58 protein-coding genes and 2 tRNA genes (2 of these 60 only partly in view) are annotated in these 55,623 nt (G+C 56.6%); 32 read left to right on the forward strand and 28 right to left on the reverse strand.

Annotated features, from left to right (window positions below; translation table 11 throughout):
• Nucleotides 1–259: the 5' portion of a glutamate-1-semialdehyde 2,1-aminomutase gene (gene hemL / locus VMS83_RS02645; protein WP_325409606.1), read on the reverse strand. Its footprint begins 983 nt before the window's first position; the window shows 259 of its 1,242 coding nt (coding positions 1–259); its start codon is at nt 257–259; its stop codon lies beyond the left edge, outside the window.
• Nucleotides 256–1,233 (reverse strand): porphobilinogen synthase, encoded by a 978-nt coding sequence (gene hemB, locus VMS83_RS02650; protein WP_325409607.1) that lies wholly within the window; start codon nt 1,231–1,233, stop codon nt 256–258. Before hemB ends, hemL begins: the two co-directional genes overlap by 4 nt.
• A gap of 139 nt (nt 1,234–1,372) precedes the next feature.
• On the opposite strand from hemB, the gene VMS83_RS02655 reads away from it, so the two are divergent.
• A complete protein-coding gene (locus tag VMS83_RS02655; RefSeq protein ID WP_325409609.1) occupies nt 1,373–2,017 on the forward strand; it encodes a hypothetical protein in 645 nt (214 codons plus the stop codon).
• Nucleotides 2,018–2,170: 153 nt separating this feature from the next.
• Here VMS83_RS02655 and hemA read toward each other — a convergent pair whose 3' ends face one another.
• Both hemA and VMS83_RS02665 read right to left on the reverse strand, forming a co-directional pair.
• The gene (gene hemA, locus VMS83_RS02660; protein WP_325409611.1) at nt 2,171–3,454 is read right to left on the reverse strand and encodes a glutamyl-tRNA reductase; all 1,284 of its coding nucleotides are present in this window, start codon (nt 3,452–3,454) and stop codon (nt 2,171–2,173) included.
• Nucleotides 3,447–4,073, reverse strand: coding sequence for a bifunctional precorrin-2 dehydrogenase/sirohydrochlorin ferrochelatase (locus tag VMS83_RS02665; protein WP_325409613.1), 627 nt, complete (start codon nt 4,071–4,073; stop codon nt 3,447–3,449). The genes hemA and VMS83_RS02665 overlap by 8 nt, the downstream gene beginning before the upstream one ends.
• 262 nt (nt 4,074–4,335) lie before the next feature.
• Here VMS83_RS02665 and VMS83_RS02670 point away from each other — a divergent pair.
• From VMS83_RS02670 to VMS83_RS02680, 3 genes are all read left to right on the forward strand, one after another.
• A tRNA-Gly gene (locus VMS83_RS02670) sits at nt 4,336–4,407 on the forward strand.
• A 130-nt stretch (nt 4,408–4,537) separates the two neighbouring features.
• Entirely contained in the window at nt 4,538–5,293 is a 756-nt protein-coding gene (locus VMS83_RS02675) for a hypothetical protein (protein WP_325409615.1), read from the forward strand.
• A gap of 485 nt (nt 5,294–5,778) precedes the next feature.
• The gene (locus tag VMS83_RS02680) at nt 5,779–6,348 is read left to right on the forward strand and encodes a flavodoxin family protein (protein ID WP_325409616.1); all 570 of its coding nucleotides are present in this window, start codon (nt 5,779–5,781) and stop codon (nt 6,346–6,348) included.
• A 252-nt stretch (nt 6,349–6,600) separates the two neighbouring features.
• Here VMS83_RS02680 and VMS83_RS02685 read toward each other — a convergent pair whose 3' ends face one another.
• The 5 genes from VMS83_RS02685 to VMS83_RS02705 form a co-directional block, all read right to left on the reverse strand.
• Nucleotides 6,601–6,975 carry an ArsR family transcriptional regulator gene (locus VMS83_RS02685; protein ID WP_325409618.1) on the reverse strand — a complete coding sequence of 125 codons (375 nt, stop codon included), beginning with the start codon at nt 6,973–6,975 and terminating at the stop codon, nt 6,601–6,603.
• Nucleotides 6,976–7,566: 591 nt separating this feature from the next.
• Nucleotides 7,567–9,603 (reverse strand): type B DNA-directed DNA polymerase, encoded by a 2,037-nt coding sequence (locus VMS83_RS02690; RefSeq protein WP_325409620.1) that lies wholly within the window; start codon nt 9,601–9,603, stop codon nt 7,567–7,569.
• Complete coding sequence (locus VMS83_RS02695) at nt 9,590–9,829, reverse strand: hypothetical protein (RefSeq protein ID WP_325409622.1); 240 nt, start codon at nt 9,827–9,829, stop codon at nt 9,590–9,592. Before VMS83_RS02695 ends, VMS83_RS02690 begins: the two co-directional genes overlap by 14 nt.
• Nucleotides 9,830–9,844: 15 nt before the next feature.
• Nucleotides 9,845–10,363, reverse strand: a complete 519-nt coding sequence (locus VMS83_RS02700) for a hypothetical protein (protein WP_325409624.1) — start codon at nt 10,361–10,363, stop codon at nt 9,845–9,847.
• Nucleotides 10,364–10,449: 86 nt separating this feature from the next.
• Entirely contained in the window at nt 10,450–11,073 is a 624-nt protein-coding gene (locus VMS83_RS02705; protein WP_325409626.1) for a 2'-5' RNA ligase family protein, read from the reverse strand.
• A 78-nt stretch (nt 11,074–11,151) separates the two neighbouring features.
• Between VMS83_RS02705 and VMS83_RS02710 the strand changes: the two genes are divergently transcribed.
• Entirely contained in the window at nt 11,152–11,676 is a 525-nt protein-coding gene (locus tag VMS83_RS02710; protein ID WP_325409628.1) for a shikimate kinase, read from the forward strand.
• A 36-nt stretch (nt 11,677–11,712) separates the two neighbouring features.
• On the opposite strand, the gene VMS83_RS02715 is transcribed toward VMS83_RS02710, so the two are convergent.
• The 3 genes from VMS83_RS02715 to VMS83_RS02725 form a co-directional block, all read right to left on the reverse strand.
• Nucleotides 11,713–14,142 (reverse strand): plasma-membrane proton-efflux P-type ATPase, encoded by a 2,430-nt coding sequence (locus VMS83_RS02715; protein ID WP_325409630.1) that lies wholly within the window; start codon nt 14,140–14,142, stop codon nt 11,713–11,715.
• Nucleotides 14,143–14,244: 102 nt separating this feature from the next.
• On the reverse strand, nt 14,245–14,481 hold the full coding sequence (locus VMS83_RS02720; RefSeq protein WP_325409632.1) for a hypothetical protein: 237 nt from the start codon (nt 14,479–14,481) through the stop codon (nt 14,245–14,247).
• A gap of 125 nt (nt 14,482–14,606) precedes the next feature.
• On the reverse strand, nt 14,607–15,188 hold the full coding sequence (locus tag VMS83_RS02725) for a Yip1 family protein (RefSeq protein WP_325409634.1): 582 nt from the start codon (nt 15,186–15,188) through the stop codon (nt 14,607–14,609).
• Between the two features lie 178 nt (nt 15,189–15,366).
• Here VMS83_RS02725 and VMS83_RS02730 point away from each other — a divergent pair, with 178 nt between their 5' ends.
• The 3 genes from VMS83_RS02730 to VMS83_RS02740 all read left to right on the forward strand — a co-directional run bounded on the left by VMS83_RS02730 (nt 15,367) and on the right by VMS83_RS02740 (nt 16,989).
• Nucleotides 15,367–16,029: a nitroreductase family protein gene (locus VMS83_RS02730; protein WP_325409636.1), complete on the forward strand. Its 663-nt coding sequence runs from the start codon at nt 15,367–15,369 to the stop codon at nt 16,027–16,029.
• 17 nt (nt 16,030–16,046) lie between these two features.
• A complete protein-coding gene (locus tag VMS83_RS02735) occupies nt 16,047–16,478 on the forward strand; it encodes a hypothetical protein (RefSeq protein WP_325409638.1) in 432 nt (143 codons plus the stop codon).
• A 166-nt stretch (nt 16,479–16,644) separates the two neighbouring features.
• The gene (locus VMS83_RS02740) at nt 16,645–16,989 is read left to right on the forward strand and encodes a hypothetical protein (RefSeq protein ID WP_325409640.1); all 345 of its coding nucleotides are present in this window, start codon (nt 16,645–16,647) and stop codon (nt 16,987–16,989) included.
• A 79-nt stretch (nt 16,990–17,068) separates the two neighbouring features.
• On the opposite strand, the gene VMS83_RS02745 is transcribed toward VMS83_RS02740, so the two are convergent.
• Both VMS83_RS02745 and VMS83_RS02750 read right to left on the reverse strand, forming a co-directional pair.
• Complete coding sequence (locus tag VMS83_RS02745) at nt 17,069–17,416, reverse strand: hypothetical protein (protein WP_325409642.1); 348 nt, start codon at nt 17,414–17,416, stop codon at nt 17,069–17,071.
• On the reverse strand, nt 17,413–17,751 hold the full coding sequence (locus VMS83_RS02750) for a hypothetical protein (protein WP_325409644.1): 339 nt from the start codon (nt 17,749–17,751) through the stop codon (nt 17,413–17,415). Before VMS83_RS02750 ends, VMS83_RS02745 begins: the two co-directional genes overlap by 4 nt.
• Before the next feature lie 108 nt (nt 17,752–17,859).
• Between VMS83_RS02750 and VMS83_RS02755 the strand changes: the two genes are divergently transcribed.
• The 3 genes from VMS83_RS02755 (at nt 17,860) to VMS83_RS02765 (ending at nt 20,767) form a co-directional block, all read left to right on the forward strand.
• On the forward strand, nt 17,860–19,272 hold the full coding sequence (locus VMS83_RS02755; protein WP_325409646.1) for a phosphoadenosine phosphosulfate reductase family protein: 1,413 nt from the start codon (nt 17,860–17,862) through the stop codon (nt 19,270–19,272).
• A complete protein-coding gene (hisH, locus tag VMS83_RS02760; protein ID WP_325409647.1) occupies nt 19,247–19,855 on the forward strand; it encodes an imidazole glycerol phosphate synthase subunit HisH in 609 nt (202 codons plus the stop codon). The genes VMS83_RS02755 and hisH overlap by 26 nt, the downstream gene beginning before the upstream one ends.
• Nucleotides 19,856–19,936: 81 nt before the next feature.
• Nucleotides 19,937–20,767 (forward strand): hypothetical protein, encoded by an 831-nt coding sequence (locus tag VMS83_RS02765; RefSeq protein ID WP_325409649.1) that lies wholly within the window; start codon nt 19,937–19,939, stop codon nt 20,765–20,767.
• Nucleotides 20,768–21,109: 342 nt separating this feature from the next.
• Here the strand turns inward: VMS83_RS02765 and VMS83_RS02770 are convergent, their stop codons facing one another.
• Nucleotides 21,110–21,712: a helix-turn-helix domain-containing protein gene (locus VMS83_RS02770; RefSeq protein WP_325409650.1), complete on the reverse strand. Its 603-nt coding sequence runs from the start codon at nt 21,710–21,712 to the stop codon at nt 21,110–21,112.
• A 2-nt stretch (nt 21,713–21,714) separates the two neighbouring features.
• Nucleotides 21,715–24,459, reverse strand: coding sequence for an alanine--tRNA ligase (alaS, locus tag VMS83_RS02775; RefSeq protein WP_325409895.1), 2,745 nt, complete (start codon nt 24,457–24,459; stop codon nt 21,715–21,717).
• 724 nt (nt 24,460–25,183) lie between these two features.
• Here alaS and glp point away from each other — a divergent pair.
• A complete protein-coding gene (gene glp / locus VMS83_RS02780) occupies nt 25,184–26,392 on the forward strand; it encodes a gephyrin-like molybdotransferase Glp (RefSeq protein WP_325409651.1) in 1,209 nt (402 codons plus the stop codon).
• A 20-nt stretch (nt 26,393–26,412) separates the two neighbouring features.
• Here the strand turns inward: glp and VMS83_RS02785 are convergent, their stop codons facing one another.
• Both VMS83_RS02785 and VMS83_RS02790 read right to left on the reverse strand, forming a co-directional pair.
• Entirely contained in the window at nt 26,413–26,730 is a 318-nt protein-coding gene (locus VMS83_RS02785) for an SWIM zinc finger family protein (RefSeq protein WP_325409653.1), read from the reverse strand.
• On the reverse strand, nt 26,727–27,434 hold the full coding sequence (locus VMS83_RS02790; protein ID WP_325409655.1) for a Nif3-like dinuclear metal center hexameric protein: 708 nt from the start codon (nt 27,432–27,434) through the stop codon (nt 26,727–26,729). Before VMS83_RS02790 ends, VMS83_RS02785 begins: the two co-directional genes overlap by 4 nt.
• Before the next feature lie 92 nt (nt 27,435–27,526).
• Between VMS83_RS02790 and VMS83_RS02795 the strand changes: the two genes are divergently transcribed.
• From VMS83_RS02795 to VMS83_RS02805, 3 genes are read left to right on the forward strand one after another with little or no spacing between them, the layout of a single operon-like run.
• Entirely contained in the window at nt 27,527–29,035 is a 1,509-nt protein-coding gene (locus tag VMS83_RS02795) for a homocysteine biosynthesis protein (RefSeq protein WP_325409657.1), read from the forward strand.
• Entirely contained in the window at nt 29,032–29,418 is a 387-nt protein-coding gene (locus VMS83_RS02800; protein ID WP_325409659.1) for an ATP-binding protein, read from the forward strand. Before VMS83_RS02795 ends, VMS83_RS02800 begins: the two co-directional genes overlap by 4 nt.
• Nucleotides 29,415–30,128, forward strand: a complete 714-nt coding sequence (locus VMS83_RS02805) for a UPF0280 family protein (RefSeq protein WP_325409661.1) — start codon at nt 29,415–29,417, stop codon at nt 30,126–30,128. The genes VMS83_RS02800 and VMS83_RS02805 overlap by 4 nt, the downstream gene beginning before the upstream one ends.
• On the opposite strand, the gene VMS83_RS02810 is transcribed toward VMS83_RS02805, so the two are convergent.
• Nucleotides 30,123–30,533, reverse strand: coding sequence for a hypothetical protein (locus VMS83_RS02810; RefSeq protein ID WP_325409663.1), 411 nt, complete (start codon nt 30,531–30,533; stop codon nt 30,123–30,125). The genes VMS83_RS02805 and VMS83_RS02810 overlap by 6 nt on opposite strands.
• A 90-nt stretch (nt 30,534–30,623) precedes the next feature.
• On the opposite strand from VMS83_RS02810, the gene VMS83_RS02815 reads away from it, so the two are divergent.
• From VMS83_RS02815 to VMS83_RS02835, 5 genes are read left to right on the forward strand one after another with little or no spacing between them, the layout of a single operon-like run.
• The gene (locus VMS83_RS02815; protein ID WP_325409665.1) at nt 30,624–30,896 is read left to right on the forward strand and encodes a MarR family transcriptional regulator; all 273 of its coding nucleotides are present in this window, start codon (nt 30,624–30,626) and stop codon (nt 30,894–30,896) included.
• Between the two features lie 4 nt (nt 30,897–30,900).
• Nucleotides 30,901–31,431, forward strand: coding sequence for a tRNA (cytidine(56)-2'-O)-methyltransferase (locus VMS83_RS02820; protein WP_325409666.1), 531 nt, complete (start codon nt 30,901–30,903; stop codon nt 31,429–31,431).
• Entirely contained in the window at nt 31,428–32,501 is a 1,074-nt protein-coding gene (locus VMS83_RS02825; RefSeq protein WP_325409668.1) for an ATP-grasp domain-containing protein, read from the forward strand. Before VMS83_RS02820 ends, VMS83_RS02825 begins: the two co-directional genes overlap by 4 nt.
• The gene (locus VMS83_RS02830; RefSeq protein ID WP_325409670.1) at nt 32,501–33,022 is read left to right on the forward strand and encodes a transcription factor; all 522 of its coding nucleotides are present in this window, start codon (nt 32,501–32,503) and stop codon (nt 33,020–33,022) included. The genes VMS83_RS02825 and VMS83_RS02830 overlap by 1 nt, the downstream gene beginning before the upstream one ends.
• A complete protein-coding gene (locus VMS83_RS02835; protein WP_325409672.1) occupies nt 33,015–33,518 on the forward strand; it encodes an HD domain-containing protein in 504 nt (167 codons plus the stop codon). Before VMS83_RS02830 ends, VMS83_RS02835 begins: the two co-directional genes overlap by 8 nt.
• 17 nt (nt 33,519–33,535) lie before the next feature.
• Here the strand turns inward: VMS83_RS02835 and VMS83_RS02840 are convergent, their stop codons facing one another.
• Nucleotides 33,536–34,036, reverse strand: a complete 501-nt coding sequence (locus tag VMS83_RS02840) for a regulator of amino acid metabolism, contains ACT domain protein (RefSeq protein ID WP_325409674.1) — start codon at nt 34,034–34,036, stop codon at nt 33,536–33,538.
• Between the two features lie 266 nt (nt 34,037–34,302).
• Here VMS83_RS02840 and VMS83_RS02845 point away from each other — a divergent pair.
• The 4 genes from VMS83_RS02845 (at nt 34,303) to VMS83_RS02860 (ending at nt 37,920) form a co-directional block, all read left to right on the forward strand.
• A tRNA-Leu gene (locus tag VMS83_RS02845) sits at nt 34,303–34,387 on the forward strand.
• 429 nt (nt 34,388–34,816) lie between these two features.
• Entirely contained in the window at nt 34,817–35,434 is a 618-nt protein-coding gene (locus tag VMS83_RS02850) for a superoxide dismutase (protein WP_325409676.1), read from the forward strand.
• An 83-nt stretch (nt 35,435–35,517) separates the two neighbouring features.
• A complete protein-coding gene (gene merA / locus VMS83_RS02855; protein WP_325409678.1) occupies nt 35,518–36,906 on the forward strand; it encodes a mercury(II) reductase in 1,389 nt (462 codons plus the stop codon).
• 195 nt (nt 36,907–37,101) lie between these two features.
• Nucleotides 37,102–37,920, forward strand: a complete 819-nt coding sequence (locus tag VMS83_RS02860) for a hypothetical protein (protein WP_325409679.1) — start codon at nt 37,102–37,104, stop codon at nt 37,918–37,920.
• Nucleotides 37,921–38,219: 299 nt separating this feature from the next.
• Here the strand turns inward: VMS83_RS02860 and VMS83_RS10950 are convergent, their stop codons facing one another.
• Nucleotides 38,220–38,390, reverse strand: coding sequence for a DUF2769 domain-containing protein (locus VMS83_RS10950; RefSeq protein WP_414674908.1), 171 nt, complete (start codon nt 38,388–38,390; stop codon nt 38,220–38,222).
• Between the two features lie 32 nt (nt 38,391–38,422).
• Nucleotides 38,423–38,818 (reverse strand): hypothetical protein, encoded by a 396-nt coding sequence (locus VMS83_RS02865; protein WP_325409681.1) that lies wholly within the window; start codon nt 38,816–38,818, stop codon nt 38,423–38,425.
• 260 nt (nt 38,819–39,078) lie between these two features.
• Between VMS83_RS02865 and VMS83_RS02870 the strand changes: the two genes are divergently transcribed.
• The 4 genes from VMS83_RS02870 (at nt 39,079) to VMS83_RS02885 (ending at nt 41,711) form a co-directional block, all read left to right on the forward strand.
• Complete coding sequence (locus VMS83_RS02870) at nt 39,079–39,807, forward strand: hypothetical protein (protein WP_325409683.1); 729 nt, start codon at nt 39,079–39,081, stop codon at nt 39,805–39,807.
• 256 nt (nt 39,808–40,063) lie between these two features.
• Complete coding sequence (locus VMS83_RS02875) at nt 40,064–40,312, forward strand: ATP cone domain-containing protein (RefSeq protein ID WP_325409685.1); 249 nt, start codon at nt 40,064–40,066, stop codon at nt 40,310–40,312.
• Nucleotides 40,313–40,328: 16 nt separating this feature from the next.
• Nucleotides 40,329–40,541: a hypothetical protein gene (locus tag VMS83_RS02880; protein ID WP_325409687.1), complete on the forward strand. Its 213-nt coding sequence runs from the start codon at nt 40,329–40,331 to the stop codon at nt 40,539–40,541.
• 108 nt (nt 40,542–40,649) lie between these two features.
• Nucleotides 40,650–41,711: a Gfo/Idh/MocA family oxidoreductase gene (locus VMS83_RS02885; RefSeq protein WP_325409689.1), complete on the forward strand. Its 1,062-nt coding sequence runs from the start codon at nt 40,650–40,652 to the stop codon at nt 41,709–41,711.
• Between the two features lie 69 nt (nt 41,712–41,780).
• Here the strand turns inward: VMS83_RS02885 and VMS83_RS02890 are convergent, their stop codons facing one another.
• Nucleotides 41,781–42,245 (reverse strand): YbhB/YbcL family Raf kinase inhibitor-like protein, encoded by a 465-nt coding sequence (locus VMS83_RS02890; RefSeq protein WP_325409691.1) that lies wholly within the window; start codon nt 42,243–42,245, stop codon nt 41,781–41,783.
• Nucleotides 42,246–42,671: 426 nt separating this feature from the next.
• On the opposite strand from VMS83_RS02890, the gene VMS83_RS10955 reads away from it, so the two are divergent.
• Nucleotides 42,672–42,902, forward strand: a complete 231-nt coding sequence (locus VMS83_RS10955; RefSeq protein WP_414674909.1) for a DUF2769 domain-containing protein — start codon at nt 42,672–42,674, stop codon at nt 42,900–42,902.
• Between the two features lie 120 nt (nt 42,903–43,022).
• On the opposite strand, the gene VMS83_RS02895 is transcribed toward VMS83_RS10955, so the two are convergent.
• From VMS83_RS02895 to VMS83_RS02910, 4 genes are all read right to left on the reverse strand, one after another.
• Entirely contained in the window at nt 43,023–44,711 is a 1,689-nt protein-coding gene (locus tag VMS83_RS02895; RefSeq protein ID WP_325409693.1) for an amylo-alpha-1,6-glucosidase, read from the reverse strand.
• Nucleotides 44,712–44,734: 23 nt separating this feature from the next.
• On the reverse strand, nt 44,735–45,976 hold the full coding sequence (locus VMS83_RS02900) for a glycosyltransferase family 4 protein (RefSeq protein ID WP_325409695.1): 1,242 nt from the start codon (nt 45,974–45,976) through the stop codon (nt 44,735–44,737).
• On the reverse strand, nt 45,973–47,112 hold the full coding sequence (locus VMS83_RS02905) for a glycosyltransferase family 4 protein (protein ID WP_325409897.1): 1,140 nt from the start codon (nt 47,110–47,112) through the stop codon (nt 45,973–45,975). Before VMS83_RS02905 ends, VMS83_RS02900 begins: the two co-directional genes overlap by 4 nt.
• Before the next feature lie 302 nt (nt 47,113–47,414).
• Entirely contained in the window at nt 47,415–48,668 is a 1,254-nt protein-coding gene (locus VMS83_RS02910; protein WP_325409697.1) for an ADP-dependent glucokinase/phosphofructokinase, read from the reverse strand.
• 144 nt (nt 48,669–48,812) lie between these two features.
• Between VMS83_RS02910 and glgP the strand changes: the two genes are divergently transcribed.
• Entirely contained in the window at nt 48,813–50,984 is a 2,172-nt protein-coding gene (gene glgP / locus VMS83_RS02915) for an alpha-glucan family phosphorylase (RefSeq protein ID WP_325409699.1), read from the forward strand.
• Nucleotides 50,985–51,152: 168 nt separating this feature from the next.
• On the opposite strand, the gene VMS83_RS02920 is transcribed toward glgP, so the two are convergent.
• Complete coding sequence (locus tag VMS83_RS02920) at nt 51,153–51,347, reverse strand: hypothetical protein (protein WP_325409701.1); 195 nt, start codon at nt 51,345–51,347, stop codon at nt 51,153–51,155.
• A gap of 499 nt (nt 51,348–51,846) precedes the next feature.
• Here VMS83_RS02920 and VMS83_RS02925 point away from each other — a divergent pair, with 499 nt between their 5' ends.
• Together VMS83_RS02925 and VMS83_RS02930 are read left to right on the forward strand one after the other, a co-directional pair.
• A complete protein-coding gene (locus VMS83_RS02925; RefSeq protein WP_325409702.1) occupies nt 51,847–55,305 on the forward strand; it encodes a PAS domain S-box protein in 3,459 nt (1,152 codons plus the stop codon).
• Between the two features lie 2 nt (nt 55,306–55,307).
• A protein-coding gene (locus VMS83_RS02930) for a response regulator (protein ID WP_325409704.1) crosses the window boundary here: on the forward strand, nt 55,308–55,623 show its beginning. It continues 1,028 nt past the right edge of the window; 316 of the gene's 1,344 nt are visible here — the first part of the coding sequence; the start codon lies at nt 55,308–55,310; its stop codon lies beyond the right edge, outside the window.

The raw sequence follows: 55,623 nt of genomic DNA on the forward strand, positions 1-55,623 counted from the left end.
ATGGCGTAGGTGTGCCGTAGAGCCACCCCTTTTCCAGCTGGGCGGCGATCACTTTTTTGATCTCCGGGTGGGCATGGCCGAGGAGAAGAGGGCCGTAGGCCATGCAGCAGTCGATCAGGTCTGCACCGTCAACCGTGGTGATATGGGATCCGAGAGCCTTTGCCGTGTAAAAGGGATAGGGCTTAATTGCCCGGACCGGACTTGAGACACCGCCGGGCATCAGCCCCCGGGCCTCCGAAAACAGGTCCTCGCTCTTCATGCCAGCCACCCGCAGGCATCGTAGGCAAAATAGGTGATGATGAGATCGGCCCCGGCTCTCTTGATACAGGTGAGCGTCTCAAGGACGGTCTCTTTTTCTTTTATCCAGCCGCGTTCCGCGGCCGCCTTGATCATCGCGTACTCCCCGCTCACCTGGTACGCGGCAACCGGGAGACCCAGGGTCGTAATCTCAGCAAGCACATCGAGGTATGGGCCGGCCGGCTTGACCATCAGGATGTCGGCCCCTTCCTGTGCATCGAGCTGTGATTCCAGGAACGCCTCGCGGCCATTGGCCGGGCTCATCTGGTAGGTGGTTCGGTCGCCAAAGGAATAGCCTGACTCCGCTGCCTCGCGGAACGGCCCGTACAGGGCAGAGGAGAACTTGGTCGAGTATGACATGATCAGGGTCTCCTTGTAACCGGCATCGTCCAGTGCCGCCCGTATCGATCGGACCATGCCATCAAGCATGCAGGACGGAGCCACGATATCGGCGCCGGCCCCGGCATGGCTCACTGCAATCCTGTCCATGAGGAGGAGGGACTCGTCATTGAGGAGGTCCGGTCCCCCGCAGCGGCTGTCACCCACGATCCCGCAGTGGCCGTGGCTGGTGTACTCACAGGCACAGACATCGGTGATCACGACCATGTCCGGGCAGGCTGCCTTGATCCGCCGGACCGCCTGCTGGACAACACCTTCAGGATCGTAGGCACTGGTGGCCATGTCGTCCTTGTGGGCCGGGATCCCGAAAAGGAGGACTGCCCGGATGCCCCGTTCCTGGAACTTCCCCACCACGTTTGCGATCTCACCGATCGGGTATCGCGACTGGCCGGGCATGGAACTGATAGGCACCGGAGCAGAGGAGGTCTCATCCACAAAGAGCGGGGCGACGAGATCATTGGCAGTCAGGTTAGTCTCACACAGAAGGGGCTGGATCGTGCGGGAACGGACCCGCCGCATTCGTCTCTCGGGGAACATGCGCACCACACTTTGACGCTTACTAACAGTTTGCTGGTGCATCGTATTTATGGTTATATTATCCGGGTACCGCCGGTTTTTCCGGTCTTCATGGCCGGACGTAAAAACCTATATCCCGTTGCCGGTGTCACCTTTTTTTATGCAGCGTTCTCTGTTCCTGATCCTTTCCCTCCTGGCCTGCGCTTTTCTCCTTGGCGCCGGCTGCACGTCAACGACCCCGTCACCGGCTTCCACTACCCCCGCAGCCACGATTGCGCTTGCCCCCCTTGCCCTCACGCCGGCCGATATCCCGGCCGGCTTTACCCTGCAGTCAGCCCGCGAGAAATCTCCTGATGAGATGAGTTCCATGGCAAAAGATCTCGGCTGGCAGGAGGGTTACGTGGCCTCCTGGACTACGCCCGCGAACGGGACTGCCGGATCGACTGTCATCACCCAGACCATCACGGTCTACACTGCAGAGAACCAGTCCTCCCTGGTCTCTCTCGTTGCTTCCAACGAGCAGCAGCAGGCAGGACTTGCGTTCTCCGATCTGCCCCTGCCGGCCACCGGCCCTGATACCCATGCCCTTTCCGCTGCAGTTGTGAACGCAACGCCGGCCTCCACTCCTGCCGGGGGATTCGGGCCATTGCAGTCCGGATCAGCGTCGACTGCCCCCACACAGGGGTACATCGAAGTGATCTTTGCCAAGGGACCGGTCCTCGAGGTTGTCCGCATGACCGGGCCCGGGGCAGATTACGCCACCCTCAAAACACTCGCAGAGACCGCGTACGCAAAACTCGGCTGATCCCCGGGCCAAGGATCACCGGATATCAGATTTTTTTAAAAACCCGGTGTTCCGGGACCTTACGTTACAAGAGCTGGGATACGTTCACGGTCGTATCCGCAGTGTATTGTTTCACACAAAAAAGGAGGGTTAACCCCCATAGGATCCGGGCCGCTACTCCGGGATCTCTTTTCCCTTCTGCAGATCCGCGGCCATGCCCCGCGTGAGCGCCTGGACGAGCGCTTCGGCGGCATCCCGGTCTCCCTCTTCGGCACAGGCGCGGATGGAGGCCGTTGCATCGGTAAGGATCTTTTTGGTGAGCACCCGGGTGAGGTCATCGATCACTTCCGTTGTCCGTTCATCCGTGCTCCCCAGCCGTGCAAGGGCCTTGTCCCGTTCCCGGAGCCGCACGGTCTCGGCCCAGGAATGCAGGGCGGCAATGCAGTCGTCCGCGGATTTCCGGTGCAGCTGGCGGACAAAGTGCTCGAGTTCCTCGTCCACGTACGCGGCTGCCCGTTCTGCCTCTGCCCTGCGGGTACTCATGGTCTGCTCGTTGACCTGCCGGAGGTCATCGATGGTAAAGAGCCTGACCCCGTCAATGGCGCCGGCACCTTCCTCCACGTCCCGGGGCTGCGCAATGTCCACGATAATGAGCGGGCGGGGGTGGCCCTCCACCGGCCAGCACCGGGCTTTCATGGACTCCTTGAGCTCGGCCTTGTGAATGACCGGGTGCGGGGCGGACGTGCAGGAGATCACCACGTCCGAGAGGGTGATATAGTGGTACAGCTCGCTCATCCGGACGGCTTTTCCGCCAATCTTCTCTGCAAGTTTCACCGCCCTCCCGAAAGTGCGGTTCGCAACATACATCGCGGTCAGCTGTTTTGCGGCAAGTGCCTGGGCGACCAGGAGGCCCATCTCCCCGCTCCCGACCACGAGGATGTGCCGGCCCTCAAGGGTGCCCAGCTCGGCCTCGGCTAGAAGGACGGCAGCCGAACCCACCGAGACCGCCCCCCGGTTGATCCTGGTGGTCTGGCGCACTCCCACACCGACATGGACCGCCTTGTTGATGCAGAGTGCAAGAAACGGGCTTGCAGTGCCGGCCGCCTCGCCGTCAGCGAGTGCCTTTTTGAGCTGGCCGATAATCTGGTCCTCGCCCACGATCATTGAGTCGATTCCCGCCGCAAGCGAGAGGAGGTGGTGCAGGGCATCGCGGCCTTCCAACAGGAAGAAACCCTTTCTTCCCTGCCGTTCGAGAAACTCCTTCAGGCTGTCTGCTGACCCCTCCACGATCACCTCGACCCGGTTGCAGGTCTGGAGGAGAAGGACACCCCGGAAATTTTTCTGTGCAGCGGCAAGAAACGCCGGTTCGTCAGCGAACCGGAAGGCCTCAAGGGCCATCACGTCCGCGGTATGGTGGCTGACGCCGGCGATGGCGAGCCGTGACGGGTGCTTATTCATGGAGATACCGCTCCTTCACCCGTTCCCACGCCCGTTCCGGGGATTCGGACAGGAGCGTCCAGACCGTCTTGTCGCGGAGCACCTCCCAGAGGATACGCCGCCGTGTCTCCGGGGTGGTGTTGCCTTCTTTTAACATCTCGCGCAACCGGTGCTGGAGCAGCACCATGGCATCGAGCGCCGGGTAACTCTTCTCGATCTCCTGCCGGATGAACCGGGAGACCGCGGGGCTCTGGCTTCCCGTGCTGACCGCGATCGTGTAGAACTCTCCGGTCGAGATCGCCGGGATCACCACGTCGCCCGGTGTCCCGTCCGCGTTGTTGAAGAGCACCCCGTGCTCCTTGCAGAGCGCACCGATCCGGTCGTTCTCGGCCTTATCCGAGAGAGCGCCGATCACCAGGAACGCCGGGGCGATCAGCAGCCCGAGATCCGCATCGTTTGCCTCCCTCGTATTGAGCACCTGGAGCTGGACCGGCAGCGCCTTGACCGAGGGGGTAAACGTCCGGCTCACCACCAGCACGTCGGCCTCCCGGGAGAAATGCCCGGCCTTGCGTGCGGCCACCTCTCCTCCCCCGAAGACAACCACCCGTTTGCCTGCGCACTCCACGAAGAGCGGGATCATTGATCAATATGATAGAGCAATGCCGTACTTTAAGATATGGAAATTATCCCGGGCTTCGCGGGAAACCAGTCCCGGGACTATCTCCGGAGGGCTGCACCGCCACAGGTCTGAGCGCAGAACCCCTCTGCTTTCCGGCCCACCGTACGTCCCCGCAATCCCGATCCCGCTGCATCCGGGGCAGCAGCAGTCCCGTCCGCGTGTTCCGGGAGCCTGCAGGTCGATATACTTAAATTGTAGGAGTACCCACATTGTAGAGCACACTGCGCCGATAGTGTAGTGGTTATCACTAGGCGTTGCCAACGCCTAAACCCGGGTTCGAGTCCCGGTCGGCGCACTTCTTTTGCTGCCTTGAAGAGATGAGGCAGTGCGGTCTTCTTTTTGTGCAATTTTCAAAAATAGTCTCATTTATGTCGATACCAATCTTACCCAAATGATTTTTTATATTACAAGAAAATAAAAAAACTATGGGTATTTTAGATTTCTTAAATAACAATTCAAATTTGCTTTTGGTTCTTGCCAATTTATGTTTGGTATTTGTAACAATAATTTATGTTGGACTCAACATGAAGATTCTAAAATTAACCCAAAGACAAATTGGGTTATTGCAAATTCCTATTATTGGAATTGAGATTGATGATATGTATATTAACGAAGATAAATATGGGGGTGATCTTCAAGTTATTTTAAAAATATCAAATTTAGGTACTGTACCGGCACTCGAAATTAAAGTAGATTCTGAAATAAAACTAAAATATTCAAAATATGGTGATGAGAAAATACCTTCTACTGATGGACTCTCATTTCACCCATTTTTGCGTGCGGGGGAAGTATTATCTCAAAACTCTGATTTTATTAGTGTGACACAATTTTATGATTCTCTTTTTGCAAAAAATTTAATGTTAAATTTCAAAAAAAATAACGAGTTAAATGAAGAACGATTGAAAAATGCACAAGAGGTTAAACACGATTCAGCTACATTATCCATCTACATTTATTATAAAAATAACTTGAATCAAAATTTTCGAAGTTATTTTGAAACTAACATTGTTACAGATTTTGGAAGGAATAAACAAGCAAATCCCTCTGATGAAAGTCAACATCTAATACAAATTTATCTTCAGAACCGGAAATTTTGTTCAGAACCTATAAGCGAGAGGGAATTTTTTGAAGAAATAAAAAAGAGGGAAGTAAAACGAAAAAAGATTCAAGAAATGGCCTAATTCAGGCTTTTCTTAATAATTATTTCTATATTAACTTGTCATTCCATATTAGATTCTTCCGAATAATTCTGTCTTCTCCAGCTCCCCGGTCTGGATGAGGGGTAGATTTGCAGAATCAGGCATTTCTCGGCCTTCTCTCTATTTTTCTTTTCATGATAGCCAACGAATCTTTGTAAAAAGCGATTCCACCCCCTCCCTGCTGATGCAGGGAGTCGCTCGGGCGCCTCACCGGGCCCTCGCTGGGCGAGTGCGTGTTTGTGCGCCTGCTCCACAACACAACGCTTCGTCCCATTAACCGAACTCTCTCCGGCCAAGGATCCCGGTAAATGCGTAGCGCAAAACCCGATGAGGCGTTTTGCGCGTTTGGCATCGTTTTGTTTAAGCCGATCAGACACTTCCGTTTCCCCGGCCCGGACAAAAGCGATGACAATTCTTTATCCCGTAAACCCGAATAAGTAACTGAATACCTAAGCCAGGGAGGAAAGATGAAAATCATCGGAATTATCGCAAGTCCGCACAAAGAGGGCAATACTGCCTGGGCCGTAAACAAAATACTCGAAGGTGCGAAAGAACAGGGCGCGGAAACCCGGTCATGGTCTTTCAGCGATCTGGATATCAGCCCGTGCAGTGGTTGTCTTTGCTGTCACAATGGGAACGATCGGGGTTGTGTGATCGATGACGATATGCAGGAACTCTATGACGCACTTGATGAGGCAGATGCCCTTATCCTTGGCTCACCGGTGTACATGGGGCAGATGAGTGCCCAGGCAAAGATATTCACCGACCGGTTATTTGCGAAAATCTCTCCGCGATTCTCACCGCATTACAAAGAAAAAGTTACAAAACAAAAGCTGGTTCTGGTGTTCACTCAGGGGAATCCGGATCCCGGCATGTTCCGTGAGTATTTCGATTATACGAAAAAAATGTTCCAGATCCTGGAATTTGATGTCAAAGATGTAGTTGTGATTGCCGGCATGCGGGAGAAACCGGCTCACGAACGAAAAGAGCTGGTCTCTGTGATGAAAAATGTGGGGTCATCGCTGGTTTCGGAATGATACCCGGCATTATGAGAATATTATGCCCAGTGCAGATCTGCCAAATCCCGTTTCCCGATTCTTTTAATCCGGCTTGAGTTCTTCCGATCTCCCGCCAAGATCCCGGTAAGTGCGTAGCGCAAAACCCGGTGAGGCGTTTTGCGCGTCTGACATCATTACTGCAAATTGCACCGGAAAAAAACATTGTGAAGAAATTCTATATTCATAAAAAAATTGGCGAATCAAAAAAGAATTTACCCAAACCCCATTGCGTTATGCGATGAAGGTCCGCAACTTCTGGATCATCTCGAGCTGGTTTGCTGCTTCCTTGTGTTTTTCCTTCTCGATGCTGTCCATGATATCGGCGATGGGCCGGGCGAGCTCGTAGATCTTGACCGGGCGGCCCTTGCTCTCGGATTTGATCTCGCGGGCGGTAATCCAGCTCTGGTCCTTCAGGTAATGCATGGCAAGGCTCACTTCGGGCTGGCGGAGATCGGTGCCACGCTCAATGTCCCGCGAAGTGGCCTGGGGGGTATTGGCCAGGAAGACCAGCACTTTTGCCACGCACTTCTTTGTCCCAATCTCGATGAGGAGGTTTGCAAACGCTTCCTCCTTATCGGTAAAATACATCACATTTTCCGATCTCATGCCATCACACCAGGATCCTGACGGTGAACGTCCATACGATTGTACGTATGTAATGTATATCTTATAAATCGCCATATAAGTATTCTGTTTTTATCGCCGTGGATATGACGCCCGGCAATGCCGTATTGACCAGGATCCCGGCCAAGGCGTGGCAGACACCATCCCGCGCTGCACGAAACACCCTGATCCACTTCAACCCATCCGGGCCCGATTTGAGCCCGGACGGTCCTTTTTTGGGTCCCATCGGAGCCCAGATTGGGCTCCGTTTTAAACAAAGCCCAAATAAGCCTTATTTTGGCAAACAGACGAAAAATAGCGTTCACGTAAACGTGTTTTACAGGCCGATTTCAGGGAAAATAGGCATTTGGTAGATCTGCAAAACAAATGCCAAAAAAAGGGCCGTTATAGCCCGATTTAGGGTATTATATGGGGCTCAATTTGAGCGTATTTTGACGATTAACGCGAGATTATTGGCCCGTATTTATCCTCCGGGGTGGCGGAAGGGGTATGAGGGCGGATTTTGGATACCCCCTTTTCAGGATCGTACGAGGAGCCCCCGTGCTCAAGTGAGAGAAAGCTCCTCCACCTATTTCAGAACAGCGTCGCGTTCTCCGGCCCGGATTTCCGGACCGGGCCGCCACCGGACCATGCCGGCACCCGCTTCTCTTGCGCTGCTGAAGGGTAGGCCGCGACGATCTCATCCCGGGCCCGGCAAAGCAGCGTCCGGTAGAACGGGAGATCAAACGTTGTCGCTGACCGGACCGGTACCGCCCGGTAGCGCCGGGCATCCTCCACCACGTACCGGATCTTTATGCCGGGCGCGAGTGCGATCCCCTGCTCCCGGTACGCCTGCACCGCGGCCCCCTCCAGGCACTGGTGCCGGTAGCTCAGCCGGCTGATCCGGCGGCCGATTGCCATCTGCTCCGGGTTGGCAGCGGGGAGTGCCCGGAGCGATGCAGAAAAGATCTCCTCCATCTCGCCTTTTGTCTCCGCCAGCTCCGCGATGGTCTTTGCCCGCTTCATCACGCCCAGCATCCGGCACTGCATCTCCTTTACGTAAGGGGGCGTATCGTGCCGGCGGGCCGCGATCCCCCGCACCCGGATGCTCCCGTCCGGGAGCCTCCCGTAATACCGGTTGTACGCACCAAAGCCGTCCGCGAGCGGCAGAAAGACGATCCAGTCGAAGTGCTCGATCTCAAGGGGATAGCCGGTCTCCCGCTCGACCTCTTCCTTAAGTGCCCCGACCGGCAGGTTCCCCTGCACCCAGAGGCAGTCCACGATCCCGTGAAGGACAGAAAACCCCATCTCCTCCGCGATCTCCTTGGTGCGGAGCAGGATCTCCCGGGATGCAGCCGTGATCGCCTCGTGTACCTCGATCCTCCCGAACTTCGCGTTCTTGTACCCCGTGTACCCGAAACTGGTCACGAGCATCCACTTGAGGACCGCATCGGTGCCGGCAAGCCGGGGGTCGGTCTTCTTCTGCCTTTTTACCGTGCGGCGCAGTTCGATCACGGGCCTGAGCACGGCAGGCAAAAACCCGGGCTGTTCCCGGTGCTCGAAGGTATCGGGAGAAAGGTTCTCGTGCACGATAATGGAAGGGTACAGGGAGGTGAAATCGATCTCGCCGACCGCCTCGTAAGTTCCCGGCACCGGCTGGAAGATCAGCCCGCCCCGGTCCGCGGCACGGAGCGCGGCCATCCTGCGGACCTGCTCGTGATCGTTCTTGCGGAATGGCACCGCGATTCCCTGCCGGACTGCTTCCCTGACCTCGTAGCTGCTGATGAGCGTGCCGGGCGTGAACCGGGAGGCCGGGCCGGGAGGGATGCCCGATAACCGGGCGGCCATGATTACCCCGGGAAGCCCGCCCTCGCGGTACACAAACGACTGCTCGGTGTCGATAAGGATGCGCCCGTCGGGAAGGAGCGCCGCTCCTGTGTGCTCCATCCTCCCGTAGCTCCAGTACGACCGGGCAGTCCGTTTCCGGTACTTCCCGTTCCGGGAGAAGGGGAGGACGACCCCGTGCTGCCGGGCAAGGGCAAGGAGCCGGGGCATGGCCATGTCGGCGTCGGGCATAAGGATCACGTCGGGATCGCACGATGCGAGCAACCGGCCAAGGTTGTCCAGGACATCTTCGGTCTTCCCCTCTATCCGGCTCTCCTGCCCATCCCACGCTGCGTCAATCGCAAGCACCGGTGCGGCAGGGGCCGGATCGTCCCGTACGCGGAGTTCCAGGACCAGAAGGTCGTGCCCCACGACCGGGGAGAACCGGTCCTCTCTCTCCCCGGTACAGGGCACCATCCCCCGCTCGGCCATAAAACGCTGGTCGCGACGGACATCCACGTTAAAAAAGTCGGCACCGTACTGTGCCTGCCGCTCGATCGCCTCAGCCACCTCCCGGCCCGCGTGCACCGCGTACCCCGGGAGTGCCCCGAAGATCGTGCGGATGGAACACTCCTCTGCTCCGTACTGCTCTTCCAGCGCCGCGATCATCTCGTGGCAGGCTGCCGGGTCATGGAAGCGGACGTAAAACGGCGGGTCATAGGCATAATGGACCTTTTTTACCGTGGCATCCTCCTTAATCCAGAGATCGACACCGCCGTCCCGGTACGCGGAGTCAAGGATCCACATGGCCGCCCGCCTGCCGTTCGAGCGCTTCCTGGCGTTTCAGGATCTCGACAAGCACCGAGAAGACAACCGCCTCGAGCGCATCGTCGCAGCCGGCAAACGCTTCGCTTGTGTGCATCTTTGCAAGCTCTGCAAGCCGCTCGCCATAGCGCCGGTCCTCTTTTTTCAGCGCCCGGGCGGACCGGGCCCACCGGTCCGCGGTGCTGTTCGCCCCCTGCCGGACGCTCACAAAACTCCTGCCCGTCTACGACACCTCCAGTGTCCGCTGGCCGGAGCCGGCCGGCCGCAGCCCGTAGTGCCGGGAGGTACGGGACAGCGGATTTGCCTCATCGTCAGCATAGACCTCGATATACCGGCCGGCCCTCCGTGCCAGTGCAAAAAACGGGCGGTCAGGGACCGGCGTGTAGAGGAGGACAAGCGACTCCCGGCCGGCATCGGCAAGCGCACCTGCCACCGGGTCGAGCATCTCTTCTGCCCCATCGAAAAGCCCGGGGTCGTGCTCCACAAAGATCACGGTATGGCCGGCCTCCCGGACGAGCGCGAGGAGCTGGTGGGCGGTGAACGCCCGGCAGATCTCGAGGTTTTGCGAGGTCCGGTCAAGACCCGGCAGGACCCGGGAGTAGTTGCCCCCGATGTACAGGAAAAGGAACCGCCGGATCTCTGCGCTGCTGTTGAGAGCCCCCACCATCTGTTTGACGGGCAAAACAACAGCAGAGAAACTCCCCGGCTGGAGGGAAATCCCCCTGCGGATCTCGATCTGCATGGCACCGGATCACTGCTGCAGAGGGGGTGATAAAGGGCCGGCCGCGCGGGGGGCGAAAGTGAAACCGGGTCCGGCCGGATCTGCCCTCACGTCCCGGGCTCGTCGCCCCAGAGCCGGAGGCTGTCCCGGTCCCGCATGAACGTGGCCCGGCTCCGCGCCTGGGCCCCGGTAAGCATCCGGCGCCGGGCAAAATCGTACTCGCAGAGAACCCGGGAGTCCCGGAGCAGGGTGGCACGGACCGGGTGGGGCCGGTGAAGAACGGGTTCCTGGTCCCGGAAATACCATTTTATTCTCTGGAACGTCAGCCAGTCCAGTTTCATGGCAAGCGTGGAGTGGAACCGGAATTCGTCCGCGGGCACGAGGTCGTAGGCCCGGAGCGTGCAGTAGGAGCAGAGGGCCTCTGCCAGTTCGGCGCGGAACTGCCGGAGGGTCTCGTCCGGAAGAATAGAGACAAAAACAACCCGTGAGGCATCAAAAAAACCGTATCCCCCGACCTCGTACTTCGGGGTCCCGGCCTGGTCTTCGCAGATGCGGGTAAAGTCCCGGACAAGTCGTTCCTCGTCATCGGTCGAGAACGGCCCGGCGAGCGTGATATGCGGGACCACCTGCTTGTCCCGGATGGGGAACTTCTCTTCGAGCCGGGCACAGAGCGCATGGATCTGGTGCCTGACCGGGCCCATCTGGCGGATATCGAGCAGGTAACGGGTCATGGCGCACACCGCGGTACATTTGATAGGCCATAAAGAGCAATAGCGTTTATCCGATATTGATCCGGGCAGGGGCTTTTTGTGAAAAACATTGTTCTCATCGGCATGCCGGGCGCCGGGAAGAGCACCGCGGGCGTGATCCTTGCAAAGACACTCGGCATGGGTTTTGTCGATACCGACCTCCTGATCCAGAAGCGGGCGGGAAAACGCCTGCAGGAGATCATCGATGGCGAGGGCCCCGCGGCGTTTCTTGCCGCCGAGGAGGCCGCCATCCTCTCCCTGCGCTGCACAGGGACTGTCATTGCCACGGGGGGCAGCGTGGTCCTGAGCCCCCGGGCAATGGCGCACCTGGAAAAAGACGGCGTGATCGTGTACCTGGAGATCTCCTGTTGTGAGATGGAACGGCGCCTTGCAAACATCAGGACCCGGGGCATTGTCCTCCTCCCCGGCCAGACCCTCCGCGATATGTTCGACCAGAGGGTGCCGCTGTACGGGCGCTTTGCCGATCATGTCATCCACGGTTCCGGCAAGGATACCGAAACGGTGGTACGGGAGATTGTGGAGGACGTGCAGAAGGCATGGGCGGGGGGAGCCGCCCGCAATTAAATCCCTTCGGGAATATTCCCAGGCCCGGTCCCCGGGTCATCGTCTTTTCAGCAGCAGGTACTTGGCCGCATCATTGACCCCGAAGGAGAAGATCGCGGCCATGGCGATCACGGCAAGCGTATCCGGGAGTGGGAGTGCCGCAAGGCCGGGGATACCGGTGGTGATCAGCACCGCGACAATGCACATGTCCGCGAAAGAGACCAGAAGGAGCGGCCAGCTTGGGCGCGAGTCCCAGAAATGCCCCCGCTCCCGGACCACAAAGACGGTCATGATCCCGAAGTAAAAGAGGATCGCAAATGCAAACGTCTGGAGCGCGGCGGGATCAGCGGCAAGGCCGAGCGGCCCAAGACCTGTCGCAAGGATGGCAAGGGACTCGAGGACCACGAGGATACCGACCACAACAGAGGACCGCACAAGATCCGTCACATCCCAGCTGTCCGGGTGTTTTGACCCCCGTACATTATCGGTGGAGAGCGAGAGCGTGACAAAATCGACCACAAAGAGGAGCAGCACGACCCCGAAGACCGATACGATGAACCGGCCGGTAAGGAGGAAGGCGACAACAACGAAGATGGCGACCTGGAAGGTCTTGACCACCTTGTTGAAGATCCAGGTCAGCATCCGCTGGTGCATCATGCGCCCCACAAGGACAAGGTCAACGATATTGGCAAGCCCGTCGCCGGTCAGGACCACGCTTGCTGCACCCTTGGCCACGTCGGTGGCGTTCGCCACCGCGATCCCCACCTCTGCCTGCCGCAGCGAGGGAGCATCGTTGATACCGTCACCGGTCATCCCGACAATATGGCCGTTCTCCTGCAGGCTCTTTACGATCGCGTACTTGTCCTCCGGGTAGACCCGCGCAACGCCGGCCCCTTCTTCGATCATGCGGGCAGCTTTCCCGGGATCCTCCGCACGCACCTTCTCGAACTCTTCCGCGGAAAGGATCGTGCCCGTAAGGCCGACCTGCCGTGCCGTTTCCTGCGCAATCGGCTGGGCATCGCCGGTCAGCATCCGGACCGAGATGCCGAGGTCCTGCAGCGTGCCGATCAGGCGTCCTGCATCCTCCCGTGGCGCATCGTGCAGGGCCACGATCCCGACAATCTCCGGCGTTGCCCCGCCCTCACTTACCGCCACCGCGAGGGTGCGGTAGCCTTTGGCCGCAAATTCCGCGGAGTGTTCCCGGATCGGTGCCGGATCGGTGCCGGCGAGATTGGTAACGGCACTGAGGGCACCCTTGACCGCCCGGAAAGTCCTGCCCTCCTTCTCCACGACTGCCTCGGTCCGCCGGGTTGCCGGGTTGAACGGGACAAACGATCGCCGGGTAAATCCGTCAGTCCGGACCTGTTTTTGCCGGGCTGCAGTGAGGAGTGCACAATCGATGGGATCATGGTTTGCCGCCTCGGAGGCAAGTGCACCGTACAGGATCACCTCTTCTTCGCTCCGCCCGGGGGCAGGGACAATGCCGGCTAGGGTGAGCCGGTTTACCGTGATCGTGCCGGTCTTGTCCGAGCAGAGCACATCCATGGTGGCCGCGTCCTCCGCCGCATTCAGCCGGGTGACGAGCACACCCCGCCGGGTCAGCTCCACCGATCCCAGCGCCAAGGTGATGGTGAACATGGCGGGCAGTGCCACCGGGATTGCTGATGCAAGGAGCACGAGCGCAAGCGAGAGGATGTCCAGCATGCGTATCCCGGAGAACGCGGCGACAACAAAGGCAGCAGCAACCGAGAGGCCGACGATCACAAACAGCCATTTCACCAGGTGCGTGGTCACCTCCTCGGCCTGGAGGCGCGGGCGGGCGAACTGCACGAGCTCGGCCGTCTTCCCGAACAGGGTCCGGGTGCCGGTCAGGGCAACAAGGCAGGTTGCCTCGCCGGACCGGACAATGGAGCCGGAATAGAGCAGGCCGGAATGTCCTTTCTCCACCGGGAGCGATTCGCCGGTCAGGGCCGACTGGTCCACGGAAAGCCCCCCGTCCAGGATTTTTACATCCGCGGGAACGAAATCGCCGGCCCGGATCCGCACGATATCTCCGGGCACAAGTTCACGGGCAGGAACCATCACCCAGGTACCGTCCCGCAGTGTGCGGGCATTGACCTGAAGCCGCTGCTGGAGCGCGTCCACGGCCTTCGATGCCTTCTGCTCCTGGTAAAAACCGATGATGGCATTGAGGATAAGCAGGGCAAGGATGATGTAAACGTTGGTATAATTGCCCAGGACAAGGGAGAGGACGATGACGGCCTCAAGCATCCATGCCGTGGGGCCGGAGAACTTTTTTACAAAAGCAAGGACAGGGTTTGCCTTCTTTTCGGGGATCTCGTTTGTGCCGTACGCAGCAATCCGGCGCCGGTGCTCGCCGGAGGAAAGACCCTTGCCGGTATCCGCACCAAGCAGGGCCACCAGTTCACCGGTTCCCATGGCCTCGTAACCGGCGGGCGTCCCGGGTGCCCCTCGCATCTGCTCCATCACGTCACCGATCGTATCAGGTTCTGGTGCGTTTCCCTCGGCGATATAGGTTTGCGAGAGGACAAGGGGCGGGGGTATGCCGGGAAAAAGGGGAGATTGAGGTTATGGCGTCCCGGGGATTGAGGGGAGCGGGCAGGTCTCGCTGCCGGTACAATTCGCTACCGGGGTCTGCGGGACCGTGCCCGGGGTGACCGGTGGTGTAACGCTCTGGTTTGCTGCCGCACAGCGGGTGCAGGCTGATGTATCTGAAGCATGGGTGATGTGCGCGGTAATAAGGAGAAGCGCGAGCGAAAGGAGAACCAGACCGATAATGATCCCGATCTTCCGGAGATGTTCCATGACAGTACTGGGGCATAGGACTGCAATAAAGGGCGCGATGAGTGAAAAGAGGGCTGCACTGAGAGAGACCGGGCCGGCCGCTCACGGGCACGGACGCGATCGTGGCGGGGGCAGCGGTCCGGAGATCAGAGGAAAACCGCCCGTCCGGTCGTCACGGTCATGGCCGGGCTGGAGAACAGGAGCCATGCCACAAGAAGCACGAGGAGCACGAGCGGGATGATGACCGCAACGATCACGGCAAAGGCTGCCCGTTCGCCTTCGATCTCCTGGATCGCATAAAGTCCGAAGATGACAAGCACCATGGCCCAGAAATAAAAGAGGATCCCGATAAAAGGGATCCAGCCAAAAAGGAGGGCGGGGGTGGCGCCGTACATCACCGCTGAAAGGGTCCGGGAAAACCCGTTTTTGCCGCCCACAAGCCGGACCCAGAGGTGCAGCCATGCCGAAAAGAGCGGGACGAGGATGAGACCGCCCACGAGCACGAGAAAAAAGACGAGCACGGGATGGCGGACCCGCAAGACGCGCCAGAGCAGGCCAAAGGTACCGGCGCCGGAGAGGGAGACGATCGCGGTGAAAACCGCATCGGCAAGAAGGAGGGCAAGGAAATACCGGAAAACGGCTCGTGTATCCTCATCCCGCACGGCCCGGAATGTCTCCAGCGGCCGGGTAAGGATCCCCCGGACATTCCCGATGAGCGCATCAATCATGTGTCAGGAATGGGCGTGACGGGCATAAAAAAGCGGTGATATTTTTCCTGTACTGCCCCGATAAAATGTATTCATTCTCTCCCTCTTCCGGGATGAACGGAGGGGGAGACCCACCCGTCACCCGTGCGGGAAGGGCACCCTGATATATCCGGCATACCAAGTGTTGTGTGAGGGTACGATGACCGCATCTGCAGACCAGGACAACGCAGTCCTGGACAGGATTATCGGGGAACGCCGTTCCCACCGGAAGTTTGCCGCAGGGATCCCGTCCAATGAAATGATCGAGAGTATCATCCATGCCGGGCTCCACGCCCCGTACGCTGCAGCGGCGATCGGCAGCGGCACGGATTACTTCCGGAGATTTTTTGTGATCCGTAAGGATTCAAAGGCCATGCAGGCACTCATCCCGCTGGTCTTTGGGGAGGCAGTTGCCATGGCCGATGCACTGGAACGCGAGACCGCCCGCAATGCGGGCCTGCGGGAACAGGCAGCCGGTTTCCTCGAACGGCTGGCCATGATCCGGGGCATGGGCATGGTACCGGGCGTTGGCACAGCCCCGGTGTACCTCGTTGTTGCCGAAAAGAAGGGGTTTCCTCCCGTTGAAGCGCAATCGTTGTTTGCCTGCATGGAGAACATGTGGCTGAAAGCCACGGCACTCGGCCTGGGATTCCAGGTCGTCTCGATCACGGCACAGATGGCGGAGAACACGGCATTCTGCCACATTCTCGGGATCGAACCCGGAAAATGGGCCCTCATGGGGTGTGCCATCGGGCACCCTGCCGGAACGCTTTCACCTTCGATCCGGCCCTCAGAAAAAGAGGTCACGGCCTGGCTGGAATAAACCGGGACAACCCCGGTGTGCCGGAATCAGTATGGATCGGTACACCGGGCATGGTGCGGATTCCGCAATCCATACCTCTTGATCTGTTCTCAAAGCAGGATCAATGCAAAAAAAGAGAGAAAACAATTGATTTACCCCGAAAGATTATTTCTTCTTGGGGGCTGCCTTCTTTACGGCGGGTTTTTTTGCTGGGGCCTTCTTTGCGGCCGGTTTCTTTGCTGCAACCATTTATATTCCACCTCCCACCGGAAAGGGTTATAATTTTCATTATTCTACGAATAAATAAATATTTTGGTCGAAATGGTATTTTCGCGCAAAGAAATGCCATAAACCTTACTTTTATTCAGCGCAAAACGGGAGGCTCCGGAATAGAACGGTTTTCCAGACCGATCCGTAGCGAAATGCGCAATCATGAAAATATCGCCCGGATTGGGAAAAAAACGCATTAAAACCGGAATAATGCAGCCCGAAACTTGCCCGGAATGCGGGTGGAAACGGCAATTTGCCGGATATTTTCAAAAAAAAGTCTCACGCGCCTTCATTTGGAGTAATGTATTCAACCCGGCCAGATAGATTGGGAACCTTTATGAATGAGCGTTGTCCCATCGTGTACTGATGAAGAAGCAGTTTATCGTAGGGGTGATCGGAGGGCTCCTGGGGATCGCTGTCGCGTTATATGTTATCCTGATATCGAACTCTACCGATATGACCCTCTCCGGTGTCCAGGCAGCGCTTTTTTCCAGTCTCGGCCTGATGGGTGCGGCCATCGCAAATTCCGAGACCCGGTTTGCCGGCTGGATGCTGCTCTCCTCTGCGGTCTGGATCACCCTGTCGGTCCCGCTCGCCGGCACACTTCACCTGCTGTACTGGTACACGCCGGCCATCATAGTCCTCGGGGCTGCTGCAGTGCTCTGTTTTATGGAGCCGGAAGAGGACGAAACCGTCCCCGAAACCTCCTGACCCGCGGGTGGCGAACGGATAAAAGCCGCCGGGTATGTTGCCGGTGCTGGATAGACCACCCCGGCTGTATAAAAACGGGTCAGTGCCGGTCTTCTGCCCCGGGCGAGGGTGGCTGTGCCGGCATGGAAGAATGGCATACCACGCCCGTTGCAATCCGGTTGAGCACGATCACAAGGGCGAGCATGATGAGTGCACCAAGGATGAATAAGGGATACTGCAGGTCTCCGGTGTTAGACCATTTAAACAGGCCATAGCAGACTGATGCGATCGTGACAAGAGCGATGGCGAGGATGCCGGCCCGGATGCCGGTAAAGGACCTGCTCCGGATATCCGGGAAGAGGAGCAGGCCGATGACGCTGATAGCCCCGAACCCCGCTGCAACCACCAGCAGGAGGGAGATCACCCAGTCAAGGATCCCGGCACTCATGATACCGCACCTTTCCTCACTTGGGAGATCCGGATCGTTGTTGCAAAGACGATACAGGCCAGCAGCCCCGCAATGAGAAGAACCAGCAGGCTGCCCGCGGACACTGTAAGGGAGAGTGCACCGGCACAGGCAAGGGTGGCTGCCACGTTGACCGCGATAAGACGGTCATTGAGCGTCGGGCCGGGAAGGATACGCAGGACTGCACAGAAAGCGAGAATAAAAAAAGCAACTGCTGCAAAGAACCAGATATCAATGGTCATCGTGGATCGTCTCCCGGTACCCCCGGTCTCGCCGGGGGTCCGGTTGTCATCGTAACAAGAATGGCGGGCGTACATATCAAATCTACCGATATTGCCGCCCCAGGTGTTATCCTCCCTATTTTAGTACCACCCCGGAGAAAACGCGCTCATTATTTTATCTCATGGGCGCGAACCGGTAAGGGAATGCGCCCATCCTATCTTGGCCGGATCCTGCTGCGGTGGTGCGACCGGTGCCATACACCGGTTTTAGGAAAGACCTGTGCTGTATGCGGTTCGGTTACCCGCGAGGTACCGCTGACACCCCCCGGCGATGCCCGGCCGGCCTTTCCTGCAGATATCGCGCTTGTCAACAGCATCTTTCAGGAGCATTTCGGCGCACCGCTTATTCCCGACGGCCACCTGGTCCTCCTCAACAAGGTCCCGGACACCGACCGCATGGAAGAGATCATTGTTGGCGGAGGGATTGCGGGGTCCATCCGGTATATCCCCGGTGAGCGCCGGTGGGAGCCCATCCCCCGCCCTGAGGCCTGCAGGATCTTTCGGCCCGAAAAGCGCCGGGTAATTGTCGATGATACCGCGGTGCCTTTTATCCGGGACCAGGGAATGAGTGTGCTGCGCCCCGGCCTGGACTCTATTGATGATGAGGTCCGGAAAGGAGACGAGGTTTTTGTTCTCGCTAAGGACGGGGAATGTATCGGGGTCGGGAGGGCAAAAGTTGGTGCCGGTGAGGCACGGGCCATGCAGAAAGGCCAGGTGGTCCGGAACCGCAAAAATGTACTCTCGGTAATCGTGCCCGGGACGGCCACGTGGCAGGATGCAGTCCGGTCCAACGCGGCAGTAATTGCAGAAGCGGAAGACGAGGCGGTCCGGTTTGTGAAGGATGTTGCCGCCTGTTATCCGCTCCAGCCCACCATCTCGTACTCCGGCGGAAAGGACAGCCTTGCAACCCTGCTTGTGGTGCAGAAGGCGCTCGGGAATGTCCCCCTCCTCTTTGCCGATACCGGCCTCGAGTTTCCCGAGACCTATGCAAACGTGGACGAGGTGGAGAGGATGTACCATGCAGAGGTGATCCGGACCCCTGCCGCGGAAAAGTTCTGGACCACGCTTGCCCGCCAAGGCCCTCCGGCGGTCAACGCACGGTGGTGCTGCAGTGTCTGCAAGCTGCTGCCGGTGGCAGCAATGATCCGTTCAACCTGGGGTGAGTGTCTCTCCTTTATCGGGCAGCGCCGGTACGAGTCGCTCTCGCGGGCGGAGAGCGACCGGGTCTGGAGGAACCCGACGGTCAAAGTGCAGGTCTCCGCGGCCCCGCTCCAGAACTGGACCGCGCTCCATGTCTGGCTTTATATTTTTAAGGAGGGTGCCCCCTATAACCGGCTCTATGAGCACCGGCTGGACCGGATCGGATGTTTCATGTGTCCGTCCAGTGATATGGCATTGATCCACATGATCGAGGCCGATTTTGCCGGTCTCTGGAACGGGTGGAGGGAGCACCTCGCCGTCTGGCAAAAGAGCCGGGATCTCCCCGGGGACTGGATAGAAAGCGGGGCATGGAGGTTACGGGAGGACAAACATGGGAAAGACCATCGCCATCATTGATTACGGGTTGGGAAACCTGCGCAGCGTGATGCGCGGTATCGAGGCTGCCGGGGCACGGGCGGTTATCACCGGCAGCCCGGAGGAGATCGCGGCGGCGGACGGGATCGTGCTGCCGGGCGTTGGCGCATTCCACGAGGGTATGGACCAGCTGGGCTCCCTCCGGGAAACGGTCTGTGCGGCCACAAAGGATGTCCCGCTCCTGGGCATCTGCCTGGGGATGCAGATGCTCATGGACTCAAGCGAGGAGCACGGACTGCACAAGGGCCTCTGTCTCATCCCGGGAAATGTGCGGCGGTTCCCCTCGGTTCCCGGGATCAAGGTGCCGCACATGGGCTGGAACACCATCCGGCTCACAAAGGAGGAAACCCCGCTCTTTGCCGGCCTGCCCCGCGAAGCGTACGTGTACTTTGTCCACTCCTACTATGCCGATACCACTCACGAGTACACCCTTACCTCCACGGACTATATCCTCCCCTTTGCTTCCTCCATTGTCCGTGGGAACGTGTACGGCGTCCAGTTCCACCCGGAAAAGAGCGGGGCGTTCGGTCTCGCGCTGCTCAGGAATTTTATCGGCCTGGGCTGAACCCGGTATAGCAGAACTGCCGCAGGATCCGTGCAGAAATATTGAAAACCTTTTTAATGCCGGCGATTCGACCAACTAGGCATGAGAAAGTTTCTGTGTATCCTCATCCTGCTCTCGCTTGCCCTCGTGGGATCAGCATCAGCCTACAATATAAATCTGAACTGCTCCCCGCTTACTATCCCGGTGGGCCAGACCATCAAGTGCTCCGTTGATTCCAATTTTCCCGCCGGCACCAGTTTTTCCCTGAATTTTTACCAGAAACAGTATACATCGACCTTGATCTCCAGCCAGGCCATGACCATCCAGCCCAACCAGCTCACCCAGTACGCGCTCTTTGATACCACAGGTCTCAAGGGTGGGACCTATGATGTGGAGATCGCGTGGAACGGTGTCGTTGCAATGGGATCAGATTCCATGACCGCTCAGATCATCCAGCTCACGGACCGGTCCGGCGACCTGACCCTTACTTCGCCAACCACCCAGAACCTTGCTGACGCACTGGTAATCGCCGGCAGCCTTAAGAGCGGGGGAAACAATGGTATCCAGATCCAGGTTGACGGGGCATCTGCCGGCAGGGTCTTTGGCCCTCAGTTTATCCCGACCACCAATAACGTCCAGAACGGTGCCGGTGTCTTCTCCCAGACCGTAGCGGTCACCCAGCCGGATGATTATACCGTCAAGTTTGCTGATTCAAACGGTGCGATCACATCCGTGGTCTTCCATGTCACCGCCCCCACCACCGCCCCGACCATTGCCACGATCACCACCATCGTCCCGACATCGTCAACTCCCAAAGTGACCTATACCCCCATCCTGAAACCCACCACAAAGCCATCCCCCCTGCCGGTTCTCCTGGTCATCGGCGCTGTAGGGATCGGCGTCCTGCTCGCAGCACGGGTAAGAAAGGAATAAACCCACACTCTCTTTTGGCTGATACAACCAGCCACACCCGCTGGTATCCACCTGGATTCCTAAAAAAAAGTGCTCCGTAGAAAACCTGTTTTGAGAGATATTTATCCCCCTTACGCCATCCCTGCTCCCGAGAGTGCGGGGGCGTATGCAGTATTACCGGTGCCAGGGTGCCGACATGAGTGCAGGTAATACAACGCTGTCGCAACCGGGGGATGCCACAAGCGTGCCGGGACGAAGGTGCCCCGGGGATCTAAAAAAGCGCTGATATAATTCTCTTCCAGGATCTCATCAGGGCAAAAAACAATAAAAAAATCGATACTACCGCTTTCTTCTGATATCAGATCAGCGCCGCTTCTTCCAGAGCCAGGCCTCGTAGCAGAGAAGGACAATGATGACCAGGACCCCGCCAAGGAAGAAGGCAACGGCAGGGTCGAGTGCCCCAGCCGCGGGGATTGCTGCGGTATTATCTGAAACGGCTTTTGCTGCATTCATCCCGCCCTCCGTTGCCATACCTGCAGCCATCATCCTTGGCGCAGCTGCCGGTGCTTCCTGCAGGGAGAGCAGGGGAGAGAGACCAATGATCGCAAGGGTACCGGCAATGACGAACCCAAAAAGGGAGCTGTATTTGAGGAGAAGATCCCGGACATTCGTCCTCTTTGGCGCAACGATCAGGAGCCGGTCAGTAAGTGCGTACATCTTCACCTCGCGTCCCTTGATGCTGTAGCGGGTCTCGGATATCTTAATGAGGCCGGCGTCGAGCAGGTTTTCGACATGATATTTGACCGTGGTCAGGGGAATGTTGAGCTGCTCGGTGATGTCGGAAAGGCTCCGGGTGCCGGCGGCGAGAATCGCAAGGATATCGTTTGCCGTCGGGCTCGACATGGCTTTTGCTATCTTCTGTGCCTGCTCGTCACCCGGTTCCAGGACAACAACCTCCCCGGTCATGATCACTTCTTCTGGAGGGCTGAGATGATGCGCTCGCGCCCCACGTTTAAGGCAAGATCGAGCTTGTCCCCATCCGGACCTCCACCCTGTGCCATCTGGGGTTTCCCGCCACCTTTGCCGCCCAGGAGGCCGCAGAGCTGCCCGATAATGTCCCCGGCATTGACCCGTGCATCACCGGAGGAAAGGACAACCCGGGCGGTATCGCCCAGTGTGGCAAGGAGGGCGACACCGCCTTTCTCCGAGAAGGCGGTCGCGATCGTGGAAAGTTCGCGTGGCGCAAGATCAATGCGTTTTATCACCACCGGGATCCCGCCAATCATCTCGGCCTGGACGGTCTTGATCTCAAGGTCCACGAGCTTCTGGCTCATGCGGTCGATCTCTTTTTTCTGGTCTTTCCATTCCGTAAAGAACCTGGTTACGGTCGGCGGGAGGTTTTCGAGCTGGACTGACAGGGCATCCGCTGACGAGGAAGCGATCTGCTCCAGGTGCTGCATGTAGTAGATTGCAGCCGTTCCTGCCGCGAACTCAATCCGTTCGATCCCGTCCTGGATATGCTCGACACGGAGGATCTTGATCGCCCCGATCTCCCCGGTGCTCCGGCAGTGGGTACCGGCACAGGCCTCAATATCGCCGGCCACCTTGACAACACGGATGTCTTTGCCCGGCGGGACACCGCCCTGGTACAGGGAGAAGCCGTACTCCTGCTCGGCCCGGGTCCGGTTCTCGATGGAAATCTCGACCGGCTGGTTGGCCATCACCATCCGGTTGGCCGCGATCTCGATCCGGTGCAGCTCGTCCGGGGTGATATGCTTGAAATGCCGGATGTCAATGCGCGAGCTCTCGGCTCCTTTCTGTGCTCCCGACTGGTGGATGTGGACACCGAGCACTTCCTTTGCTGCATGGAGGAGAATGTGGGTGGCCGTGTGATGGCGCATCAGTGAATAGCGGCGCTCCTCGTCCACCATTCCTTTAATGCGCTCGCCCCGTTGCAGGACGCCACCGCTGACATGGTGGAGGATAACTTCCCCCACCTTGATGACATCGTCAACCCGGGCCATGCTCTCGGCCCCGACAAGGCTGCCCGTATCCGCCGGCTGGCCTCCGCCTTCCGGATAGAAGAGGGTCTGGTCGAGCACCGCGTAGCCGTCAAAGAAGTCTATTACCACGGCCCCGAATTCGGTATCCCCGGGCTGTTCATAGTAGAGTTTCTTTGTCGGGGGAAGACTGTTGACCCGGTCAGTGTACGCGGCGGTTTTGTCCACGACCGCTTCCTTCTTGGACTCGGAGTGCATGTCCGCAATCTGGGAATAGAAGTTATCCGGAAGGTCGATGACCGCCCCTTCCTTTGTCGCGATGTCCTTGATCATCTCCGGGGGGAGGCCATGGGAATCATACAGGGTGATAATCTCGGAGAGCGGTACACGCTGGCTCTTTGCCTTGTAGGTCCTGGCCACTTTCTGGACGATCCGGGTCCCGCGGTCGAGGGTTACCGCGTACTTTTCGACCTCGCGGTCAACAATCTCGCGGACAACTGCAATATCCTGTTCGAACTTGTTCATGCCGATAATCTTCATCTGCTCCTCGATGAGGTCGGCAAGGGTGTCCTGCATCTTGAACTCGTTCATCATCCGCAGGGTCCGGCGGATGACAAGTCGGGCAAGGTAGCCTTCCCGGACATTCGAGGGAACAATGCAGTCACCGAGCATGTAGGCCAGGCACCGGGTGTGGTCCACGATCGCATACACCTTCTCGATGGGCGTGATCATCCGGTCGAGCTTCTCCGGCGAGATATCGATGGCCGCCGCGACCTTCTTCCTGAGGTTAAAGAGATTGGACCCGGAGATGTCCATGAGCCCGGCAAACCGGGCGTTCATGGCAAGGATCTTGGTATAGTCCTTATTCTCAAGGAGGTGGGAGATACCGGCGGAGCTCATCACCCGGCTGACCATGTCCGGGAAGACCGCATCATAGATGGTCGGGGAACCCTTCGAGGCCCAGACCAGCCGTTCGAGACCGTAGCCCGTATCCACGATCCGGAGCTTCATCGGGTAGTATTTCTCCCCGTTGAGGTCATAGCCGGGGTGGTTTGTCTTCTGCCGGCCCAGGCTCATGAAGACCAGGGTGGCCACTTCAAGACCACCGATCATCACCTCGACGCTCGGGCCTGCGTTCCCGCCGCCGATCCACGGGTGCTCCTTGTAGGTGACCTTGTTAAGGTCTCCGCCGATTGAGGCAAGGAACTGGTCGCAGAGCTCGACCGTACGGTCTTTCCAGTAAATCTCCTCGGTCGGGGTGTTGAAAGCGTGATGGGCGAGCATCTCGAACGTGGTCAGGTGCCGGCCCGACCGCCCTACAGAATCCAGGTCATTTAACCGGATACAGGGCTGGGAGATGGTGAGGGGGTTTGCCGGCGGGGGGACGACCCCGGCGGTCACAAACGGCTGGAAATCGGCAATGGATGCGATGGTCAGGTAGATATCGTCCCTCCAGCGTGCTGCAACCGGGTACCTCTCGATGCGGGTGTGGCCGTTCCTCTCAAAAAAGGAGAGGTAGGCTTCGCGCATCTCATCAACAGAATGGCAGGTAAAAACGGGGTTGCCGATGAAAGAGTACGGTTCACAGGGGGCATCCCCGCAGACCTCACGGGAACTGTCACGTGTCCAGAATGCAGAACCGCAGGCTTTGCAGATCTTCCGGGTCAGGCCCTGTTCCCTGAAATAATCGAGCTGGTATTCTTCTTCAAGCATCAAACGCACGTCCATGTAAGAGAGCCCGGAATATCCCGGTGCCTGTGCAGGCCAGTACTGCCGGTGTGGACAGATCAAACGTTTCCCGGGTGGGTCCATGAGAGAACCATATTCCCGGATCTCCTGTCCGGCATACTGGAAGGATCTTCATTCATCAATTATTATCCCGCGAAGGAAAAATGGTTTGCGATGGCGAAGAGAATTCCATGGCCCTCACTAAACATCCGGGGGACGCCTGCATATTCCGAACGCATCCCTGGTCCTTATCGGAAAAACCGGAAAAGAAATACTCTGGAGAAATCCTAAAGAAAATGATAATCTCTCCCGGGGGCTGGCGCCATTACCGCCCGGGCATCCCCTCGCTTGCGATGATGCCGTATTACCTGTGCGCAATGATGGGACGAATGAGGATTTACACGTACAGGCAATACAGAGTACATTGCACCGCGCCCCGTTCCTCTTGGGAAACTGATGGCGCAAGAGGGGCTGCACAAAAAAAAGGTTTTCTCCAGAGCCAGAAGAAGTAAAAAAATAAACAAGTAAATGAAAAGAGCTGATTATGCGCCCTGAGAGCAATGGACACAAAGAGCAGCCGTTTGCTCTGGGTAGGGTACCGCGATCTCATGGTGCAACCTGTACCTTCAGAACACCGGGTCCTGTCCCGTTTTGGCACGCTGATAATATCAGGGCATATGGGATTACAGGTCGGTGGTGATACAGTAGTATGAACCGGTTTCTTCAGGTGGTTGATGTTTCCGACGCGGTCGGTACCGCAATCCGCATAGCCCCGGGGCCGGTGCCGGAAGAGATCCCGGCTGATCAGGCCCCCGGCCGCGTGCTCTGTGCCGATGTGATCGCCGGGGAGGATATTCCCGGCTTCGATCGATCCATTGTCGACGGGTTTGCTGTACGGGCGAATGATACTGCCGGCGCCGGGGATGCAGCCCCGGCACTTCTCCGGAATACCGGCAGGGTTTCCATGGGGGATCCGGAAAGCCCCCTGTCGGTCACGAACGGTACGTGTGTCTACGTCCCGACCGGGGGCGTGCTCCCCGCGGGGGCGGATGCGGTCGTTATGACCGAGCAGACAGATACTGCCGGGGATATGGTGCTTGTAAAGCGGCCGGTGGCCCATGGCGAGAACGTGTTGATGCATGACGAGGATTACCGGCGCGGTGCGGTCATCCTGCCGGCCGGTCGCAGGATCTCCCCGCAGGATGCGGGGGTGCTTGCTGCCAGCGGCAGGACCATGGTCACCGTTGCAAAAAAACCGGTGATCGGGATTATCTCAACCGGAAACGAGCTTGTCCCCGTGAGCGCCACCCCGGGACCAGGGCAGGTCCGCGATGCCAATGCCCCCATGATCGCAGCCTGGCTCCAGGAGTTCGGTTGCATCCCCCGGCTGTACGGGATTGTCCGGGATGAACGCAGTTCGTTCGAGCAAGCCCTCGCAAAGGCACTCCCGGAGTGCGACGCCATCCTCCTGTCCGGCGGAAGTTCCAAGGACGACCGGGATATGACGGCGGGGATCATTGCCGGCAGCGGCGAGGTTCTTGTCCACGGGATCACCATTGCCCCGGGAAAGCCGACTATCATCGGCCGGATCAAGAATATCCCGGTTTTCGGTCTGCCCGGCCATCCGGCCTCGGCGTACGTGGTACTGCTCGTAGTTGTCCGGCCCCTTGTTGCCCGGATGCTTGGAAAAACAGAGACCCCTCTCGTCACCACCCGGGCAACTCTTGGCACCAATATCCCTTCCCAGAAAGGCCGCGAGGAATACGTCAGGGTCCGGCTGGAAAACGGGATCGCTCACCCGGTTTTTGGCAAGTCGGGACTCCTCAACACCCTTGTACTGAGCAACGGGCTCATTCGTATCCCCGCAGGCTGTGAAGGTCTCGAACAGGGAAGCACAGTTGATGTCATCCTGTGGTAAAAAAAGTCCGGCTCTTCCTGTCACATCTTCCAGGTTTCCTGGTACCACCGGTCCACAATCTCAAACCCGCCGGTGGCTTCGGCTATCCTGACAGCAATGATATGGTAACAGGGTTTCTGCCGGAAGGCAAAGTCAGGACAGGTGCATACGCCCTCACTGACCACATGATCCCCCGTGGATCCGGTAACCACGAAGAAATCACGGTACTTCTGGACCAGGCCCCGGTCTACCGCGTCCAGTGCTTTTTTCCCCCGGGGGCCATACTGTGCCACGATTGCGGCCCGACCCTCATCGTCCAGCACTTTTTTTTCGCAGATCCGCTGCCAGGGATCGATCATGGGTACACGGACATACGGGGCGGATCATCGATATACTGCCAGCCTTTCTCTGCGGCAAGGCTGCGCATGGCAGGAGCTTCGAGCGCATAATGGGTTGATTCTATACAGGGAAGCGGGGCCGCACGGGCTACCGGGAGCTTCATCTCGGCAGAGAGGAACGCTTCGGCCCCTAGGGCCTGTGCTTCCTCCATGAGGGTGAGATCAAACCCGCTGCCGGCAACGATGGCAAGCTGCCGGAAGGAAGGAAGATCACCCCATATCCGGAGGTTCCCGCCGAGCCGGTGTGCGATCTCGGGAACCGTGAGGGTGCACTGCCCCACAAGGCCAAGGGAGAGCGGTTGGCAGTCTGTCATGCCAAGGAGTCCGGCAAGAGCATCGTTCACCCCGCCAGCTGCGCGGTCGAAGTTCGTGTGCATCACGTACACGTTCAGCTCCCCTTTGAGGATCTCGCGCATCAGTGCCGCGGTCAGGCCGGTCAGGCTGGTCAGCGGTGTCCAGAGGGGCGTGTGGTGGACGACAAGCATGTCCGCACCTGCGGCTACAGCCTGCCGTACCACCGCAGGGGTTGGATCCAGCGCACAGCAGATTTTTGTTATCTCCGGTGTTCCCTCGATGACAAGCCCGATCCGCCCCGTATCAAACTCCTCGGCAAGCGCCGGGGGGGCGAGCGCCTCCATCTCATCTGTAAAGGCACGCAGCTGCATATACCGGAATATGGGCGGGGGGAGATAAATACCATATATTACTCGAGGTAATAGCAATGAGTTTTAATATTCATAAAACGATATTTCCAGACATGCACAAGTCCATCGGGCAGATCAACGAGCGGATCCGTGACGGCAGTGCCCGCGTCGTCACCGCGGAGGAGATGCCCTCGATCGTTCGTGAGCTGGGAGAGGAGGGCGCATTAAAGGAAGTGGACGTGGTCACGACCGGTACGTTCGGTGCCATGTGTTCTTCGGGAGCGTTCCTGAACTTCGGGCATTCGGAGCCCCCGATCCGGATGGAGCGGATCTGGCTCAACGATGTCGAGGCATATGGCGGCCTTGCCGCGGTGGATACCTACATCGGGGCCACCCAGCAGTCAGAGACGCTGGACGAGCGGTATGGCGGGGCGCACGTGATCGAGGACCTGATCTCGGGAAAATCTGTGGAGCTGCGGGCGTCGTCCCGGGGTACCGACTGCTATCCGCGCAGGACGATCACGACCGAGCTTTTGCTCGAAAACCTCAACCAGGCGATCATGTGCAACCCGCGCAATGCCTACCAGCGGTACAACGCGGCGACCAATACTACCGACCGGCTCCTGCATACCTACATGGGAACCCTCCTCCCCAATACCGGCAATATCACGTACTCGGGCGCCGGGCTCCTCAACCCGCTCTCGAACGATCCCCACCTCCGGCTCATCGGGGGAGGAGTCCCGATCTTCCTGTGCGGGGCGCAGGGCATGGTTATCGGCGAGGGGACCCAGCACTCCCCGGCCGGCGGCTTTGGGACGCTGATGGTGACCGGAAACCTCAAGGAAATGTCGTCCGATTTCCTCCGGGCAGCCACCATGACCGGCTATGGCGTCACGCTCTATGTCGGGCTTGGTGTGCCGCTGCCGGTGCTTGACCTCGATGTGGTCCGGGCAACCGCAGTCCGCGACGAAGACATCTCGGTCGACCTGCTCGATTATGGCGTGCCCAGCCGCGCCCGGCCCATGGTCAGGAGCGTGACCTATGCCGAGCTCCGTTCCGGGTCCGTGGAGATCAACGGGGAGCAGGTGCGCACCTCCTCCCTTTCCAGTTTCCGCAGGGCACGCGAAGTCGCTGCGGAGCTCAAGACCTGGATCGAGAAGGGTAAGATGACTCTTACTCTCCCGACCAGACCGATCGATCCCACAAAGCGCGTCCACCCGATGCACGAGACCACGCGGGGCCCGCGCGTGATGGACATCATGGACCGGCAGGTCGTAAGCGTAGGAGAAAACGAGGAGATCCGGACTGCAGCGCAGAAACTCCTCAAGGGAGAAACCAACCATCTCCCGGTGATCGGGAGCGATGGCAGGCTGGTCGGGATCGTGACCACGTTTGACATCTCAAAGGCGGTCGCAAATCCCGGCAAGGCCGGCACCGTGAGCGATATTATGAAAAAGAAGGTGGTGACCACCACGACCGATGAGGCGGTCGATGTCGCAGTCCGGAAACTCGAGCAGAACAACATCAGTGCGCTGCCGGTGCTCGATACCGACCGGCACGTGATCGGTATGCTCACGGCCATAAACCTCGGGAAGCTCTTTGGCGGGAGGTGGCTGAAATGAAACTGCTCGTGAACTTCAGGAAAGGCAGGGAGAATGCCCCGATTATCGCACAGGTGGTCAAAGAGACCGGTGTCCTTATCAGCGTGGAACGGGCCGTGATCGATTCGTCTGAGGGTGAAGCGCTCATCGAAGTGCCCGATGACCAGTGCACGCTCGTCCGGAGCAGCATGACCCGGCACGGCGCCTCGGTCCGTCTCCTTGAGCACGGGATCAATCTCAATACGAGCGAGTGCGTGGACTGCGGGGCCTGCATCTCCATCTGTCCCCGGGAGGTCTTCTCCTTTGACACAGATTGGAAACTTGTCGTGGCGGAGGACCGCTGCATTGTCTGCGGCAAGTGCGTGCCGGTCTGCCCGCACCAGGCGCTCTCGCTCCCCCTATGATCCGTGAACCGTTCCAGTACCGGGAGACCTTCGCCGTCATCCTCGCCGAAAACCCTGCCCATGCAGAGGCAGCAAAACAGGGAATGATCGCTGCCCGGCAGGTGCTCGAGGCGTATATCGCCCGCGATCCCTTTTTTGCCAGCACCTTTTTTCCCTATGAACCGGAGACAGATGAAACCCTGATCCTTCATATGGCCAAGGCGGCTGCCCGTGCCGGAGTGGGGCCGATGGCAACTGTTGCCGGGGCCATTGCAGCCGCCGGTATCGACGCCATGGTCGCAGCCGGCGCCGGGTTCGGGGTGATCGACAACGGGGGCGATATTGCGCTCGTAAGCGACCGGGAAGTGAGGGTGGGCGTGCATGCCGGCTGTGCACCGGTCTCCGACCGGATCGCTTTTGTAGTGCCCAAAAAGGAACGGCCGTTCGGCATCTGCACATCTTCTGCCACGGTCGGGCCATCGGTCTCGTTCGGGATGGCAGACGCGGTGACGATCTTTGCACGCGATCCGCTTGATGCCGATGCCTGGGCCACTGCAGTCTGCAACCGGATCCGGCCGGATGACCGGCAGGTCCTCGCAACGATCGACCGGCAGCGGGTGGAAGGAGTCTATACCATCATGGGAGAGACAATCGTGGCATGGGGAGAGGTCCCCCCGGTTGTTCCCGCACGGGTCGATGAGCAGCTGATCGCGGCGGGGGACCGGTTATAACGTTGACTCGATATAGGAAAGGCTGTCAGCTACTGCGCTTGCCCCGGAAAATGTCCTGATAATGGTCCTGCCATCGGTTACCAGGATCTCGGGGATACCGTCTTTTACCCGGAACACCCGTTCCAGCAGTTCGATCTCGTCGATCTTCACGCCATCGGTAAGAGAAGACGCCGGTTCGAGGTCGAGCCGTTCACGCACCAGCTCATCGGGCACACTGCGAAAGAAATAGTAGAAGACCTGCCAGGCATTCAGGAGATCCGAGACCAGCAGCTCGGAAAGCACCGGCCCGGGCAGCACCTGTAAACGGCGCACGAGCGCGTCCTCATCCTCGCCACTCTCCTCGAGCAGGCAGTCTGCAATCCTGACCAGTTCGGGAAAGGAGGGAGCCGGGCCTTCACTGTCCATGGTACCAGGTAAGCCATGCTCCGTAAAAAGGGTGCCGGGAGAGAGGGCCGGGCAATAAACTATAATGAGGCCGGGCGGGAATGAGTACAGGTGAAAGACGAGGACACCGACTGGCTGGTCTACCACGTTATCGCGCAGGAGCAGGGGATGACCCCGGAGGCCCTTGCAGGAAAAACCGGGCTTGACGGGACTGCCCTTGCGGCCTCCCTTGACCGGCTCGATCGGGCGCTCCTCATCGACCGGACCGGAGGGAAGATCCGGGCCCTCTCTGTCGGAGAGGCGCTCCTGAAATGCCAGGCAAAATACGACGATACGCTCCCGTACATGTTCGAAGACGGCGTAATAAAACCCAGAAAGAAATGATACCATGACGGAAAGGGAAGTAGCCATCCTCCGCATCGGCCACCGGCCCGAGCGCGACCAGCGCGTGACCACCCATGTTGCACTGACCGGCAGGGCCCTGGGTGCATCGGGCATGTACCTTGCCGCAAGCGACAAGGGGGTAGTACAGAGCGTTGCAGACGTTGCCGACCGGTGGGGCGGGCAGTTTTTCTGCGAGGACAATATCAAGTGGCGTACCTGTATCAAGGACTGGAAGGCTGCCGGGGGAACCGTTGTCCACCTCACGATGTACGGGATCAACCTGCCGGACATTATCGAGGAGATCCGGCCGGGCAGGAAGATCCTCGTGGTGGTCGGGGCCGAGAAGGTGCCCGGGGAGATGTACGGCCTTGCGGACTTCAATGTCGCGGTGACCGGCCAGCCTCACTCGGAGATTGCAAGCCTCGCACTCTTCCTGGACCGGCTCTTCGAGGGATCTGAGTTCTCCTGCGAATTCCCCGGCGCAAAGATCCGTATCATCCCCTCCCGTGCCGGCAAGCAGACGGAGGAGTTGTGAAAGGAAGGGTCCTGGTTGCCGGGTTTGCCACGCGCCATGTGGCCCAGTCTGCCGCCCGGGCGGGATACGAGGTCTGTGCGGTCGATCATTTCTGCGACCAGGATCTCGCGTGGTATACCCGGGACCGGATCCGCTTCGAGGACCTTGCCGGCCTCCCTGATGCAATTGCCCGTATGGGAGAGCGTTATTCCTTCGATTTTGCCATAGCCTCTTCGGGAGCCGAGAGTCTTACCTTTCCTGTCCCGCTCTGCGGCACACCCCGCGAGCGCGTAGAACGTTTTCTGGACAAGCTTGCGATGCAGCGCTTCTTCGAAAACCTTGGTGTCCCGGTGCCCCGTATCGCCCGTGACGGTGAATATCCCGTAATGGCCAAGCCGGTCCGGGGTGCAGGAGGCTGGAGGAATGCCGTGATTCCCGATGCGGTGACCGAGAAGGCATGGGCTGCCTTGTACCCGGACGTGCCATATATCCGGCAGGAAATAGCCGGGGGTATTCCCGCGAGTGTCTGCTGCATTGCAAACGGCACGGCTGCACGGGCAGTTGCCATAAACGAACAGATTCTCCGGGGCAGCGGTGAGGCCGCGTTTGGCTTCTCCGGCTCGATCACCCCCTTTGACCATCCCATGGGAGTGACCATGACTGTCTTTGCCGAGAAGATCGCAGCAGCAAGCGGTTGCACGGGGACGGTTGGCATCGACTTCGTGGTAAGCAGCACAACACCCGTGGTTATAGAAGTAAACCCGCGGTTCCAGGGGACGCTTGATACCGTTGAAGCAGCGTACGGGTATAACCTTTTCAGTTACCATGTCAATGCCTGTGCCGGAACCCTGCCCGACACTTCCTGCCCACAGCAGTACGCTGCACGCAGGATCCTCTTTGCAGACCGGGACATGACCCTTGAAGCGGACCTGTCTCCACTAGCCCCTGCGGTCTCGGACATCCCGTGGCCGGGGACTTTTTTTGAAGAAGAGCAGGCAATCGTAAGCGTTGCCGGCACCGGGCCGACCCGGGCAGCTGCCCTGGATGCGCTGGATAAGAATATTAGCACTGTCCGACAATATATGCGCTGATGGATCCTGTGGAAGAAGTACTAAACGACCCGGCAATGCGGGCATACATTCACCGGCTAATCGGTGACGAGGGGCTCGATCTTCTGGAGAAATTCCCCAAAGACGGCGAATACAGTGATGAGGATCTTGCCGCCAACACCGGGATCAACCTTAACTCCGTGCGCCACACGCTCTACACCCTTTACGAGAAACGGCTGGCCGAGTACCACAGGATCAAGAACAACGAGACCGGCTGGCTGACCTATCTCTGGCAGCTCCGGATCGATAACATCCACAATGCCATCCGCGAGGATATGGAAACGGTGCTTGCCAAACTCGAACGCCGGTCACGGTTCGAGGAAGAGAACGATTTCTACATCTGCAAGGAATGCCACGACATCTATACCTTCACCGTGGCCATAGGCGGTAACTTTACCTGCCCCAACTGCGACCAGCCACTCTCTCATTTCGAGAACGAGATGCTGGTAAAAGCGCTCCGCGAGCGCATCGAGAATATGAAAAAGACCCTCGGCCATGCCTGAGAGCCCGGACCCGTATATCGCTCTTCTCCGGGAGTCAGGGTGCAGACCGAAGGTGATCGCCCACTGCCGGGCAGTCTGTGCCTGCGCTGGTGAGTATGCCCGAAAAACCCCGCTTGCCGATCCAGGACTTGTTACTGCCGGCGCACTGCTCCACGACATTGGCCGGGGGAGAACACACTCGATCAGCCATGCGCAGGAGGGAGCGGATATCCTGCGCGAAAAAGGATTCCCTGAACGGCTCGTCCGGATCGTGGAATGCCATACCGGGGCGGGACTGACCGCGGACGAGTGCACGCTTCTTGGCCTCCTTCCCCGCGACTGCATGCCGCAGACCATTGAGGAAAAGATCGTGACCCACGCGGACAACCTGATCGCAGGTTCGACACGGGTCACGATTGACGAAGAAATTGCGGCAGCTATCCACCTGCCAAAAAAGATCCGCAGGCGGATGTACCGGCTCGCAAACGAAGTTGAATTACTCACCCGGCCGTTCTGATAAGCACACCTGTTTTCTTAAATGATGACCTGCCGGACCTGGGGCAGGGCTCGTATCTCGCTCACGAGGCCGGCAGGGAGAGGGTCCTCGACAATGATCACAAGCTTTGGATCCTCGGAGAACTGGGGATCGGTGACAAAGATCTGGCGGATGGCAAGCCTGTGTTCCGCGATCACCCGGACCGCTGCCCCGACAATCCCGCGCTCGCTGGCGTCCCTGGGCATGACAATGATCACCGAGAACCCCAGAGACTCTGCTACCCGGCTCAGGTCAGGGGTGGCCCGCATGTTGAGGAAGATCTCGCGCAGGAACGGCCGGTCGAGAATCCGCCGGGCTGTGGAGTCCACAACACGGCGATCTGAGCCGATTGCCTTTGCGACCGCGGTGGCCGGGATCTCGATCTCATTGCAGCAGATCCGTCCCTCATCATTGACGCCAAAACCGTTTTCAAGGAGGAACCGGACCACACGGCCCTGGGACGGCGAGTCGGCAAACTCGCGGATGATATCTGACCACATATGTTCAACGGGTATAACGTAGGAAAATATACATGTATGCATCATGCCTGCCATCAGCGTATACAAAAGAAGGGGCGGGCATTTCCCTGTCCCTGCTGACCCGGAAATTCCGGTCGTGCAGGTGATCCCAAACCTCCTTTCCTGACGTGAACGGGGCCCGATCGGCCATAACATTCTTTTAGATAGACAACCTTTTTGTTATGGCACAGACGCGGGGCGCGCCGGGTTCTCCGGCGGCAGTCGCAAGTGCAGTAATTCTTAACAGGGCGAGGGTAGCCAAGCCAGGTCAAAGGCGCTAGGTTGAGGGCCTAGTCTCGTAGGAGTTCTTGGGTTCGAATCCCATCCCTCGCATTTCTCCCGCAGGGTCAAATCTCTTCTTCAATTGAAAATTCCCTGATAAGTTTTAAAGATGGCATCGCAGCTGAATCAAATGTGTTCAGCGGAACAGGTTCGGGTGCACGAATCCCGGAACCAGTTCGGTTTCACCACATCAGGCCTGAGTACGCAACCCGTTCGCTCTCGAAAGCGGTTAAGACTGGTCAGATTACCGAAGACGACCGTACTCTTATCCAGGATCATGGTGCATGGGTCGAGGCATGACAATATCAGTTTCACCAACCCCCGTTAACGCAACTACATCCAAGAGTAGTTATCGTTTCATCCTGTGTTTCAAATTCTGATTTTTAGGAAAGATCCTTTAAAATTCACCGGTGAATACCCGGCCGGTGAAGGACTATTCCCAGCCGGAAGTGTCCTTTATGCCATCAGGAGATTTTGGACATGGAATCGGACAAGTTCTATACATTACCCAAGCTGCCGTACGACTATAGGGCCCTGAAACCCTATATTTCCGAAGAACAACTGAAACTGCACCATCAGAAACATCACCAGGCCTATGTCAACGGGGCAAATGCCATCTATGAGAAATTTGACAAGACGCGTAAAGAGAACACAGACTTCGATGTCAAGGCAACACTAAAGGAGTTGTCATTCCATTTGGGGGGATTCAAACTCCACAACCTGTTCTGGGAGAACCTTGCACCCGCGGGAAAAGGCGGAGGCGGAATGCCAAAAGGGGCCCTCGCGGAAGCAATCAACGCAGAGTTCGGGAAGTTTGACCGGTTCAAAAAGGAATTTACCCAGGCTGCAACCGGTGCCGAGGGATCGGGATGGGCCGCACTAACCCTCTGTAAAAAAACCGGACGACCGCTTATCATGCAGATAGAAAAACACAACACGAACGTCTTCCCCGGTTTTGGTATCATCATGGTTCTCGATGTTTGGGAGCATGCATACTATCTCGATTACAAGAACGATCGGGCAAAATTTGTCGATGCTTTCTGGAATATTGTAAACTGGGACGAGATTGGCAAACGGTTTGACCAGATCCGCAAATGAAAAACAAAAAAAGGACTCCTACGAATCGGACACCCAGCCTTTAATTCCAGATAATGAAAGGGGGAGGTCCAGGTGAACAAAGCATGAATGGGGAATATGATCTGGTTATTATCGGGACCGGTGCAGCCGGGGTAGCAGCTGCTACTGCTGCAGTACATCTCGGTGCATCCCGCGTCGCAATCGTTGAGCGGGGCCCGCTCTGGGGTACTTGTGTCAATACCGGCTGCATCCCGAGCAAGTTCCTTCTCACCTTGGCTGGATACGACTATTACCGCGGACACGGTCATCCCGGGGTCCGCATGCAAAGTCGGTTCGATCTCGGTCAGGCACTTGCCGAAAAAAATGCGCTGCAGGAGCACCTGAGGGAAAAAAAGCGTGGGACCCTTTTTGACCGACTCGGCGTTGAGCTGATTGAAGGAGAAGCGAGATTTCTCTCCACTCATACAATGCAGGTCGGTGACAGAAAACTTGCCTCAAAACGGTTTATCATTGCAACCGGCTCCACTCCTGCGATTCCCCAAGTGGAAGGAATCGGATCGGTCCCATTCATGACAAGCGCGGACGCACTCAGCCCGGACCACATCCCTGCCACACTCATCGTCATTGGCGGGAGAGCCCTCGGCCTTGAGTTTGCCCAGCTCTATACCCACCTGGGGACCCGGGTCACCATTCTCCAGAGGAGCCCGAGGATCCTCCCGGATGAAGAACCAGAGATTGCGGATTTGATGGCCCGATATCTTGCGCAGGAGGGTATTGAGATCCTGACCGGGGTTGACATAAAGCGGGTTGAACAGATGGGGGATTCTGTGAGCGTCGTTGCAGGTATCAGAGGTGAACAGCAGGTCGTCACCGCTGATAGACTTCTTCTTGCAACCGGGCGTACCCCGAACACGCAGGAACTCAATTGCAGTGTCGCAGCAGTTGATGTAAACAGGAACGGAGCCATTGTCGTAGATACAATGCTTGGGACTTCGGCCCCGCATATCTGGGCAGCAGGCGATGTGATTGGCGAACCCATGCTTGAAACGGCAGCGCGGTATGGAGGTGAGATTGCGGCATCCAATGCCCTCCGTGATCTAAAACGATCATACAACAGCGCCCTTCTCCCGCATGGGATCTTCACCACACCACAGGTAGCAGGGGTGGGAATGACCGAAGAAAAAGCCCAAAAGGCCGGCCTGAACCCGGTATCGCACAGCATTCGCACGGATTCGATGGCAAAATTCTCAATTGACGGGGACACCCGGGGAATGGTAAAGATTGTCGCCGACAAAAGGAGCAGGCGGATACTGGGAGTACATGTCTGCGCTCCTCTAGCCACCGAGATGATCCAGGAAGGGGTCATTGCGGTCACGAGATACCTGACTGCAGACGATCTTGCAGAACTACCGCATGTCTTCCCTACAGCGACAGAAGCCCTTGCGGTATGTGCCCGCGGCCTTCTGGCGCATACCGGGGATTGTTCCGGATGATAAATCAAGGCTCCTGAAAAAAAGAACTAAAATTCCGGTACCTGCCAATCATTTCAAGAATTGTCCTAAAATCTGTAAATCAACAGAATTTTTATCTGCCGCTCCTGAGAAGAGACGCTCGTACGGTGAAGTTGTTGTATGTGTGATCGTTTTGTCATTGGGGTACTCCTGATATTGACCACTGCATTTCTCTTGATGGGATGTACCCAGAACGCGGCACCTGTGCAGGCGCCACAACAGGTAACCGAGCAGCTGACTGCCCCGGCATCCGATACGATCAGGGTCGTCCCGAGCACGCTGGGAAATATCCTTGTAGATGCGCAGGGAAAGACGCTCTATTATTTTGCCGCTGATATACCGGGAAGTGGTGCAAGTACCTGCAGCGGCTCGTGCACCGGTCTCTGGCCGGTCTTTTACCGGGATACAGTCACGGTCTCGCCTCCACTTGGGGCATCCGATTTTTCCTCCTTTATCCGGGCTGACGGGACAAGCCAAACCGCATACCGGGGATGGCCGCTCTACTATTTCCAGGGAGATACAGGACCCGGGAATGTTTCGGGAGAGAATGTGAACAATAACTGGTTTGTAGTCAAGCCGGATGAGACTGTAATGATCGCCCAGCGTGGCACTCTTGGCCTGTTCCTCACCGACCGGATGGGAAACACCCTGTATTACTTTGCAAAGGATACCCCGGATATGAGTGCCTGTACCGGCGCATGCCTTGCGAAATGGCCCCCATTCTACGCGAACCCGGTCAGTGCCCCGTCAGTACTTAACCCGGCTGCGTTTGGCACGGTGACCCGCGCGGACGGCAGGAACCAGACCACGTTCATGAGCATGCCGCTTTACTATTACGCAAACGATACGCAACCCGGTGATACCAACGGTGAGGGGTTCAACAACCTCTGGTACGTGGCAAATATCACCGGTACAATACCGGCCGAATCCAGGGCAGTACCTACTGCCGAACCTACACCGGTTCCGACAACAGTGACATCGTACGGCGGATATTGAATGACCGAATATCGCGAAGTGCGGTAAATCCTCCTGCTCAACGTTGGCAAAGGAAAGAATACGCATCCTGTCTGGCGGCTCGGCACACGTCACTGATAAAAATTCGTTATCATGGATCATCAGCCCTGCACGCGGCGGGTAAATATACTTTTTTTGAGATGCTCAATTGATTGAAAAAGAAATTTTTATTTTCATCCCGAGGGTTCCCCAAGGTAGAAACAGGGCCATCTTTTACGGACGCCGACCATTTCCTGTATCATACTGTCAGTAAAACCCGGATCGGCCCTGACGAGACTGGTTCAGGCGCTCTTTCTTCCATGGAGCGCGTGATCATAGCGTTGCGCCATTTCAGATCCTCGCGCACAATAGAATGTATTCTTCAGCCCTATCTCTCCGGTAATTGGGCAACCCGGGCAGATACAGTCCTGTTCCGGGGAAATACAGGTTAAATCCTGTTTTCCCGAGAACATGTGATTCCATGGCTGCGGGTGTACCTGATCCTTTACAAACCCTTTACAGAAAACGTATTATCCACGTCGATCTCATTATAGCCCAACTGAATTAAATCCCGCTTTATTGTAGAAACGAACAAGGGGTTCAGAGGTTTTTTTGTATAATCCGCCAGAAGCCCTGCAAGAATCCGGGGAAATTCTGCATTCCTCCCCCGGTAGATATGCTGCAACAGAAGGGAAACGGCATTGCCTAGTATGTCTGGTCCATACAAATCCGGTCTGTCCAGAGAAGCACCGAGAAGGCCGGTCCATATTTCGTAAATGTCATATTTTCTGCAGAAACGGGAAAATTGCTCGGATAAGAGGTAATCGCCTAAACCCTCGCGTATCATTTGGTCGGATAAGAGCCTGATGGCATGTCTGTGGGGATCCTGCGGCATCGCCATAATGTCTTGATTACCCATTCGATATTTAAATCCTTCATCAGCCAGGCTCACTCGTATGCTGCCGGCAGATCCTCAGTAAAGTCTTCACTCCAGCCACCGTGCAGGAGGAATTTTTCGGTCACAATACAGGTTGACCATTCATGAAACGATTTTTATGAACCCGGTTATTTCACCAGGGATCAACATTCCATTGATACCGGAAAATCATGACCTCTTCCTCAATCATAAGTATTAAGAATCGGCAAAACTTCTTTGAGGATATGGCCCAATTGCATTTCTCTGCTTTATCGGATAGGGGGATCCGGTCAATCAACAATGATGCATTCTGTGCTGAAAAGATTGGGAATTATTTTGTCTTCGGGGTAGCTGAGGGAGAGGCCGATCCCACATACGAGGGAGTAGCGAGCAGTACTGCCATGTCCTGTCTCAGGGAGTCAGCAAAAAGCCCGGCAAATTCACCGGCTGCAACCCTTGCCCGGGCCGTGCACGGAACCGATGCCCGGATCAGTGCACATGCATCCGACTTCCCTGGCAGGACAACGGATGCAACACACCTGAGTGCCTGTCTTATCGACGATACCTTGGAATGCACGATCCTCGATACCGGTGAAGGAAATGCCTACCTTATCAGCCACGACAGTGTCCAGGTTCCTCGGGAATACGCAATATCCCATCACCTGCAGGCGCCTAAGTTTCCCGAACGGGGCAATAACGGAGAGAAGAAGCGGGAAGGCATGATCTCCCATACCCTTGGCGAGCCCCGCATCCTTGCAACTACCGATTTCATAACGGTAAACATCGTGGATCGGTTTCTGCTTTTCAATTCCGGCGGGTTGCACGATTTTGTCAAAAAAGACCGTATTGCGGAGATTGTCCGCCAGAACGGGGAAAATGTCGAGGCATCCGCTGAGTTCCTTGTGGAAGAGGCACTCTCTGCCGGGAGCGACCGGACCATTACGCTTGTCCTCGTCCATGGGCACCGCCACTGAGTTTTTCCCAACTTTTTTTGGTTTTTTTAAGAATTTGTGCACATCCTCCCGGAAACCGTTGTGCAGAAAGATCAGAAAGCATATGGCCGGTTGTTTCAGGGAATGTCTCAAAAAATGACAACCGGGACAAATGCTATGATGCTGCGGGATAAGGGCTCACCAGCGGGAGAGGATGGTGGATCCCTGACGCAAAAATGCGATTTGGGGATTACCCGGGACAGGGTCAGATCTCGCTTCAGGTGACAGCAATATGATTATGGTAAAGAAAAGAGACGGCCGCAAAGAACCCTTTGTTGCCGAAAAGATCGTCGTAAGCGCGATTAAATCCGGTGCACCGCCGGATATCGCACGGATGATTGCCTCGGAGATTGAAAGGCTTGCCGTTGACGGTATCGCGACAAATGAGATCAAAAAAAGGGTGCTCGTGACACTCAAGGCAAAAAATCCTGAATGGGAACGGAACTGGATGGTGTTTGACACGGCCGTAAAAAAGCGGCCGGAATAACCGGGAGGACAGGGATATGCCGTACCGATGGAAAACAAAGATCGATGTGGACGAAGCTATTGTGGTGATCATGAATGTCCTTGACAGGAATCAGGATCTGCCCAATTGGCTGATATCAACGATCAATGGCTCGATCGCAGATTCGGACAGGAAAGTGGTTGGTTACTTCTTTGAGGAAGTAAAAAAGCACGTGCCCCGGGCTCTGAAGTATTTCGAATCCCGCGAGTAAGGCGGATGGCTGGATTGTCATCATTTCTGCCACTCAATATATACTGGCCCACAAGGACGGGTGGCCGAGAAAACAGCCTGCTGATATTTCCGGATAAAGGGTAGACGCATGCAGGACACTGTCGATATCGGAATAATCGGGCTGGGCAGCAGAGGTCTTCTCTGGAAGAGGATCGTCGAGAACAATCCGGCGCTCAATCTTGTCGCGGTCAGCGATGTCCACCGGCCAAACATCACCCGTCACGAGACGTACCGTTATTACGAGGATTACCTCAGGCTCCTTGATTCCGGTGTGGATGCAGTATTTGTTGCCCCGCAGAACAAGTACCGGCCGAAAGTTGTAACCGATGCCCTGGCCCGGGGCATTCATGTCTTTTGCGAGATCCCCCCAGGCAGGAGCGTTCACGATATGGAGGATATTATTGCTTGTGAAAAAAAGGCAGGTGGGGCTGTGCTCGGTTTTGGGTTTACCCACCGGTTCCATAGTGCGGTGAGCAAGGCAAAGGAGATCACGGATTCAGGAAAGTACGGAAAAATCCTGTGGATGAATGGTGTCCACGGTAAGTCAGGGGGAGATGATTTTGAGAGCATATGGAGGAGCAACCGGGAGTGGGCCGGCGGAGGTATCCTGCTCGACCAGGGGATCCGGTTAATCGACCTGTTCCTGTTTTTTGCAGGAGATTTCAGCGAGGTAAAAAGTATTGTCTCCACATCGTTATGGAATATCCCGGTTGACGACAACGCCTTTGCTCTCTTACGCAATTCCCAAAACCAGATTGCGATGCTTCACGCATCCTCAGTCCACTGGAAAAATACGTTCACCCTCGAAATCTGTCTTGAGAAGGGGTTCATTACCATCAGAGGAAATCTTACCCCGACCGGGGATTACGGTCCCCGGGAAACGCTGATCGTATCCCCCCGCCCCGACAGGCATGAGAACCATCTGGACGGGCTCTTCGAAGAATCGATTACCTGTTTTGATACTGCAGCAGCGACGGATCGGGAGGTTGACACATTCGTCGATTGCATCAGGAGCGGTACAATAGTTCAAATGGGATCTTCCGCCGATGCCCTGAAGTCAATGAAACTGGTTGACCGGATATACCGCAGTGATCGGGGCTGGTGGCGCCGTTGGAACTTATCGGGGAATGATGCAATTCGGGCAGGATAAAGGCATCTTTCACACATTCAGCCACAGGGCGGCTGAATTTCGACGAAGATCAAAAACAGGGAACGCCGGTTACCGGCTGTATGTTGCAATGGCCTGACCGCCGTACTGTAATACATGCCCTTTCATTGCATCCTCAAGGACATCCCGCTTCGAACCTGCTGGAATACCCAGTATCGTGTCAAGTCCGTACACGTTGAAATAGTAAGTATGCACCTCACCGGGATGTGGACAGGGGCCCCGGTATCCCGTTGAGCCGAAATCGTTTGTCCCCTGGACAGCCGCAAACGGCGCGGTTATCAGTGCGGCCTTGGGAATATTTTCTGGTATGACGGGCCGGGATTCGAAATCCCACATCAGCCAATGAGTGAAACGTTCGGAAGGTCCGATCCAGTCATCAACAATGACTGCGAGGTACCCGGAATGGATACGGTCGATATTGATTTGCGGGGAGATGTTCTCGCCATCACAAGTATGCTTCTTTGGAAAATTTCCTTTGTCAAAATCGATACTGATGAAAAGGTTCTCGTTCTCCATACATATGCTCCTCCTGCACCCCTTCGATTTTCATAATGGGGGATATTAAGATGACCGTGAATCTCTCCGGCACTCCATAATCCTATGTCGGATTTACAAAATTTGTGACATTGTTTGAAACATGTTTATACAAGCCGGCAGATGTATGGCATGCCACGGGGGCGAAGTGATAGTTATGGACGGGAGTCCTGTTGTGCTCTGGATAAAAGAGCGAATTTTTGCCTCGCGGGTTCTTAAGGTCCTAATATTTTCAAGCCTGCCACCTTTTCTCCGGGACATTCTGGGAAGAAATAAAGGGAATCTTCCGGGAGCGATCATATATCCGTGCAGAGAAGGTTTTTCCCGGAAACGCTGTTTTCATTTTCCGGGATCTACCGATATGTTGATGTGGTCTCTCCTGTTAATAGTGCGCGGAGGAAGTATTGAATGGTAAAAGTGGATGAATCCGTGGCAAATCTCGATGTTTGCGGGAGATTTTGCCGATCATGCCCGACTTATGCAGCAAATAACCTGAAAACCGGTAATCCGCCGCTTCTGTTCTGTGGCCGTGGTGGATCCTCCAGAGCCCAGGAAATAAAAAGGGAAGGATGCAACTGCCCGAAATGCGGCGTGCACACACGGTACAAACTTACCGGCGATTACTATTGTTCCAAATAACATGGCGGTTCCAGCGTCCCAATGGAGTGATCGTTGATGAGGGATTATCACCGCCGTGATCAATTTGATCTCTATCGCAGATGCAACAGGGCTTCTTAATTATTTTCTGTAATTTTACACTTATTCGGAGAGCATCCGGTACGCCCGGGCAATCTCTGCCACGCTCCATGCCTGGGCAATGCACCCGTTGGGATGAAATGGCGGGTCGCCATCAAAGATCTCGGATATGAACCCTATCCCTGCCTCCCTTCCGTGCGAAAGGATCGGAACGAGGACATGTGCTGCCCGTTCCCGGGGAACGCCGTTCCGGAGGAGTGCCTCAGCATAATAACCGGTAAGCCAGGGCCAGACACACCCGTTATGATAGCTGCTGTCGCCGGTGTACTGCCCCCGGTAGTTCGGGTCTGACGGCGAAAGCGTGCGGAGCCCGTACGGTGTCAGGAGCGCCCGGGAAATTGTGCCAAGCGCAGTTGCGGTCTGCTCCGGGCTGACAAGGCCAAGAGCGAGTGGAATCACCTGGTTTGGCCGGACAGAAGGATCGACCGGATCGATCACGTCATACAGGCACTCCTGTTCCTTATTCCAGAACCGCCCGAATTCCCTGCGTGCCGATTCGGAACTGACCGGCACCGGGATCCCCATGGCCTCGGCTTCTGCCAGGGCATGTACCCAGAGAGCATTGACCTCGACCGGTTTCCCCGCACGGGGCGTGAACGCGGTATCCATCCAGGTACTCCCCGGAACAACGACAATCAGGTCATGGTCCAGCGTGGCAACAGGTGAAGACGGGTATGCTGCCAGGATATTTTCCATCACCGGCTTCATCTTTTCCAAGAAGGGATCGTCTCCCCACCGGCGCCGGTACCGGACGAGGGCCTGAATAAACCATAACGACGCATCGCTGGTGTGGTAATTGTCAGGAAACCTGTTGGGGATCACGCCATCCCTGATCAGGGTGGAAAGCCGCATGAGCACGGCGCGGGCCTCATCACGCATCCCGCGTTCGATGAGCAGGCCGGCAACGCTGATGGCCGAATCACGCCCCCATGATTCACAGAACCAGTGGTAGCCGGCGAATATCTCGTCTCCCTGGCAGAATGCATCCGCTGCCCGGTCCAGCCAGCCGGGGATGGTCCGGGGTGGCCGTGCACGGGTCGGACCCGGTGGATCGCGTGCTTCGCCGGTGCAGCGGAACAGGATGGCAGCATTCCTTACCTGGCCCTGGAAAACTCCCGGTGAATAGAGATCCTCCACCGGTTCGTACCCCCGTTCGTACTCCCGCTGGTACCAGAGATTCCGGTAGGTGACCGGGCTGGCCTCACAGGGCAGATCCCCATGGAAAAAAAGTTCTCCCCACCGGAACCCGCCCGGTTCGTGCGTGCAGCCCGGGGCAGGGTCCCTCATGACCTCATGTACCGGCCGGTCGGTGATGAGGGGACGGACCCACAGGTCGGCATCGCCGGTGATATCGTAGGTCACCGAAAGGCTCCCGTCAAACGTGATCGTCTTTTTTACGATGATATCATCGATCCAGTAAACCCACGACGGAGGGTATGCCGAAAATGCCTTAAGGTACCGGAGCCCCCCGTCGTTTGCGGTTCCCCGGTATTGCTGGGTGGAGAGCTGGATGCCGTTCACCCGTTCATCAAGCCCGGCAAGGAGCAGGCGCCCTTCCCGGACAAAAAGCCCGTGGTATTTCCTGGTGTTGCCACCAGGGGTTGAGGAAACGTACTCATGGTACGATGCCAGGAGAAATTCAAGGCTCCGGGCAGTTTCGGGGTTTTGGACCTCCCGCCCGTACTGGAACACTTTTGAAGCACTCCGTGTAATTTTTAACTGTCGGCAAGTTCCCGGTAGACCATGAGGGTGTTTTCCGCCGCAGTGTCCCACGTAAAGTGCTCGATCACCCGGCTCCTGCCATTCCTGCCCATTGTTTCAGCAAGGTCATGGTGCTTTAAGATCTCTATGGTAAACTTTGCAATATCGAGGGGATCGTACGGGTTAATATGATAGCCACAGATCCCTTCCCCTGAGGGAATCACCTGCTCGCGGAAACCTGAAGTCCCTCGTGCCCCGACTACGACCGGCTTTCCCATCGACATGGCCTCGGTACAGACAATGCCGAAGGGTTCGTATTTCGAGGGCAGGACAACAACATCCGACGCCGCATAGTACAGGATGCGTTCCTCTTCCGGGGCCATACGGAATTGCAAAATTACATTCTCTTCAAGATGATGGTTGTGCACCATATGCACGAGCATCTGCTCCATATCCCCGAGACCAAGAATGACCAGTTTTGCGTCGGGGATCTCTTTTACGATATGGATCATTGCCCGGATGAGCGTGTCGGCTCCTTTCACCCATGTCAGCCGGCCAATGAAAAAGATCATCGGGGAATATCCGACCCCGATCTTTTCGCGGAACGCCTCGATCTCGCGGGACGAAAACCGTGCGGGATCGTATTTTTTCTCATCGACGCCATTGTGGATGACCCGTATCTTCTGCTCCGTGTACCCATAGCTTACCAGTTCGTCCCTCATGGCATAACTGACCGTAACGATCCGGTCTGCGATGGTGGCAGAGAGTCGCTCAATATCCTTGATTGTCGGGGAGCCGGTAGGGTTTCGTCCCTGTTCCGTTGAATGAAAGTGAAAGACAAACGGTACCCGGAGGTTTTTTCTGGCCACGATACCGGCAAGGGCCGCGAGCCAGTCATGGGAGACCAGCAGGTCGTAGTGCTGGTTCTCCTTTTCTACCAGCTGGTTGACCAGTTTCGATGCGGAAAGCAGGTTGTACAGGAGGGTCTCGGCAAAGAACTCCTGACCGTTCTCGTCCCATGTCTTCACCTCGGCCGGGTTGATGATGGAGATAATATCGGAAAATTTCATCAGCAGCGGGCGGTGGATATCTATGCCCTGGCGGCTCTCAGACGTAGGATCGTTGCCGGTATTCCGTGAAAAAACAGAGAGGGAATGTCCTTTCCGGATGAACTGGCGGGAGATCTCATCAGCATACGTACCCAGGCCCCCCCGGAAAAAGGGAGGAAATTCATCGACGAAATAGGCAATTTTCATGCAACCACCCGGGAATACGTTCCGGTCATCTTCTCGCCGATCGGGCCCCAGAGGAACATGCGGTCGATCTTTTTCCTGCCCCGTTTCCCGAGCGCACCGGCCTCTCTTGGCCTGCCAATGACAGCGTTCATTCCCTCTGCCAGGGCATCCGGCTGAGGCTCCACCTTGATGCCATCAACGAATGAATCGATGTTTTCCGAGAGCCCGCCCACGTTGGATGCCACGACCCCTTTTTCGGCGCTCCATGCCTCCAGCAGCACCAGTCCGAATGGCTCGTTCCTGCTCGGGATGACCACGAGATCGCAGGCGTTGAGGAGGCGGATATACTCGGAATCAGGGATATACCCGATGAAATTGACCGGGAGATCGAATGCACGCTCCACCAGCTGCTCCCGCATGTCCCCCTCGCCGGCAACAATCAGTTGTGCATCCCGGTGTTCCTGGCATACGGTTTTGATTGCCCCGACAAGCAGGTCCGGGCCTTTCTGGTAGGCCAGCCTGCCGATGAAGAGGATAAACGGATCGGACGCCCCGATCCCGTAGGCCTGCTTTACCTCGTCTGCACTGACCTCTGCCTGGTACTGCCGCGGCACGATTCCGTTTGGCACAACATCGCATTTCCAGTCCGGGACATTGTAGAGCTGCATGACCTCGTTTTTAAGCGTGGCAGATACGGCCGTCACGCGCTTTGCGATGAGGCCCCCGTACCATTCCTTGCCGGAGATCTCCTTGAACTCCCACCAGTCGCCAAAATGGTTGCCGCTCCTGCCGTATTCTGTGGAATGGTACGTAAGGATGGTGTTCCGGTCCTGCAGGAGGTGGAGAGCCTGGACCGGGTGCCAGTCATTAAAGTGGAGATAATCGAATTTCCGTCCGGTATCGAACCGGTGGAAATTTTCCACCATCCCAAGGCTCATGTTGTTGCAGTACTCCACGATGTTATTGCCCTGCGGCTGGCAGTAATGGTAACTGACGTTGTTGATCGTCTGGTCCGGGATCCAACCACGGGTGAAGAAGTGAACCTCGTGCTTCTGTGCCAGGGTCTCGGCGAGGTGCGTTGCTGCAGGGGCAAGACCGCCCACGCGTTCGGCATAGAGCGATTCCCAGCAGAAGATGGCTATCTTGAGTGACTCCAAAAACATTCCCTCCGTTTAAAAACCAGGTACCTGTAATCCTTTCGTTCTGTACAATCCTTCAATCACGGTATCAGGCTCACGGTACCCGGGCTTTTCTTCCTCAGGTTCGTGGAAGCTTCCCTGATCATTCCCTGCAGGGAACACGGCCGAGCATGGTTCCCTCAGAGCCCCGGAGCCGTCTGGTGCTCTCCGGAATGCTCTTCAGTGATTTTATGATTCCAAAAGACAGGATATAAAAATGATCGTTCTTTGCAATTTTTGAGAAAGGCACTTTCTCTCCTCATACCAGGAAGATTGTGCCCTCAGAACGGATCTGCAACGAACGCTGTGGATGACAGGATGTCGCCAAGCCCGGTGGTTTTCCGGACATTGTGGGAAATCAGGGTGGGGATGACCATCACGATCCGGTCACCGGTCCTGAAAATCCCGGGCGATTCATCCGGGCCAAAAACAGCCCGGATATCCGCATATGCCTGAAGGCCTTCCTGCGACAGGACAGGGCCGCCCCCTCCCGCTGCACCGGCTGTCTCCCGGGCAGCAAAGAGGAGGGCATTCCGGGATAATTCCGGCTGCCCGGTCCCGGGTTTCAGGATCAGGACATAGTACCCGAAGGTGTGCAGGTGCAGCCGGGGAACACCCGTGGCACGGGCAAAGGCGAGAGCATCACGCACCAGTGTGACCGGGGTTACGGGTAGTACTGCCGGCGGCCCCTGGCCCGGCTCCCCCAGTGCTTGTGTGAACAGGGCCAGTTCGTGTTCATTGAGCCCGATACTGTCCGTATTTTTAAGGATATGATCGAGCATCACTGGAAGGACCCGGGGTGCCATCCCGGAAACGCATTCAACATGAGTCCGCATACGGGGGTGAACGTTACGGATCCGCACCAGCTGCCGTGCGGCAGTGACAAACTCCTCTTCTGTCCGCAGGTACTGGTAGCCGGACAGGAATGTACGACGGCAGCTGGCGATCTGTTCCAGAAATGCAGCCTCTTTTTCCCCCGGGATGAGAACTGTGGACGCGTCATGGAACGGGGACACGATAAACCGGTTGCTCCGGGGCACAACCCCCTCGGCCATGGGTACAAGGCCCGGGGAAAATTCAAAAATAAGATGGGTAATGTCGGGATTATCACCGGTTTTCGGATCAAAGGTAAAGGGAAGGATGCCGGCATCCTTGAGCAGAGCTCGCGTATGGGGACCGGCACCGGGGACAACACAGATAACCGGTGCGGCATTCAGCCTGCGCATCTGGATCGCGGCAATCCCCGCCTGCCCCCCGATTGCAAGGGAACCCGAGGTTGAAAAAAATCCGGAAAGGGCATGGAAAACCGAGGGATCACCGACAACCATCTCATCGGCTGCGCAATACCGCATCGCATGTTCCAGCCGGTTGAGGAGGCTTTCGAATCCCGGGCCGGCCTGCTTCCTGAGATCACCGAGCAACTCCGGGGTGACCGGTATAACCCTGTCGATATTCGCATTGAACCCGGTCATGACCGGGCCCGGCTCCGGTCGTTGCAGGTATTGGTACAGGTCCGCCCACATGCCGGTGTCCACAAATAACCCTACCTTGTCGCACGCCAGATTAGCTGCCGGATGATGATAAAGGTGCTTTTGTCTGTCCTTTTATTTGTCCAGAGGTACTTCCCATAGTATTAACCATGGCTTAATCCAAAATGACCGGTAAGGAAGGTTTACCATATGGCCGACCATAAGGACGGGCTGATGGACAAGTTCCCCCATGTGCCTGAACAGTTATCCGGGCTTGTGGATCTGGCATACAATCTCTGGTGGAGCTGGCACCCGGAGGCACGGGTGCTCTTTAAGCAGATCAACCAGCAGGCATGGAAAAAAAGCGTCCATAATCCGGTAAAGATGCTCCAAGACATCCCCCCCGAATTCCTTGAGAGCGTCCTCTCAAATCCCGAATATCTCCGTCGTTATGATATCATCATGAACCGTTTTTCCCGGTACATGACCAACAACAACGGTTGGTTTTCGGAGCAATATCCCCAGGGCAGGTCGCTCACCATTGCCTATTTTTCAGCGGAATACGGCCTGCACCATTCGCTGCCTTTTTATGCGGGCGGTCTCGGGTTCCTCGCGGGGGATCATTTAAAGGAATGCAGCGATCTCGGGGTTCCGCTGGTCGCCGTGGGATTCATGTACTCCGAAGGGTACCTCCACCAGCATATCCGTCCCGATGGCTGGCAGGATAATATTACCGAAGTGCTGGATCGCGATGCAGCGCCCATCACCCGGGTCCTGAACACTTCCGGCGAGCAGATGGTAGTACAGGTCCCCTTTATCGAACCCCCGATCCATGTTGCGGTGTGGAAGGTCGCTGTGGGCAAGATCCCGCTCTACCTGCTCGATACCGATATTCCCGCAAATATCCCTGAAAACAGGACCATCTCCCACCGGCTTTATGCAGAGCAGACCGAGCAGCGCTTAAAACAGGAGATAGTACTCGGGATCGGGGGGCGCAAAGTGCTCAGTGATCTGGGCATAGATTTTTCTGCCCTGCATCTGAACGAAGGGCATCCGGTGTTTGCGCAGCTGGAGCAGATCCGGGAACGGGTGGCGACAGGCATGAGCTTTACGGATGCCATGAACCATGTGAAGGGGACTGCCGTTTTTACCACCCACACCCCGGTTCCTGCCGGGAACGATATCTTCCCCCTGGATCTTATGCGCAAATATTTTTCCGGCTATTACCCGCAGCTGGGTATCGATGAGGAAACCTTTTTTAAGCTCGGCCACCATCCCTGCGATGCGGGTACCGGCTTTAACATGACCGCATTCGCCCTCAGGCTCACCCAGTTCCATAACGGGGTGTCAAAGAAACACGGCACAGTTGCCCGCGAGATGTGGCGCTGCATGTGGCCGGGCCTCCCGGTACAGGAGATCCCCATTGATCATATCACAAACGGGGTTCACATTCCGACATGGCTGAACCCCCGGATGGAAATTCTCTATTCAAAATACTTCGACTCTGTTGATCCCCAGTGGCAGATGAACCGGGATAACCCGGAGATCTGGCAGATGATCGATGAAATTCCGGATAAAGCGCTCTGGGAGGAACATATCTGGCTGAAACAAAAACTCTTCAACAGGATCCGGGAAAAAAAGAGGATCAAATGGGGAAGCCAGCTAAACGAGCCCGGCAACCTTGTGGCAGAAGGCCTGATGCTCAACCCCTCTGTCCTCACTATCGGGTTTGCCCGGCGGTTTTCTGCCTATAAGCGGGCAGACCTGATCTTTCATGACCGGACCCGTCTCCGGCGGATCCTGACCAATCCCTGGCGCCCGGTGCAGATAATCTTTGCCGGGAAAGCGCATCCTGCCGATAACGAGGGGAAAGAAATCCTGCAACGGATCTACGAATTCGCCCAGCAGCCGGAATTCGGCGGCAGGATCGGGTTTGTCGAGGATTACGGGGAACAGATGGCCCAGTACCTGGTCCATGGCGTGGATGTCTGGATGAACAATCCCATCCCCCCCATGGAGGCTTGCGGGACGAGCGGTATGAAGGCGTCATTAAACGGGGTACTTAACCTGAGTATCCTTGACGGGTGGTGGATTGAAGGGTACAATGGCAGGAACGGCTGGGCCTTTGAAGGCGATCCGTCCCCTGCAACGCGGGATGCATCAGATGCCGCTGCGCTCTATACCCTGCTTGAAAACGAAGTGGCGCCTCTTTACTACTCTGCCTATCTCGACGGGATACCTCACGGCTGGGTAAAAAAGATGAAGGAATCCATAAAAAGCACCAGTGCAGCATTCTCCGCCCGCCGCATGGTCAAGGAGTACGTGACAAAATATTATCCCTCCCTGCTTGCATGTGCGGAAAACGAGTGCTCCATCCACTGATTTTTTTAACAAAAGGGAAAGGAGATACGGGAAGAGCGGGGGAAAACCTCCGGGCCGGCTATTTTTAACAAGATGAAATCCCTGGAGCCGGGCATTCACGGAGGATGAAGAATACGGCATAAAGCCGGGGGGAGATAAAAAGAGAAAAATCAAAAAAAAGTCTTTTTTTCAGCATTCGTCCAGCATTTTTTTGAGCATTTTCATGGTCTCGATCTTGAACTGGAAATGCTTGATCATCCCTTCTTTCATCATGATCTTTCCGTCGATCATGCGCTTCATCATGGCCTTTTTCTGGTCATCGCTTAACATTTCCCACATCTCAATCATGGGGGTTTCATGCTGCGTCATTCCCTGTTCGTGCATGGTGTTTTCAACTCCTTGTTCCGGCAGGCCGGATCGACCGTGTTTTTCATGGACAGGAAAATAAAATATTGTCCATCTTTCATCGGGTGTAACAAAGTTTGAAGTTCCTGCACAGGTTCCCTTTTTGTGGGAATTATGAAGACCATGCACGATGTACCCGGATCCTTCTTTGTACCAGAACCCCGGGAAAATATGAAACAAAGATATTACCGGATCTTTTCAAAATTTGTAATATGGCAAAATGTTTTTTAAGTCTTTAAAAGGGTTTTTATTGTCGTACTATATCGATCGTATATACCGGCAGCTGGTTAGTCGCTTTAATACGCGCATCTTTCGCCGGTACTACCGGTGGTGATATTGGCAGATGAGAAAAGGGAGCAGTAAAAAAACAAAAACGGATCTGCCGGAATCACACAAGTTGCCTGCCCCCGAAAATGATAAGGCTGCCGGTCGTGCGAAATCCAGGCGCACTCCAGCTGGGCAGAAGCAGGCGCAGGAAATGCCCCGGGAGAGCGAATCCATCCTTCGCAGTTTCTTTGATTCTTCGGGTGCAATGCGGGGCATTGTTGAAGTGATCGCAGAGGATGATGTGCGCCATATCGTCGACAATGCGGTGACTGCTTCTTTTCTTGGCCTGACACCGGAGGATATGAAGAACAAACGTGGCTCTGAACTGGGCGAACCGCCCGATATCCTGCGAACGTGGATAGGCCATTATAACGAGAGCAGGAAAAGCGGGAAGCCGGAGTCATTCGAGTACCTTGACAACCGCCAGGAACCGGGAGCCTGGCTTCTTGCCACCGTCAGTTACCTGGGGACACCTCCCCACGGGCACCCCCGTTTCGCTTACGTTGTTCTTGATATAACCAAGAGCAAGCGGGCCGAATCTGCCCTCAGGGAGAGTGAAGAGCGGCTGCGCTTCGCGCTGGAGATCAGCCACACCGGGGCGTGGGATCTTGACCTGACAGACCATATCGCCTACCGCTCGCCGGAGCATGACAGAATCTTTGGTTATCCCGGGATGCTCCCCACGTGGACGTACGAAATGTTTCTCGATCATGTGCTTTTGGAGGATCGCGCTCTTGTGGATGCGAAATTCCGCCACGCCGTAAATACGGGGGGCGACTGGAACTTTGAGTGCCGGATCCGGCGCACTGATGGTGAGATCCGCTGGATCTGGGCGGCCGGCCGGCACCAGACCGGCGGTTCCGGCACGCTGGGAAAAATGACGGGAATCGTCCAGGATATCACTGAACGAAAACAGGCAGAGGATGCGCTCCGGGAGAGTGAGGAGCGGTTCCGGGTCATTGCTGAAACATCCCCCGTCCTGTTATCGGTCAGCAGTGTATCTGACGGTATTGTCCTTTTTACCAACCCTGCCTATGATCGTGCATTCGGATTCCCTCCGGGCGAAGTTATCGGGATGCCTGCAAAGAACCTGATTTACGATCCCGCCGAACGTGATGCGGTCATTGATATCCTGCGTGAAAACGGGGAGATACGGGATCGCGAGATAAGAGTTATACGAAAAGACGGGACCCCCTTCTGGATCTCTGTATCGTTTGCCCGCATCAGATTCAACGGGAACGAGGCGATCCTGGGAGCTTCAGTTGATGTCACGGATCGCAGGCGTGCGGAAGCCGCGCTGCGTGAGAGCGAGGAACGGTACCGCACCGTGGCCGATTTCACGTATGACTGGGAGTTCTGGATCGATCCTGATGGCCGTTTTATCTACATTTCGCCATCGGCCGAAAAGATCCTGGGCAGGCCGATCAGCAAGTACACCTCTGCAGATTCTCTTTTCCGGGATGTAACGCACCCTGATGATCTCTGCACCCTGCTTGAGCACATGGCTCATGATCTTGCCGGGCAGGGTCCGTCTGCCATAGAGTTCCGGATCGTGCGCCCGGATGGCGAGGTGCGCTGGATCCAGCATGTATGCCAGCCGGTCCTTGACGCGGAAGGGAGATTTTTGGGCACGCGGGGTTCAAACAGGGACACCACCGAGCGCAGACTTGCAGAAGAAGCACTGCAGAAAGCCCGTGACGAACTGGAGAGCCGGGTTGAGAAACGCACTGCCGAGCTCCAGGAAGCGGTACGATCTGCCAGTACCGAACGCCAACGGCTTTACGATGTTCTTGAGTCGCTTCCTGCGTATGTCTGCCTCCTCGACAAGGACTACCGCATGCCATTTGCCAACAGGTATTTCCGGGAAACCTTCAGGGAGCCGAAAGGGCGCCGTTGCTTTGATTTCCTTTTTAACCGGAAAAAACCCTGTGAGACCTGCGAGACATATACTGTCATGAAGACCCGTGCGCCTCATCACTGGTACTGGACCGGCCCAAACGGCAGGGACTACGATATCTACGACTTCCCGTTCACTGATGCAGACGGGTCCTTCATGATACTCGAGATGGGTATCGATATTACGGAACAGAAAAAGGCCGAAGGAGCGTTGAAAAAAGCGAACGCGTATAACAGGAGCCTGATCGAGGCGAGCGTCGACCCACTGGTCACCATCAGCCCGGATGGGACGATCAGCGACGTCAACGAAGCAACGATCCGTGTCACCGGTTTCGCCCGGGAGGAACTGATAGGGACCGATTTCTCGGATTACTTCACGGAACCGGAAAAGGCAAAGGCAGGATACGAGAGTGTATTTCGTGACGGGTCGGTGACTGATTATGCATTGGAGATCCGGCACAGGAACGGGACAGTGACTCCGGTTCTCTACAACGCGGTCGTGTACCGGGACGCGGCAGGGAATGTCACCGGTGTTTTTGCCGCCGCACGTGATGTCACCGAGCAGAGGAAAGCCGAAGAGGCGATCCAGAAAGCAAAAGATCTCCTTGAGAAGAGGGTGAAAGAACGGACCTCAGATCTGATACAGTCCAATGTTAAGCTCAAGGAAGAAATTTCCCAGCGCATGCTGGCGGAATCCTTGGTAGAAAAAACTGTATCCGAATTGTATGCAGCCATTGAATCGACAGCCGACGGAATTTATGTCGTAGACCCGGCGGGGAAAATCATCCGGTATAACCAGAATTTTACATCCATGTGGAAGATCCCGGACGAACTGTTACAGAGCGGTGATGATCGTAAGGTGTCAGGATATCTGCAAAAACAGGTAAAAAATCCCGGGTTGTTTATGGATAGGGATGATGAATACAACCCTCCCCGGGATCGTGAGACCTATGACATGCTGGAACTTAAGGACGGCAGGATTTTTGAACGATATTCAAAACCTCAGAAGATGGACGCTGCAATCATCGGCAGGGTCATGAGCTACCGGGATGTCACCGATCGCCGGCACGCCGAGGAAAAACTGATCGCTTCCCTCCAGGAAAAAGAGACCCTTATCCGGGAGATCCACCACCGGGTCAAAAACAACCTCCAGATCATATCCGGCCTTCTGGATATGACACGGATGCGGACAACGGATGTTACAACAAACAATATATTGACCGACATGATGCTGAAGATCAAGACCATGGCACAGATCCATACGAGGCTGTACGAGAGCAAACAGTTCGATAAGATCAACATGGGTGTCCAGATCCGGGACCAGGTTTCAGACCTGTCCAACATTTACGGCCGGGCAGGTGCCGAGATCTCCTGCGAGATCGATGCCGGCGATATCTACCTGCCGGTTGATCAGGCCATCCCCTGCGCTCTCGTGGTAAACGAGATCCTTTCCAATGCATTCAAGCATGCTTTCAGGGGAAAAAAGCACGGGAATCTGATGATTTCCGCAACACAGGAAGATGACCACATCGGTATCATCGTCCATGATGACGGGGTTGGGATTCCCAACGACATGGATGTCTACCGGACAACCAGCCTCGGATTCAAACTAATCCGCAGTCTCGTAACTCAGCTGAACGGATCTGTTGCGGTTACAAGTATACAGGGTACGGAAGTGACGGTGAAATTCCCGGTCCAAGACGGAGGTACATAGCCATGTCAAAGATCCTTGTTGTTGATGATGAAGCGATTATAACCATGCAGCTGGAAGAACGCCTGAGCGCTATGGGATATACCGTTGCCGGGATGGCATCATCGGGTGAGGATGCCATCGAGAAGGCACGACGGCTTAAGCCGGACCTGGTCCTCATGGACATTGTCATGCCGGGAAAGCTCAACGGTATTGAAGCGGCAAAGACCATTGCCGGACTCGACATCCCGGTGGTCTTTGTCACGTCATACGCAGACGATTCAATCATCGAGAAAGCAAAACAGGTCAGGCCCTACGGGTATATCGTAAAACCCTTCAATG

The organism is Methanoregula sp., from assembly GCF_035543475.1.
Classification (GTDB): Archaea; Halobacteriota; Methanomicrobia; order Methanomicrobiales; family Methanospirillaceae; genus Methanoregula.

Bases quoted from the DNA above. Each gene is read 5' to 3' on its own strand.
- hemB (WP_325409607.1), bottom strand. From the start codon at position 1,233: ATGTTCCCCGAGAGACGAATGCGGCGGGTCCGTTCCCGCACGATCCAG.
- VMS83_RS02655 (WP_325409609.1), top strand. From the start codon at position 1,373: ATGCAGCGTTCTCTGTTCCTGATCCTTTCCCTCCTGGCCTGCGCTTTT.
- hemA (WP_325409611.1), bottom strand. From the start codon at position 3,454: ATGAATAAGCACCCGTCACGGCTCGCCATCGCCGGCGTCAGCCACCAT.
- VMS83_RS02665 (WP_325409613.1), bottom strand. From the start codon at position 4,073: ATGATCCCGCTCTTCGTGGAGTGCGCAGGCAAACGGGTGGTTGTCTTC.
- VMS83_RS02675 (WP_325409615.1), top strand. From the start codon at position 4,538: ATGGGTATTTTAGATTTCTTAAATAACAATTCAAATTTGCTTTTGGTT.
- VMS83_RS02680 (WP_325409616.1), top strand. From the start codon at position 5,779: ATGAAAATCATCGGAATTATCGCAAGTCCGCACAAAGAGGGCAATACT.
- VMS83_RS02685 (WP_325409618.1), bottom strand. From the start codon at position 6,975: ATGAGATCGGAAAATGTGATGTATTTTACCGATAAGGAGGAAGCGTTT.
- VMS83_RS02690 (WP_325409620.1), bottom strand. From the start codon at position 9,603: ATGTGGATCCTTGACTCCGCGTACCGGGACGGCGGTGTCGATCTCTGG.
- VMS83_RS02700 (WP_325409624.1), bottom strand. From the start codon at position 10,363: ATGCAGATCGAGATCCGCAGGGGGATTTCCCTCCAGCCGGGGAGTTTC.
- VMS83_RS02705 (WP_325409626.1), bottom strand. From the start codon at position 11,073: ATGACCCGTTACCTGCTCGATATCCGCCAGATGGGCCCGGTCAGGCAC.
- VMS83_RS02715 (WP_325409630.1), bottom strand. From the start codon at position 14,142: ATGGAGCAGATGCGAGGGGCACCCGGGACGCCCGCCGGTTACGAGGCC.
- VMS83_RS02720 (WP_325409632.1), bottom strand. From the start codon at position 14,481: ATGGAACATCTCCGGAAGATCGGGATCATTATCGGTCTGGTTCTCCTT.
- VMS83_RS02725 (WP_325409634.1), bottom strand. From the start codon at position 15,188: ATGATTGATGCGCTCATCGGGAATGTCCGGGGGATCCTTACCCGGCCG.
- VMS83_RS02730 (WP_325409636.1), top strand. From the start codon at position 15,367: ATGACCGCATCTGCAGACCAGGACAACGCAGTCCTGGACAGGATTATC.
- VMS83_RS02740 (WP_325409640.1), top strand. From the start codon at position 16,645: ATGAAGAAGCAGTTTATCGTAGGGGTGATCGGAGGGCTCCTGGGGATC.
- VMS83_RS02745 (WP_325409642.1), bottom strand. From the start codon at position 17,416: ATGAGTGCCGGGATCCTTGACTGGGTGATCTCCCTCCTGCTGGTGGTT.
- VMS83_RS02750 (WP_325409644.1), bottom strand. From the start codon at position 17,751: ATGTACGCCCGCCATTCTTGTTACGATGACAACCGGACCCCCGGCGAG.
- VMS83_RS02755 (WP_325409646.1), top strand. From the start codon at position 17,860: ATGCGCCCATCCTATCTTGGCCGGATCCTGCTGCGGTGGTGCGACCGG.
- hisH (WP_325409647.1), top strand. From the start codon at position 19,247: ATGGGAAAGACCATCGCCATCATTGATTACGGGTTGGGAAACCTGCGC.
- VMS83_RS02765 (WP_325409649.1), top strand. From the start codon at position 19,937: ATGAGAAAGTTTCTGTGTATCCTCATCCTGCTCTCGCTTGCCCTCGTG.
- VMS83_RS02770 (WP_325409650.1), bottom strand. From the start codon at position 21,712: ATGACCGGGGAGGTTGTTGTCCTGGAACCGGGTGACGAGCAGGCACAG.
- alaS (WP_325409895.1), bottom strand. From the start codon at position 24,459: ATGCTTGAAGAAGAATACCAGCTCGATTATTTCAGGGAACAGGGCCTG.
- glp (WP_325409651.1), top strand. From the start codon at position 25,184: ATGAACCGGTTTCTTCAGGTGGTTGATGTTTCCGACGCGGTCGGTACC.
- VMS83_RS02785 (WP_325409653.1), bottom strand. From the start codon at position 26,730: ATGATCGATCCCTGGCAGCGGATCTGCGAAAAAAAAGTGCTGGACGAT.
- VMS83_RS02790 (WP_325409655.1), bottom strand. From the start codon at position 27,434: ATGCAGCTGCGTGCCTTTACAGATGAGATGGAGGCGCTCGCCCCCCCG.
- VMS83_RS02795 (WP_325409657.1), top strand. From the start codon at position 27,527: ATGCACAAGTCCATCGGGCAGATCAACGAGCGGATCCGTGACGGCAGT.
- VMS83_RS02800 (WP_325409659.1), top strand. From the start codon at position 29,032: ATGAAACTGCTCGTGAACTTCAGGAAAGGCAGGGAGAATGCCCCGATT.
- VMS83_RS02805 (WP_325409661.1), top strand. From the start codon at position 29,415: ATGATCCGTGAACCGTTCCAGTACCGGGAGACCTTCGCCGTCATCCTC.
- VMS83_RS02810 (WP_325409663.1), bottom strand. From the start codon at position 30,533: ATGGACAGTGAAGGCCCGGCTCCCTCCTTTCCCGAACTGGTCAGGATT.
- VMS83_RS02820 (WP_325409666.1), top strand. From the start codon at position 30,901: ATGACGGAAAGGGAAGTAGCCATCCTCCGCATCGGCCACCGGCCCGAG.
- VMS83_RS02830 (WP_325409670.1), top strand. From the start codon at position 32,501: ATGGATCCTGTGGAAGAAGTACTAAACGACCCGGCAATGCGGGCATAC.
- VMS83_RS02835 (WP_325409672.1), top strand. From the start codon at position 33,015: ATGCCTGAGAGCCCGGACCCGTATATCGCTCTTCTCCGGGAGTCAGGG.
- VMS83_RS02840 (WP_325409674.1), bottom strand. From the start codon at position 34,036: ATGTGGTCAGATATCATCCGCGAGTTTGCCGACTCGCCGTCCCAGGGC.
- VMS83_RS02850 (WP_325409676.1), top strand. From the start codon at position 34,817: ATGGAATCGGACAAGTTCTATACATTACCCAAGCTGCCGTACGACTAT.
- merA (WP_325409678.1), top strand. From the start codon at position 35,518: ATGAATGGGGAATATGATCTGGTTATTATCGGGACCGGTGCAGCCGGG.
- VMS83_RS02860 (WP_325409679.1), top strand. From the start codon at position 37,102: ATGGGATGTACCCAGAACGCGGCACCTGTGCAGGCGCCACAACAGGTA.
- VMS83_RS10950 (WP_414674908.1), bottom strand. From the start codon at position 38,390: ATGTTCTCGGGAAAACAGGATTTAACCTGTATTTCCCCGGAACAGGAC.
- VMS83_RS02865 (WP_325409681.1), bottom strand. From the start codon at position 38,818: ATGGCGATGCCGCAGGATCCCCACAGACATGCCATCAGGCTCTTATCC.
- VMS83_RS02870 (WP_325409683.1), top strand. From the start codon at position 39,079: ATGGCCCAATTGCATTTCTCTGCTTTATCGGATAGGGGGATCCGGTCA.
- VMS83_RS02875 (WP_325409685.1), top strand. From the start codon at position 40,064: ATGGTAAAGAAAAGAGACGGCCGCAAAGAACCCTTTGTTGCCGAAAAG.
- VMS83_RS02880 (WP_325409687.1), top strand. From the start codon at position 40,329: ATGCCGTACCGATGGAAAACAAAGATCGATGTGGACGAAGCTATTGTG.
- VMS83_RS02885 (WP_325409689.1), top strand. From the start codon at position 40,650: ATGCAGGACACTGTCGATATCGGAATAATCGGGCTGGGCAGCAGAGGT.
- VMS83_RS02890 (WP_325409691.1), bottom strand. From the start codon at position 42,245: ATGGAGAACGAGAACCTTTTCATCAGTATCGATTTTGACAAAGGAAAT.
- VMS83_RS10955 (WP_414674909.1), top strand. From the start codon at position 42,672: ATGGTAAAAGTGGATGAATCCGTGGCAAATCTCGATGTTTGCGGGAGA.
- VMS83_RS02900 (WP_325409695.1), bottom strand. From the start codon at position 45,976: ATGAAAATTGCCTATTTCGTCGATGAATTTCCTCCCTTTTTCCGGGGG.
- glgP (WP_325409699.1), top strand. From the start codon at position 48,813: ATGGCCGACCATAAGGACGGGCTGATGGACAAGTTCCCCCATGTGCCT.
- VMS83_RS02920 (WP_325409701.1), bottom strand. From the start codon at position 51,347: ATGCACGAACAGGGAATGACGCAGCATGAAACCCCCATGATTGAGATG.
- VMS83_RS02925 (WP_325409702.1), top strand. From the start codon at position 51,847: ATGCCCCGGGAGAGCGAATCCATCCTTCGCAGTTTCTTTGATTCTTCG.